Source organism: Enterobacter sp. 198 (assembly GCF_009025585.1).
GTDB classification, from domain to species: Bacteria; Pseudomonadota; Gammaproteobacteria; order Enterobacterales; family Enterobacteriaceae; genus Enterobacter; species Enterobacter ludwigii.
On the sequence record NZ_WCIM01000010.1, the window covers coordinates 171,621 to 228,795 of the forward strand.

Sequence of the window (57,175 nt, forward strand, 5' to 3'; positions counted from 1 at the left end):
AGTAGTCCGCCGGCACGGGTCCCGCCGCGGCCTTCACGCTAACGTTTACCGTCTTGCTGCTTTTCAGCAGTCCATCGTCAGCGGTAAAGGTCAACGCATAGTCACCGGGAGCCGAGAACCAGGCACGGGTTTCCGCTTTGGTGCTGTCACAAAAGTGGACGTTATCCTTGCCTTCGTGATGCCATGCCACGCTGACCTTCGGCTCCGGCAGATTGTCATCCTGCCAGGCCGCGGTGAGCTGAACGCCTTTATCCACGGTGGTAGAGAGCGCCTCCTGCAGAGTGATGACCGGCGGCAGGTTTTTCTGCGTATGCTCAAGGCGAATCACATTTGAAGGCGCAGACTGACCGCTTTCGTTCTTTGCGATCACCCGGTAGTAGTAAGTCTGGCCCAGCGTCAGGCTGCGATAGTCATCACGGAAGAGATCCATTTTTGCCGGATCCCACTCATTTTTGCCGTCAGAGATATCCTGACCAACGCGAGTCCACGGGCCGTGTGGCTGAGTCGCTCTCTCCACATCGTAATAACGCCCGACGGGGGATCCCATCCAGTTAATGGCAAACGGTGAGTTGCTCTCGCGCAGCTTAGGTGCTTCCGGGACCGGCAGGGCCGGCGCCTGGCTCAGCCCCGCCATTTGCGCCGAGGCGGTTCGCACCAGATTGACGACCTCCATCTCCTGGTTTGCTTTGCCCTCGACCGGGAAACCAGGCAGATGGTAGCTGTAGTGCCCGGTAAACTCTTTGTGCCAGTAAAAACCACCATCATGGCGATGACCACGGAAGCCCCAGATAAAGCCCCCCGCCGCCTGCGCGCCATTGACCTCGGTATGCACAATGGCCTGCATGATAGTGTTAAGGTCTTTTTGATCGAGCAGACCAAATTCGCCAACCAGATAGACCTTTTTGCCGCCAATCGCCTCCAGATCTTTACGAACCTGCTCGGGGTGGTTGTTCTCGGCGTTGGTGTAATAGTGGTTACTGATGATGTCGACGTTCGGATCGTTGAGCGCGAAATCATTCACCTTTTTATAGGTACCATCGACGACAAGCTGATGGGGCGCCCACTTGCGGATCCAGGCCGACGTTTTCTGCAGGAAATCAGCATTGGTGTTTTCCAGCTCATTACCCGTTTCCCAGGCCATGATCGCCTTTTCATCGTAGTAATGGCGTCCCGTAATGGTGTTGGTACGGGTAATCACCTGACGGATCACATCCTGATAAGCACGGTAGGTTTTACTGTCAGTTCGATAAAAATCTTCCGGCTTTTCATGATAAAACGCGGCCAGCTGTTCGCGTCCTCCCCACCACCACCAGTGGTCAATAAACGGCAGAATCAGGCGCAGCCCCTGCTTATCCGCCTCGGCAATCATGTTGTCATACACTTTCATGGCCGTTTCATTCAGCCGCGGCATGCCGTCCGGCGTTGCCGGTGCCAGAATATGTGTCTCACGTCCGCAGGCAGCATCATTTTCCTGCTGCACGGAAAGCACATATACGCGCTGTGCTTTAGCACCGGTTTGCACCAGCGCTTTGATCCAGTTCTCCTGCTCTTCAGCAGTCGGCCATCTAAAGTATTGCCCCCAGCCGCGCGGATCCGCCTTACAGGTTCCGCGCGCGTCATCTTCTATACGATGCAGCTCCGGGGCGTGGATCCCGGCGAAGCGAAAGACGCGATCGCCATCTTTTAACGCTGCGCCATCACGAGTAATAAAGTGTTCAAAATGGGATTGCTCGGCCGCCAGAGCCCCCGCGCTTCCCAGCGCGGAGAGTAAGGAGACGAGAAGCAGTTTTCGAATCGGGAAAGCCATCTCTTTTCTCCTCAGAACCAGACTTCAGCCTGCACACCAAAATTCAGCGTATCGGTATCGCCGCTACGTGAATATCCCCCCGGACTCAGGGTGCCAGTGCTCCAGTCGTAATTTCTGTCCATCGCATCCGAGACGCCTTTATCCCATTTTGCGTAGGTGGCAAAGAAGCGCAGTTGCGGACGGCTCCAGAAACCTGAATCAAAGGTCAGGGTCGGCGCAATGGTCACCTTGGTCAGGCCACCTTTCCCTTTACCGTTTACGCCCATGTAGTTTTTATCATCCAGATATTCGTAGCCCACCTCATATTGCATGGCGAAGTTTTTGGTTATCTGATGATACGGACGGATACCCGCTACCCACATGGACCGTCCCCAGCCGTCATCGTCGTTGGTCCACCAGCGGTAGTTTTTGTCTTTCTGATAAAACGCAAAGGTCGATACTTCCACGTCACCCAGGTTGGCCATGCTGTCCAGCACGACGCGCCAGGATTGCGTATCCTCAAGGTTTGCCCAGCCCCAGCCGTTTTTACCCAGCGAATCCGCGGCGGCCAGGCCTTTGCCATACTGGAAAGCGATGCGGGAGTATCCGTTGGTCAGGCCGTAGAAGCTGTCAAAGTTGTACAGCGCCGTCACGCCGTACCCCTTCTCAGCCGAGGTAGGATGGTTTTCATTGCGGTTCATGTGGTGGCCGATAAGTTCGACGTCGAGCCCGGTGCCGCCGATCTTTTTAAACCAGAGGTTAAGCGAATAGTCATCCGGATAGCCCTGATCCCCCAGATCTACCGGATAAGCTTTGGCTTCGTCGGTGGTCGAGAAGGCATACACACCCGCATCAAAGCGCGCAAAGCCTAAATCCAGGTTATCGAACCCGCCCCCGGTTCCGTTGTACTGAATGTACTCCCAGTCGAACTGGTGGCTGGAAAGGTTGGAGCTGCTGTAGCGTTTACCGGCCCAGAAGGTCATGTCCGGGGCAAAATCGAGATTCGTTAATTCAGCAAACCCTTCGCGGAACTGGGTCTCTTTGCCGTCATCGTCAGTACAGTTCCAGTCGGCGGTACATTTGGTCTGGTGCGTCAGGTTGGCCTGAATACGTGCGACTGCGCCTGAATCCGACTTCAGCGTTACCGTCGGGATCAGCTCAATTTTGGTATCTTCTTCGTTACCCAGACGCCATTTCCCGTCAGGCATCAGCCCCACCGAATCGACCCGGTTGCCATCGCTATTGGCAAGAATACCCGAGCGTAAATAGCCGTGGAGGGCGAAATCATATTTCTCATCGGCGCTGGCATAACCGCTGATGACAGTAAGAGCAATCAAGGACAGAGGTATTGATTTCATTAACGTTTGCATAGGTTCCCTTTGAATTTTTATTTTCACGGTTAAACGTGCAGGGGAAATGTAAGGATCAAATTCGGAAATGTACATCCACAAACGGAAAGCGCTTTCCATGTTTGCCGGATTGAATCACAAATTTAAGATCAAAGAGAAAATTTTTGTGAAGAATGTCACGAAATAATCTTCTGCCCATCAGGAACGGGCAGAAGCAGGGAGGCGGGGATTATTTTTCCAGCTGCATCAACTGGCGTTCATGAACCTTGAAGAAGGGGCGATAGAGCATCCATGCATTGAAAAAGGCGAACAGGCACATGCACATATTTTTCCAGCTGCCGTTCGCCGACCAGGCTGCGCCCAGCGGTGAAGGCATAGACCAGGGCAGCATGGCGACGGCTCTGTCGAGCACGCCAAGCTGGGTTAAATACCAAGCTATACAGGCATTTATCAGCGGTACAAACACAAAGGGCAGTAAAAAAACCGGGTTCATGATGACGGGGAAACCAAACAATATCGGCTCGTTAATGTTGAACAGCGACGGCAGAAGGCCAATTTTCCCGACGCTCTTTAACTGCCGGGATCGGCTTCGCATCGCCATAAAGACCAGCGGCAGCGTAGAGCCGATACCGCCAATCAGCAGATAAAAATCCCAGAATCCCTGCAGATAAATATGGGGCAGCACGGCTTCCCCGGCGGCCAGGGCCCGCTGGTTTTCAAACAGATAGGTGAGCCAGAACGGGTTCATGATGCCCGTAATGATCAGGGCACCATGAATACCGACGAACCATAAAAGATTACACAGAAACAAGGAGATAAGCACCGCCGTAAGGGTATCGGATGCCACGATAAGCGGGCGTAAGGCCTCGCCAATCAGCTGCGGCAAAATTTGTCCGGTCGTCTGCAGCATCACGGCATTCATTACGCTAATGGAGAGCATGATCACCAGCAGCGGCATCAGCAGCTGGAAACCATTTCGCGTCATCACCGGTACCTCCTCCGGCAGACGAATGCACCACCCTCTTTTGTAGAAAAACCTTATTATTTCAATAGAGTAAGCGCTTGAAATGAGCGCAGTGAAAAGCCCCATCCCGCCCAGAAAAATATTCGTTGCACCGTTATCCCGAAAGCCAATGAACAGCAAAAAGGAGAGGCAACCGGTGAGTCCACACAGCCGTTCCGGCAGTTGATACTGCTTGGCCAGACTGGCGCTGGCACCAAACGCGACAATCAGCGCCACCAGTCCGAGCGTCAGCTCAAAGGTTGGCAACAGCATCGGACGCAGCAGCAGATAGACGTGTCCGAGGCGCGATGCACTTGAAATGGCGAACGGTGGAAACAGCAGTGGCACCATCAGGCTTCCCACAATCACAAAAGGCATGGCGAGGGAAAAGCCGTCCCGCATCGCGGTAATATGTTGATTTCTGGTGATTATATTGGCTGCTGGTGTGAGACGTTGCTCAATCAAATCCACAGCAACATTCATCAAATGAATGTTCATAACTCGACCTTAATAGTTCGTGAATAGCCGCGATGATCTCGCACATCCGGACAAAGTGAAAGATTCCCTCAGGTGATCGCGGTCACAATTACCTTATCCACCAACGGAAAGCGCTTTCCGTTTTGTTCCATGATGACTATATTCCAGCCATAAGTTCAAAGGAGACGTTATGAAAAAAATCATGTTGTGTTGTTCTGCCGGGATGTCCACCAGCCTGCTGGTGAAAAAAATGGTCGACGAAGCGCAAAAGCGTGGCCTGGAAGCGGAGATCAAAGCGTTTGGCGTAGCCGAATTCGCCGAGCAGGTCGGTCACTATCAGGTGGTGCTGCTTGGACCGCAGGTGAAGTACATGCAAAGCGATCTTCAGAAACAAGCTGATAAATACGGGATCCGTGTTGAGCCTATCAACATGATGGATTACGGCATGCAAAAAGGGGGCGCCGTTCTCGATTTCGCCCTCTCCCTGATAGATAACAAATAACGAAGGGAAAACCCATGAGCTCTCTGTACGCGAAACTTATCCAGGTCATTGAACAGAAAATTACCCCGATGGCAGGCGCCGTCGGGCAGCAGAAGTATGTGACCTCGATTCGTGACGGCTTTATCACCGCCCTGCCGTTCATGATCGTCGGTTCCTTTATGCTGGTGTTTATTTTCCCGCCCTTCTCACCCGACACGTCCTGGGGTTTCGCCCGGGCATGGCTGCAATTCTCCTTGGATCACCGTGAAGCCCTGATGCTGCCGTTCAACTTCAGCATGGGGATCATGACGATCTTCATTTCAGTCGGGATCGCCGCGAGCCTGGCCAAACATCACGATCTGGATGCCCTTACCGCCGGCATGCTGTCGCTGATGGCATTTCTGCTGGTGGCTGCGCCGTTAAAAGACGGGCAGATTTCTACCGCCTATTTCTCCGGGCAAGGGATCTTCACGGCCATTCTGGTGGCTATCTACTCTACCGAGCTGTATGCCTTCCTGAAGCGTCACAATATTACCATCCGCCTGCCGCCAGAAGTGCCTACGGGCGTTGCGCGTTCGTTCGAAATTCTGATCCCGGTGCTGGCAATTGTTGTCACTCTGCACCCGCTCAACCTCTTCATTGAGGCTCAGCTCGGCATGATTATTCCGGAAGCGATTATGTCGCTGGTGAAACCGCTGGTTGCCGCCTCCGATACGCTGCCTGCCATTCTGCTCTCGGTGCTGGTGTGCCAGGTTCTGTGGTTTGCGGGCATCCACGGCGCGCTAATTGTCACCGGAATTATGAACCCGTTCTGGATGGCGAACTTGTCGGTTAACCAGGCAGCAATGGCTGCCGGTCAGGCGATCCCGCACATTTACGTTCAGGGATTCTGGGATCACTACCTGCTGATTGGCGGGGTCGGCTCTACGCTGCCGCTGGCGTTACTGCTGCTGCGCAGCAAAGCGGTGCATCTGCGTACCATTGGGCGTATGGGTGTGGTGCCGGGGATGTTTAATATCAACGAACCGATTTTATTCGGTGCCCCTATCATCATGAATCCGCTCTTTTTCCTGCCGTTCGTGCTGGTTCCGATGGTCAACGCCACCCTCGCCTACTTTGCCCTTGATTTCGACCTGGTCAGTCGCGTGGTCTCGATGACACCGTGGACAACGCCTGCCCCTATCGGCGCATCCTGGGCGGCCAACTGGAGCTTTAGCCCGGTGATCCTCTGCCTGCTGTGCATGGTTACCTCAGCGGCCATGTACTTCCCGTTCCTCAAAGCGTACGAGAAGCAGCTGCTGGAACAAGAGCATGAAAATGCGGTTGAACAATCTGAAGAAGCGGCACAGTCCGTCTGATAGTGAAAACACAGAGGTTACTGATGGAATTAGAAGAACAGGTCATGGGCATTATTATCAATGCCGGTCAGTCACGCAGTCTCTGCTACGAAGCGCTTGGCTTCGCAAAAAAAGGTGACTTTGCCTCAGCCGACGCGCGAATGAAAGAGGCGGCGCACTTCGCCCGTGAAGCGCATCTGGTACAAACCCAACTGATCGAAGCTGACGAAGGGGAAGGCAAAACCAAAATGACGCTGGTGATGGTGCACGCTCAGGATCATTTGATGACCTCGATTCTGGCGAAAGAACTGGTGACGGAGCTGATCGAACTGTACCGCACTCGTCAGGCATAACCATTCAGGAGAGGCGCTGGCCTCTCCTTTTCGAGGAACGTATGCACTATCTTGGACTCGATATTGGCGGCACAAAAATGGAAGCCGTTCTGCTTTCGCCTCAGGGCGAATGCCTTTGGCGTGAGCGTCGTCCGACGCAAAAAGAGAGTTATGACGCCTTTATGCACCATCTGCTGGCGTTTATCGGCGAAGCGCGCGCGGTAAGTGAAGTGCCATTCAGTATCGGTATTGGCCTGCCGGGGGCCATCGACCCACAAAGCGGGCTAATTAAAAACTGCAACTGCCTGGTGCTCAACGGTCACGACCTGAAACATGATTTAGCACAGCAGCTCAATCAGCCCGTGTGGATAGCCAATGACGCGGACTGCTTCACCCTGTCTGAAGCGGTTGATGGCGCAGGCGCAGAAGCAGATACCGTCTTTGGCGTAATTGTCGGTACCGGATGCGGCGGTGGCGTGGCGGTACATAAGCGTCTGCTTCAGGGGCCAAACGCCATCGCTGGCGAATGGGGACATAACCCGTTGCCTGGCTATGCCCCCGAGACGGATGGTCCGGCGCAGTCCTGCTATTGCGGGAAACATAACTGTATCGAAACCTTTATCTCTGGCACCGGCTTTGCCCGCCGTTATCCCAGCGAACTGAGCGCGCAGGCCATCATTGAAGCGGCGGCACAGGGAGACCTGACCGCGCGGGCCCATTGGTGCCACTTTATCGACGCCTTTGCACGCAGTCTGGCCTCGGTGATCAATATTCTTGATCCGCAGGTTATTGTGTTGGGCGGTGGGTTATCAAATGTCAGCCAGCTGTACGACGAACTTCCGGCCGCCATCAGGCCCTACATCTTCTCGGAAAGCTGCCGTACCCGTATCGTCCCGGCCCGTTACGGCGACGCCAGTGGCGTGCGTGGCGCGGCGTGGCTACCGGGTTTGCACGCCGCGCAGACGTGAAACCGCCTGTGGGGGGCGCTAAGATTCTTAAGGTGGGTTATGTTAAGATAACCAAAACCCACCACGCAGAAAATGCTATGCCAACGATTGACGATGTATCACGATTAGCCAATGTCTCACGAGCAACCGTCTCACGCGTGTTGACGGGGACGCGCGGCGTGCGCGAAGAGAGCCGTGAAGCCGTGCTGCGCGCCGTAGAAGAGCTTAATTATCGCCCAAGCTTTGCCGCGCAAAACCTGGCAAGTCAGTCATCAAGCTACGTTGGTCTGGTTCTCTCTGCGAAGGATGAAAGCAGCGGAGCACGTTTGCTGCCTGCGCTCTCCCGCGCCATGAAAGCGTTGAATAAAACGCTCATCGTAGAGTACGTAAACGATCCTGTTGAGCAGGCTGTCACCGTTGATGATCTTCAGCGCCAGTGCGTTGCTGTCGTAGTCTTTGGGCCGGTTGCGGCCGGTTGCGCAGAGAATGTTATCTCCTTCGATCGTCCCATGGTGGATGCGAAACCTCAGGGATATGACTTTGCCTTTGCGACGGAAAGCGCCTGTCGTTACATGACGGGTAAGGGCCATCGCAATATCGCACTGGTGATTGACAGCGAACACGATGACAACAGTAAAAAGATGGTGGAAGGCTATCGCAACGTCCTGCAAAACTACTCTTTGCCGTTTAATCGCCAGCTGGTGTTAACGGCGAATGAAGATGTTGAACAGGCGCTGCTGACGCTCATCAATAGCCTGAGCAAGTTTTCCGCCATTGTGGTTAAACGTGATGCCTATGCCGCTGAAGCGATGCGTCTGTTCCGGGAATTTGGCATTTCCGTTCCGCAGGAAGTATCGCTGCTGAGTCTGGAAGATTCGCCTCTGGCAACCCAGCTCTATCCACAGCTGACCTGTATCTCGTGGCCAATGGATCAGTTGCTCACTCAGTGCGTTGAGCGCATTAAAAGCCTGGTGGATGGCCGACCTGTTCGCACGTCAGAGCTCTCCCCCGTGATTGGTAAACTCACACCTCGCCAGTCGGTGATGGAAAAAAGCTAGCGGGTACGCAGCGATTGCCGGCTTAAGGGTGTGATAACACAATAAACGTTATCCCTGTTCTGGAGCGAGATGATGAAAACCTTTCTGTTCATAAGTGCCCTCACCTTTTTCCCGGCGCTCTCCTGCTATGCCATCGCTCAGGAAACGTCCCTGCCGCTGAAAGAGCAAATTCATACCGATGAAGGTACGTTATGCGTGTATGGCGATGCTTCGCGCAGTGAAAAGGTTGTGATGCAGGGCGGCAACGATTGCCCACAGAGTAAAGCGGCAAAACAGTCCTGATTGTTTTGAGGGGGTGGAGTTATTACCAGGCGGTAAGAATGTACACCCCTTATTTTTGATTAAAAGTCAGTCCTGCGACAAATTAAGATGGAGTCTGGTCATTAAGCGATAAATGAGGTCTGTACTCGTTATAGCCCTGCCGCAAGCCATTTATGATTTTCCGGGCATGGAAATATCGCTGAATCCGTGCTCACTCAGACATAACGCCCACGGCTTCCCGCTTCACTTCGGGTACTTCCATACCGCCAGACTTCTTGCATAAGTTCCAGAAGATGGCGTCTTAAATAGCATCCTTAAGACAGCGTTTCAATGCAAAACCCCGGTTCGTCCTGGCGGAGGATACAGATGATGTATTTGTCAAAAACACTTTTTTAAGGGGACGTTCTCATGTGGTTTATACAGATATAACTTACATTGTGATGTGTTAATGAATGGGGAGCAGGTCACGGCGGTTATACCTGAGTTTGTTCTCAACCATCCTCAAGCGGATGTATGGAAACAATAGTCACAATGGAATATCAATATACTGGTGACTTGAAGAAGTAAGATCTTGGGGGCATTCTGCTCCCTTATCCTTTGGGATACGAAAATTCTGCGGTGACTAAATGCGATTCTGACTTATCAGATTGGACGTCATACGCGAAGTTATATCGTTTTCCAGATGTAAACTTAAATCCAAATACTGGAAGACACTCACCCTTCGGTACATAAACAGGCTTGTCATCGAAAATCTTGTGAAGAGAGTCGCTATTATCGCTATTGATTTGAATAGCAGTGATCCGTTCCTGCGGCTCCAGTGGTGACACCACACAAACTTGATTATCTTTGATTAATGCCGTTGTAGATTCGCGATCTACCATTCGATCACCAGGCCCAGGGCATCCCGTTAAGAGGAATACAACACCCAGCAATATTTTATTCTTCATGTTTAACGCCCCTTCCCTGTTACGATTTTCTGATAAAGCGAGGGGACATCCTGCGACATATCAACGCCCCTGTACATCCCCATGCGCCCTGGTCTCTGATAGTAAGACCACTTATTGATACCATAAACCAGCAGTAACCAGTAATCAGCCAAAATAGAGGCTTGCTGTTCAAGAGAGTAATCAGTGAGCTTTTCTTTATCCAGCTTGTAGGTATATTCAGCAGCCCAGCTAAAAGCCCCCCTCACTCTCACCCATTGCCCATGTTGGTGTTGCCACACATGCCCCAGTTCGTGGATGAAAACGTATTTATCTTCGATGAAAACAGAGTTTGCGGAAAAATCTTCTCTGTACATCGACTTTCTGTACCATAACTCTCCGTTGGGAGTCATCGCATAGTTTTGTTTCTGAAGTCCGAAGGGTAAATAGCTGTCGCAATGAATCCAGACACGGCTATAAACTATTGAATCTCCGAACACCCTACGAGCCATTGCAATCTCGCCTAACGTCATCCGGCGTAATGTACCTTCCTCCGCCTGCGCGCTCATAAACTGCCCTCCTTGTATGATTTATCTACATCGTAAAATCATAATTCGAAATAGTCTATACGCGAACTTTAGCCATTCATCAAACGCAGTAACGGTGCAAACACTACTCCCCGTTGCTTTTATCCCCCTCCTCTTGCCGCATAGATTCTATAAACTCTCGTTGCTCTTGTGTGAGTTCAAGATCATCCAGCAAGCGATCCAACTCTTCTTCAGGTGATTCCTTTTGGTTCTGTCTCTTCCCGCTAGCCATGCTCACCCTTGAGTTAATAGGATTAATCTCAGGGTATCCAGGGTGCATAAAATGCGCAACTAACAGATTTTGGACAATAGCAGCCATAAAGCCCCGTTAGCGGTACAAGCAACAAGCAGAGCGTAGCGACTTCATCATATTGTCAGAAGGATCACACCTTATCAGGGTGCTCGTATATCTGTCGAAGCGCTGGAAGAGCCTGTATATCGGGCTTTAATGCGAGTGATCAGTCTGTCGATGTCATAACAATGCCAGGATAGGTTTTTTTCACGTTTTACTACCGCGGTGTGAGGATGCAACTGCCGCCAACGCTGAGTTATCCTGTCTCTCACCGTCTAACTTAGTGTGACAGTTACCACCAGGGACGGATCATAATGATAGAACCCATAGGCGACTAAAACAGGTAACTATTTAATTTGCTGATAGAGAGGGATTTAAAGGCTTCTTCACAAGGGGAGAGATCTGGAGCGGGCGAAGGGAATCGAACCCTCGTATAGAGCTTGGGAAGCTCTCGTTCTACCATTGAACTACGCCCGCTTTGAGGTGCGTAAGGCATTATAGACCTTACGCCTCTTCATACAAGCCTCTTTGCAACTAAATGGCGATTATATAATCACTTAGCACTTTGGCTTGCTGCCTGGCGCCGGAAGATAACGCTGCGGATCGATGGCTGTGGCGCGATAGCGGATCTGGAAGTGTAACTTCACCGAGTCCGTGCCGGTACTGCCCATGGTGGCAATCTTCTGCCCAGCCTTCACATTCTGCCCGTTGTTCACCAGCATCGTATCGTTGTGGGCATAGGCAGTGATGTAATCTTCCCCATGTTTAATCATGATCAGGTTACCGTAACCGCGCAGCTGGTTGCCGACGTAGACCACCTTCCCTGCTCCTGATGCATAGACTGGCGTGCCGCGCGCAGCAGCGATATCAATGCCTTTATTGCCCCCCTCAGACAAGGAGTAAGGCAACACGACCTTGCCGCTGGCAGGCCAGACCCAGCAACGCTGGCCGACCGGAGGCCATGAGGACTGCGGCACCGCGTAAGACGGCGTCACTTTAGCTGTTTTGCCTTTAGAGGATTTCTTCGTTGAAGACGCGCCACCGTTAACCTTCAGTTTCTGCCCCACCTCGATAGTGTAGGGTGGAGAGATGTTATTCAGACGCGCCAGATCCTTCACGCTGGTCCCCGTTGCGCGCGAAATCCGATACAGCGTATCCCCGCGCTTAACGGTATAGACCGCACCGGAATAGCTGCCCATATCCGACGACTTGCTTCCTGAACAGCCTGCCAGTAATAGCGTCAGCGTCAGACAAAAAACGGCGGTAATGGGATTTCTCGTCAGGCTTCCTGCAAACAAAACAGATCCTCGGTCAGCGTGAATGGCGCACTATGATACCAGCCCAGACTGATATGGGTCAGCCCTTTTCCGCTCTTGAGAGCAAACGGCGCATGGAGGAATGCAGTATAATGCAGCTGCTGATGGTGCTGAGCCATCCGCATCGTTGGCACTGGAGCATCAATGAGTATTCAAGAACACGTTATTTTGGTAAATGACCAGGGAATGGTGATTGGCACTCAGGAAAAGTACGCCGCGCACACCGCCCACACCCCGCTGCACCTGGCTTTCTCATCGTGGCTTTTTAACGCCAGAGGTGAGTGTCTGGTTACCCGACGCGCCTTAAGCAAAAAAGCCTGGCCAGGTGTCTGGACCAACTCCGTTTGCGGACATCCTCAGTCTGGTGAAAAGACGGAACAGGCTATCATCCGCCGTTGCCGCTTTGAGGTTGGCGCAGAGATCGCCAATATCACCCCCATCGCCGCTGAATTCCGTTACCGTGAAGCCGATCCTTCGGGGATCGTGGAGAATGAGATTTGCCCGGTATTCGCAGCACGCGTCACCAGCGAACTGCATATTAATCACGATGAAGTGATGGAGTATGAATGGGTCGAACTGGAAGCGTTGTTCCGCGCACTGGACGCTGCCCCCTGGAGCTTTAGCCCGTGGATGGTACAGGAAGCGACGGTCGCCCGCGACGCGCTCAGGGCCTTCGCGGCGCAATAAAAAAGCCCCTTTCGGGGCTTTTTTTACTGTCTTAACGGCTTACTTCACCGGGCGCATCGCCGGGAACAGGATCACATCACGGATGGTGTGGCTGTTAGTGAACAGCATAACCATACGGTCGATACCAATCCCCAGACCTGCGGTTGGTGGCAGACCGTGCTCCAGCGCAGTCACATAGTCTTCGTCGAAGAACATCGCTTCGTCATCGCCCGCCGCTTTCGCGTTAACCTGATCCTGGAAGCGCTGAGCCTGATCTTCTGCATCGTTCAGCTCGCTAAAGCCGTTGCCGATTTCGCGGCCACCGATGAAGAACTCAAAGCGGTCAGTGATTTCCGGGTTCACATCATTACGACGTGCCAGCGGAGAAACTTCTGCCGGGTATTCGGTGATGAAGGTCGGCTGAATCAGGTGCGCTTCGGCCACTTCTTCGAAGATCTCGGTCACGATACGGCCCAGACCCCAGCTCTTCTCAACGTTGATACCGATGCTTTCCGCGATCGCTTTCGCAGAGTCGAAGTTATCCAGATCGGCCATGTTGGTTTCTGGACGGTATTTCATGATCGCTTCGCGCATGGTCAGTTTTTCAAACGGCTTGCCGAAGTCGAAGACTTCTTCACCGTAAGGCACTTTAGTGGTGCCCAGAATGTCCTGCGCCAGGGTACGGAACAGTGATTCGGTCAGCTCGATCAAATCTTTATAATCCGCATACGCCATATAGAGTTCCATCATGGTGAACTCTGGGTTATGACGCACGGAGATGCCTTCATTACGGAAGTTACGGTTGATTTCGAACACGCGGTCAAAACCACCGACGACCAGACGCTTCAGGTACAGTTCCGGCGCGATACGCAGGTACATGTCCAGATCGAGGGCGTTGTGATGGGTGATGAACGGGCGTGCAGACGCGCCGCCCGGGATCACCTGCATCATTGGGGTTTCCACTTCCATAAAGTCGCGGTTAACCATGAACTGGCGGATACCGGCCATGATCTGAGAGCGAATCTTGAAGGTCTTACGGGATTCATCGTTGGAGATGAGATCCAGGTAACGCTGACGGTAGCGCGCTTCCTGATCCTGCAGGCCATGGAATTTGTCCGGCAACGGGCGCAGGGCTTTGGTCAGCAGACGCAGTTCGGTGCAGTGGATAGACAGCTCACCGGTCTTGGTTTTGAACAGCTTACCTTTCGCCCCCAGAATATCGCCCAGGTCCCACTTCTTGAACTGCTCGTTGTAGATGCCTTCCGGCAGGTCGTCACGGGAGACGTACAGTTGAATACGGCCGCCAACGTCCTGCAGCGTCACGAAGGAGGCTTTACCCATGATACGACGGGTCATCATGCGGCCAGCAACGGCCACTTCGATGTTCAGCGCTTCCAGCTCTTCGTTCTCTTTACCGTCGAAGTCAGCGTGCAGTTGGTCTGAGGTATGGTCACGACGAAAATCGTTCGGGAACGGCACGCCCTGCTCGCGCAGTGCTGCCAGCTTCTCGCGGCGGGTTTTCAGTTCGTTATTAAGATCGACTACCGCGTCAGCGCCCTGTGCTTGTTGTTCAGACATGTTGGTTCCTCATAACCCTGCTTTCAAACTTGCTTCGATAAATTGGTCCAGGCTGCCATCCAGCACCGCCTGCGTGTTACGGGTTTCAACCCCGGTACGCAGGTCTTTGATGCGGGAGTCATCAAGGACGTAAGAACGGATCTGGCTGCCCCAACCGATGTCAGATTTGTTATCTTCCATCGCCTGTTTCTCAGCATTTTTCTTCTGCATCTCCAGCTCATAAAGCTTCGCTTTCATCTGCTTCATGGCCTGGTCTTTGTTCTTATGCTGGGAACGGTCGTTCTGGCATTGCGTCACCAGCCCGGTTGGAATGTGGGTGATACGCACCGCAGATTCCGTACGGTTAACGTGCTGACCACCCGCGCCGGATGCGCGGTAAACGTCGATACGCAGATCCGCCGGGTTGATGTCGATATCGATATCTTCGTCAACTTCCGGATAGACAAACGCGGAGCTGAAGGAGGTGTGACGACGGCCGCCGGAGTCGAACGGGCTCTTACGCACCAGGCGGTGAACCCCCGTCTCGGTACGCAGCCAGCCGTAGGCGTAATCGCCAATAATCTTGATGGTGACAGATTTAATACCGGCCACTTCACCTTCAGACTCTTCGATGATTTCGGTTTTGAAGCCGCGGGCTTCCGCCCAGCGCAGATACATGCGCATCAGCATGCTGGCCCAGTCCTGGGCTTCGGTACCGCCAGAACCTGCCTGAATATCGAGATAGCAGTCAGCGTTATCGTATTCACCGGAGAACATGCGACGGAATTCAAGCTGTGCCAGCTTCTCTTCGAGCACGTCGAGTTCAGCCACGGCTTCGTTAAAGGTTTCTTCGTCGTCAGCTTCGACGGCCAGCTCCAGTAAACCGGAAACATCTTCCAGCCCCTGAGCCATTTGATCCAGCGTATCTACGATAGCTTCGAGAGAGGAACGCTCTTTACCCAGCGCCTGCGCGCGTTCAGGTTCGTTCCAGACGTCCGGCTGTTCCAGCTCGGCGTTTACTTCTTCAAGACGCTCTTTCTTGGCATCGTAGTCAAAGATACCCCCTAAGAACGTCAGAGCGCTCCGTGAGGTCCTGAATACGGTTTTTTACCGGATTAATTTCAAACATGGTCTGTTTTCTTTTATGGACTTGTCAAAATGCGGTGATAAGAGCGGGATTGTACCGAATCCACGCCCTTTTTTATAGAGATTACTGCCGCTAAATTGGCCAGATATTGTCGATGATGATCTGAAGGGTGCGGTTACCGCGGAACTCGTTTATATCCAGTTTGTAAGCCAGCTCAACTTCGCGCACGCCGTTGTCCGGCCAGACAGCGGTATCGACGTTAAAGGCAATACCGTCCAGCAGCGGGCCACCGCCTACAGGCTCGACCATCACTTTCAGATGGCGCTCACCAACAATGCGCTGTTGCAGCAGACGGAAGCGGCCATCGAACAGGGGTTCCGGGAACATCTGCCCCCACGGCCCTGCATCCCGGAGCATCTGTGCCACTTCCATCGTCATCTCAACCGGCGTGAGTTCGCCATCGGAAACCACTTCGCCCTGCAGCAGGGCCGGGTCAATCCAGTCGGTGACCAGCTCGCCGAACAGACGCTGGAACTCGTCGAACTTCGCCTCTTCCAGCGACAAACCTGCCGCCATGGCATGACCGCCGAACTTGAGCATCAGACCCGGGTAGAGGGTATCCAGACGCTCCAGCGCATCGCGCATGTGCAGCCCCTGAATCGAACGCCCGGAGCCTTTGAGGGTGCCATCACCAGCCGGTGCAAACGCAATGACCGGGCGGTGGAAACGCTCTTTAATACGCGAAGCCAGAATGCCCACCACGCCCTGATGCCACTCAGGGTGATACATCGCCAGGCCGCCCGGCAGCGTATCGCCGCTGCGTTCCAGTTTTTCGCACAGGGTCAGCGCTTCAACCTGCATTCCCTGTTCAATTTCTTTACGAGTCTGGTTCAGGGCGTCCAGTTCATTAGCCAGCACGCGCGCTTCACCAATGTTGTCGCACAGCAGCAACGCAACGCCAACGGACATATCGTCCAGTCTGCCGGCCGCGTTCAGGCGAGGCCCCAGAGCGAAGCCCAGATCGCTTGCCGCCAGCTTGAGCGGATCGCGGTTAGCAATCTCAAGCAGCGCTTTGATACCAGGACGGCATTTGCCCGCCCGGATGCGGCTTAAGCCCTGCCAGGTCAGAATACGGTTATTGGTATCGAGCGGCACCACGTCTGCTACGGTCCCCAGTGCGACCAGGTCGAGATACTCGGCCAGGTTCGGCACGGCAATACCGCGGGCGTCGAACCAGCCCTTATCACGCAGCAGCGTGCGTAACGCCAGCATCAGATAAAATGCCACGCCGACGCCTGCGAGTGATTTCGACGGGAAATCGCAGTCGCGCAGGTTCGGGTTGATGATCGCTTCCGCGGCAGGCAGCGTTTCACCCGGCAGGTGGTGATCGGTAACCAGCACCGGGATCCCCAGCTGATGCGCATGATCGACGCCCGTATGGGAAGAGATCCCGTTATCTACGGTCAGGATCAGCTGTGCGCCGCGGGCATGGGCCTGATCGACCACTTCCGGGCTGAGGCCGTAACCATCTTCAAACCGGTTCGGCACCAGATATGTCACGTTGTCGCAGCCCAGCGCGCGCAGGCTCAGCACGCTCAACGCGGTACTGGTTGCGCCATCAGCATCAAAATCCCCCACCACCACAATGCGCGTACCTTCACACAGCGCGTTGTAGAGTATTTCTGTGGCTTTTTCGATGCCGTTTAACTGCTGCCATGGCAACATCCCTTTAACGCTGCGCTCAAGGTCGGCGGCGGTACGCACGCCACGGCTGGCGTAAAGCCGCTTTAGCAGCGGCGGGAGGTCGTCAGGCAAATCAGCATGTTCAACCGCCTCGCGGCGGCGCAGTTTTATTGGGGCTTTCACGCGAATTATTTACCACCAAACTGTTTCTGGTGCGCGTCAAGGAACTCTTTCATCTCTTTAGGTCCCTGATAACCCGGAACAACATAGCCATTGCTCAGGACAATCGCTGGCGTACCGTTCACGCCAAATTGCACACCCAGCGCGTAGTGGTTAGCAATATCAATGTCGCAGGATGCAGGCTGCACGCCTTTGCCATTCATCGCGTCATCAAAGGCTTTGTTGCGGTCTTTCGCACACCAGATAGCTTTCATATCCTGCTCTGGCTTGCTCTCAACGCCCGCGCGCGGGAAGGCCAGATAACGCACGGTGATCCCCAGCGCGTTGTAATCTTTCATCTCTTCATGCAGCTTATGGCAGTAGCCGCAGGTGATGTCGGTGAAGACGGTAATGACGTGTTTTTCCTGCGCCGCTTTATAAACGATCATCTCTTTTTCGAGCGCGTTCAGGTTTTTCATCAGCAGCTGGTTGGTTACGTTGACCGGCTGTGCACCGCTCACGTCGTACATTGGCCCCTGAATAATGTGTTTTCCGTCTTCGGTCACGTACAGCACGCCGCTGTTCGTCAGAACCGTTTTCATGCCGGCAACCGGTGCAGACTGGATATCACTGCTGGTGACGCCAAGCTTCGCCAGAGACTGTTTGATAGCGGCGTCATCCGCATGGGCAAAACCGGTAAATGAGGCTGCCAGCAGGGTGAACAGCGCGAAAGACTTTTTCATATAAGATCCTAATTCGTCGGCACTCACGCTCGTGGGTGGTGCTGTTGGTGTAGCTGCCGCAGCCGTTCCGTCGCGACATGGGTATAAATTTGGGTCGTGGAAAGATCGCTGTGTCCCAGCAGCATCTGAACCACGCGCAGGTCAGCGCCGTGGTTCAGCAGATGCGTCGCAAAGGCATGACGCAAAACGTGTGGCGAAAGCTTTTCACTGTCGATACCCGCCAGTGTGGCGTAATGTTTGATGCGATGCCAGAACGTTTGCCGCGTCATCTGTTGTGCGCGCTGGCTGGGGAACAAGACGTCGATTGAAGCGCCATTAAGCAACCATGGACGACCGTGCTCCAGATACGTTTCCAGCCAGTACACCGCCTCTTCACCCAGCGGCACCAGCCTTTCCTTGTTTCCTTTACCGATTACACGAACCACGCCCTGACGAAGGCTAATGTCGCTCATCGTCAGGCCGACCAGTTCAGAAACACGCAAACCGGTAGCATACAATAGCTCAAGCATGGCTTTATCGCGTAACTCCAGCGGCAGGTCAACTGCGGGTGACTGTAATAATCTCTCAACTTGTGCTTCGCTGAGATCTTTCGGCAGCCGCTGCGGGAGTTTCGGGGAGGCCAGGAGCGCGCTGGGATCGTCTCCGCGAATTTTTTCACGGTTGAGATGCTGGAACAGCCGACGCATTGCGCTGAGCAAACGTGCGGAACTGGTGGCCTTGTAGCCCCCTTCCATCCGCTCGCCCAGCAGCGCCTGCAGGTCGTCGCTTTGTGCGTTCGCCAGCGACAGCCCGCGGTGCGCCAGCCACTCCACCAGCATGGTGAGATCGCGCCGGTAGGCACTGAGCGTATTCTCGGCCAGGTTCTTCTCCAGCCACAGTGCATCGAGAAACTGTTCGATGAGTGCGAGATCCTTTTCCACATCAGCCCCTTTGATTCTGCAGTCAGGCCATTATGCCTGATTGCGATCGGTTTCTGGTACACTACGCGCAAAGTCAAAGCAAGAATTGAGATAGTCACGCGATGAATATTGGTCTGTTCTATGGTTCCAGCACCTGCTACACCGAAATGGCGGCAGAGAAAATTCGGGACATCATTGGCCCGGAACTGGTGACGTTGCATAACCTGAAAGATGACGCGCTTACGCTGATGGAGGAGTACGACGTGCTGATCCTCGGCATCCCGACCTGGGATTTTGGCGAAATACAGGAAGACTGGGAAGCCATCTGGGACCAGCTTGATACGCTTAACCTCGACGGCAAAATCATTGCCATGTACGGCATGGGAGATCAGCTGGGTTACGGTGAGTGGTTCCTGGACGCACTCGGCATGCTGCACGACAAACTGGCACCGAAGGGCGTCACGTTTATCGGTTACTGGCCAACCGAAGGGTACGAGTTCACCAGTAAGAAACCGATTATTGCCGATGGGCAGCTGTTTGTCGGGCTGGCACTGGATGAAACCAACCAGTACGATCTCAGCGATGAGCGCCTGCAAAGCTGGTGTGAGCAGATTCTGGGCGAAATGGCAGAACAGTTCAGCTAACGCGAATTACTCCTGCGTCAGCTGCTGTAATAACATCCGACGCAGGTCCCGCCACTCAGCGCTATCCATACTGTCCGCGGCCAGCCACAGATGCTGGCGACGCCCGCTGTCCACGCTACGTAGCCGCAGCATCATGCCGGAAGCGATCATCCAGGGCATACCGAGAATTTCCCACTCTTTTCCCTGCCAGCGCAGGCGGGAATCCATCAGTAATTTGATCTCCCCCTGACGGGCATGAATGCGGCGCTGGCTGCGCACGCTGTCAAACACCACAAACGACAGCAACAGCAGCCACAGAGGCGTATAGCTAAGCGGCCACGGCATCAGTAACACAAAGGCCGCGACCAGGCCGTGGAGCAACAACGACATCCACTGCGAGCGCCACGAGACGCGAAGGTCAGATTGCCACAGGACCACGTTCCTGATTCCGTGTTTGAATTAATTGCACCATCCGTTGCAACTCGGTGTCGGCGGGTTTGCCGTGATTCATCAGCCAGTTAAATAAATCAGGATCGTCAGACTCAAGCAGGCGAACAAACAGACGCTTATCATCATCGCTTAAGCTGTCATACTCATATTCGAAGAAAGGCATGATGGAAATATCAAGTTCACGCATGCCGCGACGGCACGCCCAGTGAATACGGGCCTTGTTGTTAATATCCATGTTCTGTTTCCTGCATTACGTTTGGCACAGTCGGCACCCCGTCCAGTGTTCTTGATTTCTCTGCGGGGACACCAGCTAGTGTAACGTGTTTTTGACCGTTTCTTTACTGGAATATTGCGAACCACGAGCGCGCTTCCACAATAAACCCTATAAAGACAGCGGATTACACTATTTTGCGTGGCGCTACGCATAACCGGGTTATGGCACAAATGGCCTGTTGAAAGCGCTTGCAATGCCAGCAGGCTCTTTTACCATTAGGCATTATCAAAGCGTTAAGCAATTCAGGATATCGTTATGGCCTTTACACCATTTTCTCCTCGCCAGCCCGCCGCCTCTGCGCGTCTGCCGCTGACGCTTATTACTCTTGATGACTGGGCGCTGGCGACACTCACCGGTGCAGACAGCGAAAAATACCTGCAGGGCCAGGTAACCGCCGACGTCAGCCAGATGGACGAACACCAGCATCTGCTGGTCGCACACTGCGATCCAAAAGGGAAGATGTGGAGCAACCTGCGCCTGTTCCGTCGCCAGGAGGGTTTTGCCTTTATTGAGCGCCGCAGCCTGCGGGACGCGCAGCTCACCGAGCTGAAAAAATACGCGGTCTTCTCAAAAGTCACTATCGCCGCGGATGATGAACACGTTCTGCTGGGCGTGGCAGGCTTCCAGGCCCGTGCGGCGCTGAAAAATCTGTTCAGTGAGCTCCCGGATGCCCAGAAACAGGTCGTCAGCGAAGGCGCAACGTCTATCCTGTGGTTTGAACACCCGGCGGAACGCTTTCTGTTAGTCACGGATACCGCGACCGCCGAACGCGTCACCGAGGCGCTGCGTGGTGAAGCCCAGTTTAATAACAGCCAACAGTGGCTGGCGCTGAACATTGAAGCTGGTCTGCCGGTGATTGACGCCGCAAACAGCGGGCAGTTCATTCCTCAGGCCACCAACCTGCAGGCGCTGGGTGGCATTAGCTTTAAGAAAGGGTGCTATACCGGCCAGGAGATGGTGGCACGCGCCAAATTCCGCGGAGCCAACAAACGCGCACTGTGGACCCTGGCGGGCCACGCCAGCCGCGTGCCTGACGCTGGTGAAGATTTAGAGCTGAAGATGGGCGAGAACTGGCGCCGTACCGGCACGGTGTTAGCCGCAGTTCAACTGGATGATGGCCGCCTTCTGGTGCAGGCCGTCATGAACAACGATATGGAAGCCGACAGCGTGTTCCGCGTGCGTGACGATGCTAATACACTGAGCATTGAGCCACTGCCGTATTCGCTGGAAGAGTAAGGCGTCATTGCCCGGCGACGAGATAAAAAAATGGTAACCTGACGGTTACCGTTTTTTTGCTTACTCTCACGAAGAGAGGGCGGAGGCAAGAAGATCAACGTTCTGAAATTAAACCTGCCCCACATAGAGATAAATCGCTAAAAAGTGGCACACGCTACCGCCCAGCACAAACCCATGCCAGATAGCATGATTGTACGGGATACGCTTGCAGACATAGAAAATGACGCCCAGCGAGTAGACGATGCCCCCAACGGCCAGAAGCGTCACGCCCCCTACCGCCAGCTTGATCGCCAGTTGATAAACCACAATCAGCGAAAGCCAGCCCATCGTGAGATAGGTCACCAGCGACAGCACCTTAAACCGGTGCGCAATGGTCAGCTTAAACAGGATCCCCAGCAGCGCCAGGCTCCAGATAACAATCATCAGGCCACGCGACAGCGGCGAGTTAAGACCCACCAGCAGGAAAGGCGTGTAGGTACCTGCAATAAGAAGATAGATAGCGCAGTGGTCGAATTTCTTGAGCCAGATCTTGGCCCGTTGATGCGGGATAGCGTGGTACAGCGTCGACGCCAGGAACAGCAGGATCATACTCCCGCCATACAGACTGTAGCTGGTGATGGCCATTGCGCTGGCATTCGTATCCACCGCCTGCACCAGCAATAACACTAAACCGACAATCCCAAAAACCAGGCCAATACCGTGGCTAATACTGTTGGCTATTTCCTCAGCCAGCGAATATCCCTGTGCAATTAATGGTCTGCTCACCATACAAAACTCCGGGAAAACTAACGATGAATATTCATCACCTGTCTATGCTAACTGAGAATGATTCCAGTGAACACCTGTTAGCTAAAATAATTTCACAAACATAATTTTTATCTATAAATCATGAACATAAACAAATTATTCACCTAACATTTGTTCACATTAAAATTTAATCATTAAGAATCAAGGGCATAAAATTGGATCCTGCCGACTTGCTGCATGTTATGATGGATAAATGATGTCTGAATGAGAGTTTCGCCATTGTGAGTATGTTCACCCACGCCGCCATTGCCAGTCTCAATAATCTGGAAATGATGGTCTACAACTATGTCATTAAAAATCGTGACAAAGTCATGTACATGACCATCCGCGAGCTGGCGGATGCGGCTGGCGTCTCAACGACCACTATCCTGCGCTTTTGCCGCAAACTCAACTGCGAAGGCTACTCTGAATTCCGCGTGCGCTTTAAGCTCTATTTAGAGCAGAACGAACCTCAGCAGGCAAATTTTGGTGCCAGTGAAATTATCAGCTTCTTTAAAGGCGTTAATAACGAAGAGTTCGATGCTTTATTAGATGAGGCGGTCGATATTATTTTATCTTCCGAACGTATTATATTTGTCGGCGCGGGCACGTCTGGCTCGCTGGCAAAATATGGCGCACGCTTCTTTTCGAATATCGGTAAATTCAGCAACCACATCGACGATCCTTATTTCCCGGTCACCAATGATATGGCTAAAAATGCATTGGCGATTGTGCTGTCGGTATCCGGTGAAACCGAAGAGATCCTGCGCTTTGCCAGCCAGTTTAGCCTGCATCGCTGCAAAGTGCTCTCCATTACCAGCCACGAGCACTCGCGCCTGGCAAAGCTCGCGGACTTTAACCTCTCCTGGCATGTCCCTCAGGCGCGGATAGGCGGCGTGTACGATATCACCACACAAATACCCGTCATCTATATTCTCGAATCACTTGGCCGGAAACTGGCGAAGAAACTGACAGAATAAAACACCCTGTTTTTTCGATGTGACAAATTACATTTTCAGCGAATTGTTATATCGTGACATTTAATTCCGCTTTGCTAGACTCGAACGCAATATGTCATTTACTGAGAATAGCAGCGATGAAAAAACTTACCCTACCAAAAGACTTTTTATGGGGCGGCGCAGTGGCCGCTCACCAGGTTGAAGGCGGCTGGAACAAAGGCGGTAAAGGGCCGAGTATCTGCGATGTCTTAACGGGCGGTGCGCACGGCGTGCCGCGCGAAATCACGCAGGAAGTCGTGCCGGGGAAATACTATCCGAACCACGAAGCTATCGACTTCCATGGCCATTACAAAGAAGACATCAAGCTGTTTGCTGAGATGGGCTTCAAATGTTTCCGCACCTCTATCGCCTGGACGCGTATCTTCCCGAAAGGGGATGAAACACAGCCGAATGAAGAAGGCCTGAAGTTCTACGACGACATGTTCGATGAGCTGCTGAAATACAATATTGAACCGGTCATTACCCTCTCCCACTTCGAAATGCCGCTCCACCTGGTGCAGGAGTACGGCGGCTGGACCAACCGTAAAGTGGTGGATTTCTTTGTGCGCTTCGCGGAAGTGGTGTTTGAGCGCTACAAAAATAAGGTCAAATACTGGATGACCTTTAACGAGATCAACAACCAGCGTAACTGGCGTGCGCCGCTGTTTGGCTACTGCTGCTCAGGCGTGGTTTATACCGAGCATGACAATCCGGAAGAGACCATGTACCAGGTGCTGCACCACCAGTTCGTTGCCAGCGCGCTGGCGGTGAAAGCGGCGCGTCGCATTAACCCGGAAATGAAAGTCGGCTGTATGCTGGCAATGGTGGCGCTCTATCCGTTCTCCTGTAAACCAGAGGACGTGATGTTTGCTCAGGAATCCATGCGTGAACGCTATGTCTTTACCGATGTCCAGCTGCGCGGTTACTACCCATCCTATGTGCTTAATGAATGGGAACGCCGTGGCTTCACCATCCATATGGAAGCGGGTGACGAGGAGATCCTGCGTGAAGGCACCTGTGACTATCTGGGCTTCAGCTATTACATGACCAACGCCGTGAAAGCGGAAGGCGGTACTGGCGATGCTATCTCAGGCTTTGAAGGCAGCGTACCGAACCCGCATGTGAAAGCCTCTGACTGGGGCTGGCAGATTGACCCGGTGGGTCTGCGCTATTCCCTGTGCGAACTGTACGAGCGTTATCAGAAACCGCTGTTTATCGTGGAAAACGGCTTTGGCGCCTACGACAAAGTAGAAGAAGACGGCAGCATCAACGATGACTACCGCATCGACTACCTGCGTGCGCACGTGGAAGAGATGATGAAAGCCGTCACGTATGATGGCGTGGATCTGATGGGTTATACCCCGTGGGGCTGCATCGACTGCGTGTCGTTCACTACCGGCCAGTACAGCAAGCGCTACGGCTTTATTTATGTGAACAAGCACGACGACGGTACCGGCGATATGTCACGCTCGCGGAAAAAGAGCTTTAACTGGTACAAAGACGTGATTGCCAGCAACGGCGAGACGCTTTAACGCTTTTCTCCTCTCCCCGATGGGGAGAGGAGATGTTTATTTCCCACCCGCCAGTTCAATAAAACTTCCCGTCACATACGAGGCTTTCTCGCTCAGCAGCCAGACAATCGCCTGCGCCACCTCTTCCGGCTGACCGCCACGCTGCATAGGCAGCATGGATTTGACCCTATCCACCCGGCCCGGCTCACCGCCAGATGCATGAATCTCGGTGTAAATCAGCCCGGGACGCACGCAGTTTACGCGGATCCCTTGCGCTGCCACTTCCAGCGATAATCCCGTCGTCAACGAATCGACAGCACCTTTGGACGGGGCGTAATCCACATATTCACCCGGAGCACCGAGGCGCGATGCCGCGGATGACACGTTCACGATCGCGCCGCCTTTGCCACCATGTCTGAACGACATGCGTTTTACCGCTTCGCGGCAGCAGAGGAAATAACCGGTCACGTTCGTGGCTAACACGCGGTTGATCCGTTCAGCGGAGAGGTGTTCAATCGTGGATTGTTCAAACAGGATCCCGGCGTTGTTCACCAGTGCGGTAAGCGGTCCGGCTTCACGATCGATACTGTCGAACATTGCCAGCACCTGAGCTTCATCACTGATATCTGCACGCACGGCAAACGCGGTGCCCCCCGCGTCGGTAATCATCGTGATCACATCCGTCGCGGCTTTAATGTTGTGGTGATAGTTCACCGCCACGGTGTAGCCTTCGCGCGCCAGCTGCAGCGCGGTGGCTTTACCGATACCGCGGCTGGCGCCGGTGACCAGTGCAATTGCCATCTATGTCTCCTTATAAAAAAAGCCGGGTAGCGTTAACGCTGACCCGGCCTGTACACATTATAACCGCGAAACGATTACTGGTATTCGCTCATTGGCACACAAGAGCAGAACAGATTACGGTCACCGTAGACGTCATCGAGACGTTTCACGGTCGGCCAGTATTTGTTTGCTATGCCAGCCGGGAACACCGCCTGCTCACGGGTATAACCGTGCTCCCACCCGGAGACCAGCTCATTCTGGGTGTGCGGTGCGTTAACCAGCGGGTTATCAGCCAGCGTCCACTCACCGGCTTTCACGCGGTCGATTTCAGTGCGGATAGCCAGCATCGCGTCAATAAAGCGGTCCAGCTCAACTTTGCTTTCAGACTCGGTGGGTTCAACCATCAGCGTACCCGCCACCGGGAACGACATGGTTGGCGCATGGAATCCGTAGTCAATCAGACGCTTAGCAATATCCAGCTCGCTGATACCTGTCTCTTCTTTCAAAGGACGGATATCGAGGATGCACTCGTGCGCCACGCGACCATCACGGCCCGTGTAGAGCACCGGATACGCTTCTTTCAGACGCGTTGCGATGTAGTTAGCATTGAGGATAGCCACCTGGCTTGCCCGCTTCAGCCCTTCCGCGCCCATCATGCGGATATACATCCAGCTGATGGGCAGGATTGAGGCGCTACCGAACGGTGCCGCAGAGACCGCGCCCTGACGGGTCAACATGCCTTCAATCTGCACTACGCTGTGGCCTGGGACAAACGGCGCCAGGTGTGCTTTCACACCGATTGGGCCCATACCCGGACCACCACCGCCGTGCGGAATACAGAAGGTTTTATGCAGGTTCAGGTGCGACACATCCGCGCCGATAAAGCCCGGAGAGGTAATGCCAACCTGTGCGTTCATGTTCGCACCGTCGAGATAAACCTGACCGCCGAACTGATGAACCACTTCACACACTTCACGGATGGTCTCTTCGTACACACCGTGGGTGGACGGGTAGGTCACCATGATGCAGGAGAGTTTTTCGCCCGCCTGCTCGGCTTTCTCACGCAGATCGGCCAGGTCAATGTTGCCGTTCTTGTCGCAGGCCACCACCACCACTTCCATACCCGCCATCTGGGCAGACGCCGGGTTGGTGCCATGCGCAGAACTTGGGATTAGGCAAATATCGCGATGCCCTTCATTGCGGCTTTCGTGATAGTGACGAATTGCCAGCAGGCCCGCGTATTCCCCCTGCGCCCCGGAGTTTGGCTGCATGCAGAGTGCATCGTAACCGGTCAGCTTCACCAGCCAGTCGGAGAGCTGGTTGATCATCAGATGGTAACCTTCGGCCTGCTCTGGTGGGCAGAACGGGTGCAGCTCGGAAAATTCAGGCCAGGTGATTGGGATCATCTCTGCCGCAGCGTTCAGCTTCATGGTGCAGGAGCCCAGCGGGATCATCGCCTGGTTCAGCGCCAGGTCTTTGCGCTCCAGAGAGTGCATATAGCGCATCATCTCGGTTTCGCTGTGGTAGCGATTGAACACCGGGTGAGTCAGGATCGCATCATCACGCAGCATGCTTTCCTGGATAGAGCGGCTGTCGAGCGCGACATCTTTATCGAGCGTATCAATGTCCAGGCCGTGCGCATCGCCCAGCAAGACGTTAAACAGGTTAACGATATCTTCGCGGGTAGTGCTTTCATCCAGGGTAATGCCTACCGCGTTATGGATGTCGCTACGCAGGTTGATCTCTGCCGCGTCAGCACGAGCCAGCACCGCGGCTTTGTCTGCCACTTCAACGCACAGCGTGTCAAAGTAATGGGCGTGGCGCAGTTTCAGGCCTTTCTGCTGCAGACCGCAGGCCAGAATATCCGCCAGACGGTGAATACGGCTGGCAATGCGTTTCAGGCCAACCGGACCGTGGAAGACTGCGTACAGGCTGGCGATATTGGCCAGCAGGACCTGCGAGGTACAGATGTTAGAGTTCGCTTTCTCGCGACGAATATGCTGCTCGCGAGTCTGCATTGCCATGCGCAGCGCGGTGTTACCGGCGGCATCTTTTGAAACGCCGATGATACGGCCAGGCATGGAGCGTTTGAATTCATCTTTTGCGGCAAAGAACGCCGCATGTGGGCCACCGTAGCCCATCGGGACACCAAAGCGTTGTGCAGAACCGAAAACAATGTCCGCGCCCTGTTTACCTGGAGCCGTCAGCAGGACCAGCGCCATAAAATCAGCCGCGACGCTGACAACCACTTTGCGGGCCTTCAGCTCAGCAATCAGTGCGCTGTAGTCGTGAACGTCGCCGGTGGTGCCGACCTGTTGCAGCAGCACGCCAAACACATCCTGATGATCGAGGACTTTGTCGGCGTCGTCGACAATCACGTCAAAACCAAAGGTTTCGGCACGAGTACGAACCACATCAAGCGTTTGCGGATGCACGTCCGCTGCCACGAAGAAGCGGTTGGCATTTTTCAGTTTGCTCACGCGCTTCGCCATTGCCATTGCTTCGGCGGCGGCGGTGGCTTCATCCAGCAGTGAAGCGGACGCGATATCCAGGCCGGTCAAATCCAGCGTAACCTGCTGGAAGTTCAGCAGCGCTTCCAGACGGCCCTGAGAAACTTCTGGCTGATACGGGGTGTAGGCGGTGTACCAGCCCGGGTTTTCCAGCATATTACGCAGAATAACCGGGGGTAACTGCACGTTGGTGTAGCCCATGCCAATGTAAGACTTATAGCGCTTGTTCAGGCCGGCAATCGCCTTCAGCTCCGCCAGAGCGGCGAATTCAGTGGTGGCTTCACCCACCTGAGGCGGCGTGGCAAGCTGGATGTCTTTTGGCACAATCTGGCCGATCAGTGCATTTAATGAATCCGCGCCAACTGTCTTCAGCATCTCCTGCTGTTGCTGAGCATCCGGCCCAATGTGACGTTCAATGAAGGCGCCACGGTTTTCAAGCTGGCTTAAAGTCTGTGTCATGAGCGATGGTTCCTGAAACGTGCAGTGAATGTGTTTTCTCCCTCTCCCTGAGGGAAAGGGCTGGGGTGAGGGTGTCGTCTGTTCCCCTCACCCTACCCTCCCCCCAAAGGGGAGAGGGTTAAGGCTTACTCGTTTTCTAACAGCGCTTCGTACGCGGTGGCATCCAGCAGCGCGGCGACCTGCGATTCGTCGCTGGCTTTGATCTTGAAGATCCAGCCGCCTTCATAAGGCTCGCTGTTCACCAGCTCCGGGGAGTCGCTCAGGGCGTCGTTCACGGCAACAATTTCACCGCTTACCGGGGCGTAGATATCAGAAGCCGCTTTAACGGACTCGGCCACGGCGCAGTCATCGCCTGCTTCCACGGATGCGCCGACTTCAGGCAGGTCAACAAACACCATGTCACCCAGCAGCTCCTGCGCATGCTCGGTGATCCCTACGGTGTAAGTGCCGTCCGCCTCTTTGCGCAGCCACTCGTGTTCTTTGCTGTATTTCAGTTCTGCTGGCACATTGCTCATTGAAGTTCTCCTGATAAAAATGATTAGGCGACCGGCTTACCGGCGCGAACAAAAATCGGTTTGGTCACGTTGACCGGCATTTCACGGTTGCGGATTTGCACCACTGCCGTTTCGCCAATGCCCGCCGGAACACGCGCCAGTGCAATACTGTAGCCCAGCGTCGGGGAGAAGGTACCGCTGGTGATCACGCCTTCACGCGGGTTGCCGTCAGCATCTGTAAAACGCACCGGCAGCTCGCCGCGCAGCACGCCTTTCTCGGTCATCACCAGGCCTACCAGTTGTTCAGTGCCCTTTTCACGCTGCATTTCCAGCGCTTCACGGCCAATAAACTCACGGTCAGCCGGTTCCCAGGCGATGGTCCAGCCCATGTTGGCCGTCAGCGGTGACACGCCTTCATCCATCTCTTGCCCGTAGAGGTTCATACCGGCTTCCAGACGCAGCGTATCGCGCGCGCCCAGACCTGCCGGCTTAACGCCAGCTTCCACCAGCGCACGCCAGAAATCGGCGGCTTTCTCATTCGGCATGGCAATTTCATAGCCCGCTTCACCGGTGTAGCCGGTGGTCGCGATAAACAGATCGCCCGCCTGTACGCCGAAGAACGGCTTCATGCCGTCGGTGGCTTTACGCTGCTCATCGGTGAACAGAGAGGCGGCTTTAGACTGCGCGTTCGGCCCCTGCACGGCGATCAGCGACAGATCATCGCGGACGGTGATGTCGATGGCGTAAGGTTCAGCGTGTTGGGTAATCCAGGAGAGGTCTTTTTCGCGGGTGGCGGAGTTTACAACGAGGCGGAAGAAATCTTCAGAGAAGTAATAGACGATGAGGTCATCAATTACGCCGCCGGAGGCATTCAGCATGCCGGTGTAGAGCGCTTTGCCTGGCGTCTTCAGTTTGGCGACGTCGTTTGCCAGCAGATAACGTAAAAACTCCCGGGTGCGGCTGCCATGCAGGTCGACAATCGTCATGTGTGACACGTCGAACATACCGGCATCGGTGCGCACCGCGTGGTGCTCATCAATCTGCGAGCCGTAGTGCAGCGGCATCATCCAGCCATGGAAGTCCACCATGCGTGCGCCGCATAACACGTGTTGTTCGTACAAAGGAGTCTGTTGAGCCATCTTTTCCTCGTTGAATAAGCAGGGCTGTCTTGCGTTTCGCACACCTGAACAGTGCCACGAAACCCGGCGCCGCGATCGCTTTCTGGACCCCGACGCAAACGTTCTCTTTTACCTGAACTTACCACCGAAACCGGCGATTAACCATAAGGTAAAACGGGTCATCGCATTAGCTTATGACCTAAAAACACGAAAAAGCTTACAGAGTTATTCACTGGCAAACTGCGATTAAACCCGCATAAAATTAACATTACTCTAACAGGATTTAGCAGATGGTGATATTTCATGCGGAAAAGCGGGCGGAATTTCCGTAACATAAAAATAGTAAGATTAGATTTTCTAATGCGAAAAATGCGGTGAAATTAGATTATTTCAAACGAGTGAATTTCCCCGGCGCAGAGGCCGGGAAAACAAAGTGTGACGGGGGTCTATATTAGCGCAGCCAGTCCGGCAGGTCGTTAAGACCCATCGCCTGGCGAAGGAGTTGAGGTTTTACGCCCGGAAGGGTATCGGCAAGTTTAAGGCCGAGGTCGCGCAGCAGTTTTTTCGCTGGATTCGCGCCGGCAAACAGCTCACGGAAACCCTGCATGCCTGCCAGCATCACCGCTGCACTGTGCTTACGGCTGCGTTCGTAGCGACGCAGATAGAGATGCTGGCCGATATCTTTGCCTTCGCGATGCAGGCGACGCAACTCTTCAACCAGCTCTGCCGCGTCCATAAAGCCAAGGTTCACGCCCTGCCCGGCCAGCGGATGGATCGTATGCGCCGCGTCACCCACCAGCGCCAGACGGTGCGCCGCAAACTGACGCGCATAGCGTCCGGTTAACGGGAACACCAGCCGCTCGCTCTCAAGGGTGCATAGCCCAAGACGGTTATCAAACGCGACGCACAGCGCCTGGTTAAACGCCTCGGGAGTCGCCTCCTGCATCTGTTGCGCTTTATCAGGAACCAGAGACCAGACAATCGAACACAGATGTGGATCGCTCAACGGCAGGAATGCCAGAATGCCGTCATTGTGGAAGATTTGGCGCGCCACCCCACCGTGCGGCTCTTCAGTGCGAATCGTTGCCACCAGAGCATGATGGCGATAGTCCCAGAACGTCAGCGGAATATCCGCCTTGTTACGCAGCCAGGAGTTGGCACCGTCAGCGCCCACGACCAGTCGCGCGGTCAGCATGTCACCGCTTTGCAGGGTGATAAAAGCGTCGTTTTCTCCCCAGGCAACCTGCTGGATTTGCGCCGGTGCCAGCAGCGTGATATCGCTGCAGGACTGCGCCTTTTGCCACAGAGCATGGTGGATAACGGCATTTTCGATGATGTGTCCCAGATGGCTGTAGCCCATGCTTTCATCATCAAACGCGATATGACCAAAGCTGTCTTTGTCCCACACTTCCATGCCGTGATAACAGCTGGCACGCTGCGCCACGATATCTGACCAGACGCCAAGGTGCGTCAGCAACTTTTCACTGGCCGCATTGATTGCCGAGACGCGCAGTTCCGGCGGCGCGTCCTGCGCGACAGGCTGAGGCACGTTTTGCTCCAGTACCGCAACGCGCAGGCCGCTGCCCTGTAAACCACAGGCCAGCGCCAGTCCTACCATTCCGCCGCCAACGATGGCGACATCAACATTTTGCACGGTGATAACTCCTTAACGCGCGACCCAACCAAGAGTCCGCTGCGCCAGCACGTCACGTGCCGGAATGAATAATTCCATCGCCATCAGCCCAAGATTGCGGCCTGCAACCAGGGGTGCCCAGCGATTGGCAAACAGGTGCACCAGACCATCCGTCACACCAATCGTCGCCTCTTTATCTGCCCGGCGTCGCTTCTGGTAATGGCTGAGCACCGACCAGGCACCACAGTCTTTTTGCTCGCTCCACGCCTGCGAAAGCGTTTCTGCCAGGCTCATCACGTCGCGAAGCCCGAGGTTAAACCCCTGCCCGGCGATGGGATGCAATGTCTGCGCGGCATTGCCGACCAGCGCCATGCGATGGGAGATAGACTGCGAGGCGGTGGTCAGCGACAACGGGTATACGCTCCGCTTTCCCGCGTGGGTAATACGTCCCAGCCGCCAGCCAAAGGCTTTTTGCAGCTCGGTACAAAAACGTTCGTCAGACCAGGTCTGTATCTCAGCCGCGTTGTCCTGCGGATGGCACCACACCAACGAACTGCGATCGTGGGACATGGGCAGCATCGCCAGCGGGCCATGCTGGGTGAAACGCTCAAAAGCGCGGCCGTTGTGAGCGCCCGCTGTCGAAACGTTAGCAATGACGGCCACCTGCCCGTAGGGCTGTTGTCGCCACTCCACGCCGCACTGCGTGCCGAGCGAAGAGCGCGAACCGTTTGCCGCTACCAGAAGCTGGCCTTCAAGGACGGTACCGTTTTCCAGCACCACGTTGACCGACGCGTCACTGCGGCTAAAGCTGGCCACACGCGCCGGGCAATGCAGGGTCACGCCTGGCGCATCCTTAAGCAGGCGGAACAGGCGTAATCCGACGTCGTGCAGCTCCACGACCCGGCCCAGCGCATCTATACGGTAATCATGCGCATCCAGAGTAACGAAACCGGCATGACCGCGGTCGCTGACGTGAACGGTTTTAATCGCCGTCGCGCAGTCGGCTATCGCCTGCCAGATGCCAATGCGTGAGAGTTGCTGACAGGTACCCTGCGCCAGTGCAATGGCGCGGGCATCAAAACCGGGGTGATCAGAGGCCTCTGGCGCAACGGCCTCCACCAGATGCACCGGCAGTTTTCCCTGCGTAAAATGCGAGATGGCCAGTGCCAGCGTGGCTCCGGTCATCCCGCCGCCAACGATAATCACGCTCATACGCGTGCCGCTGCCATCAGCGCCTCGATATCGTCAGCATTTTTCACGACGCTGGCGGTCAGGTTTTCGTTGCCGGTTTCGGTAATGACGATGTCGTCTTCGATACGAATGCCAATCCCACGGTATGCTTCCGGCACGTCGGCATCCGGCGCGATATACAGCCCCGGCTCAACGGTTAATACCATGCCTGGCTCAAGCACGCGGGAACGATCGGCACCGTATGCTCCCACGTCATGCACATCCAGCCCCAGCCAGTGGCTCAGGCCGTGCATAAAATACGGACGATGCGCGTTCTCGGTAATCAGGGTATCCACGTCGCCTTTCAGGATACCGAGCTTCACCAGGCCGGTGATCATGATGCGCACCACTTCGCCAGTCACTTCCTGAATAGACGTGCCTGGACGGTACAGCCTGAGCGCCGTCTCGAGCGATTCGAGGACGATGTCATACACCGCGCGCTGTGCGGGGGTGAATTTACCGTTCACCGGGAACGTACGGGTAATATCGCCCGCATACCCCTGGAATTCGCATCCGGCGTCAATCAGCACCAGATCGCCGTCGCGCAGCGCACTTTCGTTTTCGGTGTAGTGCAGAATGCAGCCGTTTTCACCGCCACCGACAATGGTGTTGTAAGAAGGATAACGCGCGCCGTGGCGGTTAAATTCGTGATGAATCTCCCCTTCCAGCTGGTATTCAAACATTCCCGGGCGGCATTTCTCCATGGCACGGGTGTGTGCCAGCGCACTGATTTCACCCGCGCGGCGCATCACGTCCAGCTCTTCCGGCGATTTGAACAGACGCATCTCATGCACCACCGGACGCCAGTCCGTCAGGGTGGCCGGGGCGGACAGATTCTGCCTCGAACCTTTGCGCAGCTTATCCAGAGCGGTAAAGACAATCTCATCGGCATACGCATACTCGCCCTGCGCGTGGTAAAGCACATCCAGGCCATTGAGCAGTTGATAGAGCTGCTGGTTGATTTCACTGAATGCCAGCGCCCGATCCACCCCCAGCTTCTCTGGCGCAGCCTCTTGCCCTAAGCGGCGGCCAAACCAGATTTCCGCAGTGAGATCGCGAACGCGGTTAAAAATCACGCTGTGGTTGTGGGTGTCATTACTCTTAATCAGCACCAGTACCGCTTCCGGCTCGTTGAAGCCGGTGAAGTACCAGAAATCGCTGCTCTGGCGATAGGGGTATTCGCTGTCGGCGCTGCGCGTCACTTCTGGCGCAGCAAAAATCAGCGCGGCGCTGCCCGGCTGCATATTGGCCAGCAGCGCCTGACGACGGCGCGAATACTCTTGATTTGAGATAACCATGACACCCTCCTGTGCGTTATTTTTCTTAATGTAAGGTTGGCTTACGGACTTCCGGTGCGGTCGGCTGCGAACGCGTAAAGTGGTCGTGGCACAGCAAAGCAGCAACGCGAACGTATTCGATGATCTCTTCGAGAGACATTTCCAGCTCTTCCTGGTCTTCGTCTTCATCGTAGCCCAACTGCGCAATGTTACGCAGATCGTCGATCGCCTCACCCGCTTCGCCGGTCACTTTATCGAGTTTCGGCTGCGTGACGCCCAGCCCCAACAGGTAGTGGTTGACCCAACCTGCGAGCGCATCGGCACGATCGAAGACGCTGACGTCATCGCCTTCAGGCAGATAAAGCTGAAAAAGGAAGCCATCGTCTTCCAGCGAATCGCTGATCGCGGAGTGCATTTTACGCACGGCTTCCGCCAGCTCGTGACCAAACGCCAGCCCTTCGTTCGTCAGGTCGTGGATCAGCGGCTGCCATGAGCTGTCGCTGTTTCCGCCGCACAGCATGCCACTGATCAGACCGTGCATTTCCGCAGAGGTTAAACCGACTCCCTGCTGGTTCAGTAACTGGTTTAAATCCTTGTAACCAGGCATTTCGTTCTGTATAGACATGCGCATTCGTCATCGTTGGGAGGAATATTCATGATATGCTACCACTTTGGACCCTGGTGATACCAGAAAAGGGCTTGTATCTTCACATCAGGGTAGCTATAGTGTCGCCCCTTCGCAGCCCCCGGGGCAGTAAGCGAAGGCAGCGCAGTCAATCAGCAGGAAGGTGGCATGTCTGCACAACCCGTCGATCTCCAGATTTTTGGCCGTTCACTGCGAGTGAATTGTCCGCCTGAACAAAGGGATGCCTTGAATCAGGCTGCGGACGATTTGAATCAGCGGTTGCAAGATCTCAAAGAACGCACTAGAGTCACAAATACTGAGCAGCTGGTTTTCATCGCCGCGTTGAACATCAGTTATGAACTGACTCAGGAAAAAGCGAAGACCCGCGATTACGCGGCAAGCATGGAGCAGCGCATTAAAATGCTCCAGCAGACCATAGAACAGGCATTGCTTGATCAAGGTCGCAATCCCGAAAGACCGGGACCAAAGTTTGAATAACACTTCTCAGTTGACTATGGTAGAGTAACTGTGAAGACAAAATTTCTCTGAGATGTTCGCAAGCGGGCCAGTCCCCTGAGCCGATATTTCATACCACAAGAATGTGGCGCTCCATGGTTGGTGAGCATGCTCGGTTCGTCCGAGAAGCCTTAAAACTATGACGACACATTCACCTTGAACCAAGGGTTCAAGGGTTACAGCCTGCGGCGGCATCTCGGAGATTCCCTCTCTTTTTCTTCTACCGACTACCATGACCCAACTCCCTGAAGTCTCTTCCTCACGCCAGGACATCCGTCAGCTCATGCGTCAACGCCGTCGTGCGTTAACTCCCGAACAGCAAGCTCAGTTTGCCCAGCAAGGCGCAGCCCGTATGATGGCCTATCCCCCTGTTGTGATGGCGCGTACCGTCGCCCTGTTCCTCTCATTTGATGGCGAGCTGGATACTCAACCGCTGATAGAACAGCTGTGGCGCGCCGGGAAAAGAGTGTACCTGCCGGTGCTGCATCCGTTTAGCCAGGGAAATCTGCTGTTTTTACACTACCATCCGCACAGCGAACTGGTGGTGAATCGTCTGAAAATCACCGAACCAAAACTCGACGTCCGCGACGTCCTCCCCCTCTCAGAACTGGATGTACTGATCACGCCGCTGGTTGCATTTGATGAGCAGGGTCAGCGCTTAGGGATGGGTGGCGGTTTTTATGACAGGACGCTGCAAAACTGGCAGCTTTATAATTTGCAGCCTGTGGGGTACGCACATGACTGTCAGGGCGTGGAAGCCTTGCCGGTAGAGAAGTGGGATATTCCGCTGCCTGCGGTAGTGACGCCGGGCAAAACCTGGCGCTGGTAAAATAAAGCCGGGTAGCGACCCGGCTTTATGCTCACAGAAACAGAATCAGTACAGCAGACGGGCGCGAATGGTACCCGGAATAGCCTTCATGCTCTGCAGCGCTTTTTCCGCTACATCTTCGTCCGCTTCAATATCAATCACCACGTAACCCATCTGAGAGTTCGTTTGCAGATACTGCGCGGCAATGTTGACGCTCTGCTCGGCAAAGATCTGGTTGATCGCAGTCAGCACGCCCGGACGGTTTTCATGGATGTGCAGCAGACGACGGCCACCGTGCAACGGCAGAGACACTTCCGGGAAGTTCACGGCAGAGAGCGTAGAACCGTTGTCGGAGTATTTGCTCAGCTTGCCCGCGACTTCCAGACCGATATTTTCCTGCGCTTCCTGCGTCGAGCCGCCGATGTGCGGCGTCAGGATCACGTTGTCGAATTCGCACAGCGGAGAGGTGAACGGATCGCTGTTGGTAGCAGGCTCAGTCGGGAAGACGTCAATTGCCGCCCCCGCCAGATGCTTACGCTTCAGCGCATCGCACAGCGCCGGGATGTCGACAACCGTACCGCGCGCGGCGTTGATCAGCAGTGAACCTGGCTTCATCAGCGCCAGTTCCTCAGCACCCATCATGTTTTTCGTTGACGCATTTTCCGGCACGTGCAGGCTGACCACGTCGCTCATGTTCAGCAGGTCAGAGAGGTGTTGAACCTGAGTGGCGTTGCCCAACGGCAGTTTGCTTTCGATATCATAAAAATAGACATGCATCCCCAGGGATTCAGCCAGGATCCCCAGCTGAGTACCGATGTGGCCATAGCCGATGATACCGAGTTTTTTACCACGGGCTTCGTATGAACCCGCAGCCAGTTTGTTCCACACGCCGCGGTGCGCTTTGGCGTTAGCTTCCGGAATACCACGCAGCAACAGCAGCAGCTCGCCAATCACTAACTCCGCCACGGAACGGGTGTTGGAGAACGGGGCGTTAAAGACAGGCACACCGCGTTTTGCGGCGGCATTCAGATCAACCTGGTTGGTACCGATGCAGAAACAGCCGATGGCAACCAACTTTTCCGCCGCGGCAATCACGTCTTCAGTCAGTTGGGTACGGGATCGCAGGCCAATGAAATGGGCATCACGGATGGACGCTTTCAGCTCTTCGGTGTCCAGCGCGCCTTTGTGAAATTCGATGTTGGTGTAACCTGCTGCACGAAGGCTATCAAGCGCTTTCTGATGCACGCCCTCAACCAGCAGGAATTTAATCTTGTCTTTCTCCAGTGATACCTTTGCCATTTACCTTACCCGACCCTGTTTTTGTCTGAACTGATGTTGTGCTGGATTTAAATCCGCTGTAGCCAACATATCAAAAAAAACTATTGCAGCAATATGAACGTTTGCGTCGGCACTCTGAAGAAAAGTCATACAGAGCAAAATGACAGAGGAAAATGCTGTAGAAATTTGCGAATGCGGCAGGATCGGCAAACGAGAGGTGAAAAGCGTGACACAAGTCACCGAATTTAGCTTTTCAAAATTTTTTTAGCGGGGGGAGGGCTCCCCCCATCAGATCATTTTACGATGGTTTGCACGCCATCTGCCGTGCCGATCAGCGCGACATCCGCGCCACGGTTGGCGAATAACCCTACAGTCACTACGCCTGGAATACCGTTAATGGCATTTTCCAGCGCAATGGCGTCGAGAATTTCCAGACCGTGAACGTCGAGGATCACGTTGCCGTTATCAGTGATGACGCCCTGACGATATTCCGGGCGTCCACCCAGTCTCACCAGTTCACGCGCCACAGCGCTCCGCGCCATTGGGATCACTTCTACCGGCAGCGGGAATTTACCCAGGATATCAACCTGCTTTGACGCATCGGCGATACAGATGAATTTATCCGCCACGGAGGCGATGATTTTTTCACGCGTCAGCGCCGCACCGCCGCCTTTGATCATCTGCATATGGCAGTTGATTTCATCCGCGCCATCAACGTAGATGCCAAGACGGTCAACTTCATTCAGATCGAAAACGGTGATGCCAAGGCTTTTCAGCTTTTCCGTGGAAGCGTCGGAGCTGGAAACTGCGCCCTCGATCTGCCCTTTCATCGTGCCCAGCGCATCGATAAAGTGTGCCGCCGTCGAGCCCGTACCAACACCGACAATGGTACCCGGTTGCACATACTGGAGAGCGGCCCATCCTACTGCTTTTTTCAGTTCATCCTGCGTCATGATCGTTTAGCCTGTGGTGTGAAAACGTAGGCCGCATTATAGAACACGTCGGATGGATTTCGTCTGCCACGAAGGGAAAATTGTGTCATAGTGCAGATTAAGCAAAATTAAGGAGTCAGCCAGAGCAATGAAACGTCCGGACTACAGAACACTACAGGCACTTGATGCAGTTATTCGTGAACGCGGTTTTGAGCGCGCAGCGCAAAAGCTTTGTATCACTCAGTCCGCCGTATCACAACGCATCAAGCAGCTGGAAAACATGTTCGGGCAGCCTCTGCTGGTACGTACTGTTCCACCGCGTCCAACGGAGCAAGGGCAAAAGCTCCTCGCCCTGCTGCGCCAGGTTGAGCTGCTCGAAGATGAGTGGCTGGGTGACGAACAGACCGGCTCAACGCCGCTGCTGCTCTCGCTGGCGGTGAACGCCGACAGTCTGGCAACCTGGCTGTTGCCGGCCCTTGCGCCGGTATTAGCAGACTCCCCGATTCGCCTGAATCTGCAGGTTGAAGATGAAACCCGTACGCAGGAGCGCCTGCGACGCGGTGAAGTGGTTGGGGCGGTCAGTATCCAGCCTCAGGCGCTGCCGAGCTGTCTTGTCGATCAGCTGGGCGCACTGGACTATCTGTTTGTCGGCTCAAAAGCGTTTGCCGAGCGCTACTTCCCGAACGGCGTCACCCGCGCCGCGCTGCTGAAAGCCCCTGCGGTAGCGTTCGACCATCTGGACGATATGCATCAGGCCTTCCTGCAGCAAAACTTCGATCTGCCGCCGGGCAGCGTGCCATGTCATATCGTGAACTCGTCTGAAGCGTTTGTGCAGCTCGCACGTCAGGGCACGACCTGCTGTATGATCCCGCACCTGCAGATAGAGAAAGAGTTGAAAAGCGGTGAGCTGATTGACTTAACGCCGGGGCTGTATCAGCGCCGGATGCTCTACTGGCACCGTTTTGCGCCAGAAAGCCGCATGATGCGCAACGTCACCGACGCGCTGCTGGCGTATGGGCATAAGGTGTTGAGACAAGATTAAGGAACAATTCCCCTCTCCTGACGGGAGAGGGGAATTGTGAAGATAGATTACTGCGCTTTTGCCGGCTCAGTCTGCTGACTTTGGGTCGGCTGCAGCTGGAACACCACATCAACCTGATCGTCGAACTGAATCGTCGGCTGCTCATAAGTTTCCTGAGCAGACACCGGCGCCGCGTCGGCCTTCATCATCCGTACCATCGGGCTTGGCTGATAATTTGAGACATGGTAACGCACGCTGTATACCGGACCGAGCTTACTGTTGAACCCGGACGCCAGCTGTTGTGCCTGATGGATTGCATCATCAATGGCGGCTTTACGCGCCTGGTCTTTGTATTTTTCCGGTTGCGCAACGCCCAGTGAGACGGAACGAATTTCGTTCAGACCCGCTTTCAGCGCGCCATCCAGCAGCGAGTTCAGTTTATCGAGCTGACGCACGGTCACTTCAACGGTGCGCACGGCACGGTAGCCTTTCAGGATGCTTTTACCGTTCTGGTAGTCGTAATCAGGCTGGGTACGCAGGTTGGCAGAGCTGATGTCTTTTTTAGCGACACCGTTCTGCTCCAGGAAAGAGAGATATTGCGCAACACGATCGTCAGCCTGCTTCTTGGCAGAAGCGGCATCTTTCGCGGCCACGTTCACTTCAATTGCCAGCGTTGCAACATCGGGTACCGCATCCACGCTTGCGGTGCCTGAAGTGACGATGTGCGGGCCATCAGGCAATTCACTTGCCTGCACCGACACCGCACCTAAACTCACTAATGCCGCCAGGGCCATCACTTTAAACTTCACTGTCATTCCTCCATGTTGCGAAGAGTGCCCAACAACAGGGCGCATGCCAGCAAGCTTAGCGGCTCTCGCTCAGTTGTCCATAAGACAACGCTTAGTTGAGCAATTCCTGAACATGATGAATCCCCTCTTTTGCCAGCTGAAAGGCAATAAACCACATCACCACGCCCACCAGCGTATTGATGATCCGCTGGGCTTTAGCGGTACGCAGACGCGGGGCCAGCCATGCCGCCAGAATCGCGAGACCGAAGAACCACAGGAATGAGGCGCTGACGGTACCCAGGGCAAACCAGCGTTTTGGCTCAACGTCGAGCTGCCCGCCCAGGCTGCCCAGCACCACAAAGGTATCCAGATAAACGTGCGGGTTGAGCCAGGTGACCGCCAGCATGGTGACGATAATCTTCCAGCGGCCCTGCTTCATGACCTCGGCGCTCGCCAGTTCGAGATTGCTGCTCATTGCCGTTTTCAGCGCCCCAAACCCATACCACAGCAGGAACGCCACGCCACCCCAGGTCACCAGCGCCAGCAGCCAGGGAGACTGCATCAGCAACGCACTGCCGCCAAAGATTCCGGCGCAGATCAGCAGCAAATCGCTCACCGCGCACAGTAGGGCAATCATAAGATGATACTGACGGCGAATGCCCTGGTTCATCACGAACGCGTTCTGCGGGCCAAGGGGAAGGATCATGGCCGCACCTAATGCAAGACCTTGAAAATAATAAGATAACATGAATAAATTCTCAGCAAGTTGTCCTGGGAGCTGACTATACTGCGAGAATCTTATTAGAGGAAATTGATAATATTAATTGGTGATTAGTATTGCTAATAAAAAGGCCCGGTGGCGTTGCCGTTCACCGGGCCTCCTGAGGAAGAGGATTACTCGGCTTCTTTCTCGCGTTTAAGGTTCACGTCCATCTGTGGATACGGGAAGCTGATCCCGTTGGCATCAAAATCACGTTTGATACGTTCCAGAACATCCCAGTAAACGTTTTGCAGATCGCTACTTTTGCTCCAGATGCGCACGACAAAGTTGATGGAGGATGCCCCCAACTCGTTCAGGCGAACGGTTTGCTCTTTATCTTTCAGAATACGATCGTCGGAGGCAATGATATTGGCGATCAGCGATTTCACCTGATCGATATCAGAGTCATACGCCACGCTGATAATCAGCTCGTTACGACGCACCGGCTCGCGGGAAAAGTTAATGATGTTGCCCGCGATGATTTTCCCGTTCGGTACCACCACGATACGGCCATCCACAGTTCGCAGAGTGGTTGAGAAAATCTGCACCTGCAGTACGGTGCCGGCAATACCGCCCAGGTCAACGTACTCGCCAGAGCGGAACGGACGGAAGGTTACCAGCAACACACCCGCTGCCAGGTTCGAGAGCGACCCCTGCAGCGCCAGACCAATGGCCAGACCGGCGGCACCGAGAACAGCAATCACCGAGGCAGTCTGTACGCCAACACGCCCCAGTGCAGCAATCAGCGTAAAGGCAATAATACCGTAGCGCACCAGTGCAGAGAGGAAGTCAGCCACAGTGGCGTCAATGTGACGCGCCAGCATCACGCGGTTTACGGCGTTTGATACGATACGCGCCACGATCATCCCGACGATGATGATGGCAATCGCCGCGACGATGTTAACGGCATAGCTCAGCAGCAGCGCCTGGTTGCGCACCAGCCAGTTACCGGCATTATTGATGCTGTCTACAACATCGAGTTGTTCCATTTAGTCTTCCTTTTGTTATCCCAAAAACACAAAATCCATCCCCCATGGAGACAGGCAGGTCAGTAAAGGGTAAACAAAAAGGACCGGTTTTGCCAAACAGATCACATAAACGGGCCGGGCAGACCATTGAAAAAGCATAAAAAAAGGCCCGCATTCGCGGGCCTTCTGATGCTATGAGCAGCTTAAATTACAGAACGTCAACCGCGTTCAGTTCTTTGAAAGCCTGCTCCAGACGCGCCACCATGGAAGTCTGCGCAGCACGCAGCCATACACGTGGATCGTAGTATTTCTTGTTCGGCTGGTCTTCGCCTTTCGGGTTGCCCAGCTGGCCCTGCAGGTAAGCTTCGTTCGTTTTGTAGTACTGCAGGATACCGTCCCATGTTGCCCACTGGGTATCGGTATCGATGTTCATTTTCACTACGCCGTAGCTTACGGAGTCTTTGATTTCCTGAGCAGAAGAACCGGAACCGCCGTGGAAGACGAAGTTCAGGCTGTTGTGCGGCAGGTTGTGTTTCTTAGAAACGTATTCCTGAGAATCACGCAGGATAGTTGGGGTCAGAACCACGTTACCTGGTTTGTAAACGCCGTGTACGTTACCGAAGGACGCTGCGATGGTGAAGCGTGGGCTGATTTTGCTCAGCTCGGTGTAAGCGTAATCAACGTCTTCTGGCTGGGTGTACAGTGCAGAAGCGTCCATGTGGCTGTTGTCCACGCCGTCTTCTTCACCACCGGTGCAACCCAGTTCGATTTCCAGGGTCATGTCCATTTTGGCCATGCGCGCCAGGTACTTAGAGCAGATTTCGATGTTTTCGTGCAGGGACTCTTCAGACAGGTCGATCATGTGAGAAGAGAACAGTGGCTTACCGGTCGCTGCGAAGTGTTTTTCACCCGCGTCCAGCAGACCGTCGATCCACGGCAGCAGTTTCTTCGCGCAGTGGTCAGTGTGCAGGATAACCGGAACACCGTAATGTTCAGCCATCTGGTGTACATGGTGCGCACCAGAGATTGCGCCCAGGATTGCCGCGCCCTGAGGAACGTCAGTTTTCACGCCTTTACCAGCGATGAATGCTGCGCCACCGTTAGAGAACTGAACGATAACCGGTGCTTTAACTTTTGCAGCAGCTTCCAGTACGGCGTTAATGGAGTCGGTACCAACGCAGTTAACTGCTGGCAGAGCGAAGTTGTTTTCTTTAGCTACCTGGAACACTTTCTGAACGTCATCACCAGTGATCACGCCAGGTTTTACGAAATCAAAAATTTTAGACATGTTGCTTAGTCCTGTATCTTCGGCCGTTAGAAAAGGTGCGAGCTCTTAAAGCGCGCTGAAAATTGGGCAGGTTTCCCTGCCCTTGAATGGCTTACTTCTTAGCGCGCTCTTCGAGCATTGCTACTGCTGGCAGTACTTTGCCTTCCACGAACTCGAGGAATGCGCCGCCACCAGTGGAGATGTAGGAGATCTTGTCAGAAATACCGAACAGGTCGATTGCTGCCAGCGTATCACCGCCGCCTGCGATAGAGAACGCTTCGCTGTCTGCGATAGCGTTAGCAACGATTTCAGTACCTTTGCGGAAGTTCGGGAATTCGAACACGCCAACAGGACCATTCCACAGGATAGTTTTCGCGTTTTTCAGGATTTCAGCCAATTTCTGTGCAGAAACGTCGCCCAGGTCCAGAATCTGCTCATCATCTTTGATGTCGTTAACAGATTTCAGGGTCGCAGTCGCTGTTTCAGAGAACTCAGTCGCGACGCGAACATCCGTTGGAACCGGGATATCGCAGGTAGTCAGCAGACGTTTTGCTTCGTCAACCAGATCCGCTTCGTACAGGGATTTACCGACATTATGGCCTTGTGCCGCCACGAAGGTGTTCGCGATACCACCACCAACGATCAGCTGGTCAGCGATTTTAGACAGGGAATCCAGTACGGTCAGTTTGGTAGAAACTTTAGAACCACCAACGATTGCAACCATTGGACGAGCAGGTTCTTTCAGCGCTTTACCCAGTGCGTCCAGCTCAGCAGCCAGCAGAGGACCGGCACACGCGACGTCTGCGAATTTACCGATACCGTGGGTTGAAGCCTGCGCACGGTGAGCAGTACCGAAGGCATCCATCACGAATACGTCACACAGTGCAGCGTATTTTTTGGACAGCGCTTCGTCGTCTTTCTTTTCGCCTTTGTTGAAGCGAACGTTTTCCAGAACAACCAGTTCACCGGCAGCGATGTCTACGCCGTCCAGGTAATCTTTTACCAGGCGAACCGGGTTGGACAGTTTGTCTTTCAGGTAATTAACAACTGGCAGCAGAGAGAACTCTTCATTGTACTCGCCTTCAGTTGGACGACCCAGGTGGGAGGTCACCATCACTTTAGCGCCCTGCTTCAGAGCCAGTTCGATGGTTGGCAGAGATGCACGGATACGCGCGTCGCTGGTCACTTTGCCATCTTTAACCGGTACGTTCAGATCAGCACGGATGAAAACGCGTTTACCAGCCAGATCCAGATCGGTCATCTTAATTACAGACATGGTGAATCCTCTCGTTGATTCTTAAAGTTTTGCAGACGCACGATGCGTCTTACCTGAAACCTTGAGCGGCCATTGCTAACGTGGTGTCGAGCATTCGGTTAGCAAAGCCCCATTCGTTATCACACCAGACCAGCGTCTTGATAAGGTGTGCGCCACTGACGCGCGTTTGAGTGCCATCGACAATGGCGCTGTGCGGGTCGTGGTTAAAATCTACTGAGACCAACGGTAATTCCGTATAGTCAACTATACCATGAAATGCCCCCTGTGCCGCTTTTTGCAGCAACAGGTTGACTTCACAGGCTTTTACCGGTTTTTTCACCGTCACGCTCAGATCAATTGCGGTGACGTTAATCGTCGGTACACGTACGGCAATTGCTTCAAAACGATCATTAAACTGCGGGAAAAAACGGGTGATACCTGCCGCCAGTTTTGTGTCCACCGGAATGATTGACTGGCTCGCGGCTCGCGTGCGTCGTAAGTCCGGGTGGTAGGCGTCAATCACCTGCTGATCGTGCATCGCTGAATGAATCGTGGTTACGGTGCCGGATTCAATGCCATACGCATCGTCTAACAGTTTGATGACCGGAATAATGCAGTTGGTGGTGCAGGAGGCGTTGGAAACAATGCGGTGTTCGGCTTGCAGCTCATGCTGATTCACGCCAAATACGACGGTCGCGTCGAGGTCGTTGCTGCCAGGATGGGAAAACAGGACTTTTTTCGCACCTGCTGTCAGATGCGCTTCGCCATGCTCGCGGTTACCGTATACGCCAGTACAATCAAGTACGATATCCACACCCAGTTCACGCCACGGTAGCCCGGCAATACTGCTCTCATGCAGCACGCGGATAGCATCGTCGCCGACAAACAGCTGATCTCTTTCCTGGCGAACATCCCAGGCAAAGCGTCCGTGGCTGGTGTCATATTTCAACAAATGCGCCATGCCCGCAGCATCCGCCAGTTCGTTGATAGCCACCACGGTTATTTCCGCCCGACGCCCGGATTCATATAAAGCACGAACCACGTTACGCCCGATGCGACCGAAGCCATTAATCGCTACGCGTACGGTCATAGATCTCCTGCAAAGCTATCCCTGAGTTTGAGGTGGCTGAAAGAGTAATCCAGCTACGCCCGAAGGGGAATCCTTGCTGTCACAAACTGCGATTGATTGGTCAATTGTCGAACATTTAATCGACTGAAACGCTTCAGCTAGAATAAGCGAATCAGGGAATAAAAGGAATGTCTGTCCAGAGCAATAAGCGCGCTATATGACTTGCGTCACATTTTGGATGGAATAATTCACAGGAACGTTACATGTTTGAGGAATAGTGGACATATAAGGCGGATAGCGTGAAAAAAACAAAACGGTAACCCAAAGGTTACCGTTTAGGGTGTTTGTGCCCTCTTCTCAGTGAGAGCATGGACAGGGGCTCGCGCCCCTCCCCTACAAACAATTACAGCAGTTCTTTTGCTTTCGCGACAACGTTTTCAACGGTGAAGCCGAACTCTTCGAACAGCAGCTCTGCCGGAGCAGATTCACCGAAGGTGGTCATGCCGACGATTGCGCCGTTCAGGCCCACATATTTGAACCAGTAGTCAGCGATACCTGCTTCTACTGCCACGCGCGCGGTAACGGCTTTAGGCAGTACGGATTCACGGTAGGCGGCATCCTGCTTGTCGAACGCATCGGTAGACGGCATGGAAACCACGCGCGCTTTAACGCCTTCGGCAGACAGTTTTTCCCATGCGGCAACAGCCAGCTCAACTTCAGAACCGGTCGCGATGAAGATCAGCTCTGGCTGACCCGCGCAATCTTTCAGCACGTAACCACCACGGGCGATGTTCGCCAGCTGCTCTGGAGTACGTTCCTGTTGTGCCAGGTTCTGACGGGAGAGGATCAGTGCAGTTGGACCGTCCTGACGCTCAACACCGTATTTCCACGCCACGGCGGACTCAACCTGGTCACATGGACGCCATGTGCTCATGTTTGGCGTCACGCGCAGGGAAGCCACCTGCTCTACCGGCTGGTGAGTTGGACCATCTTCGCCCAGACCGATGGAGTCGTGAGTGTAGACCATCACCTGACGCTGTTTCATCAGCGCAGCCATACGCACGGCGTTACGCGCGTACTCGACAAACATCAGGAAGGTAGAGGTGTACGGCAGGAAACCACCGTGCAGGGAGATACCGTTCGCAATCGCAGTCATACCGAATTCACGCACACCGTAGTGGATGTAGTTACCGGCAGTGTCTTCGTTGATTGCTTTAGAACCAGACCAGATTGTCAGGTTAGATGGCGCCAGGTCAGCGGAGCCGCCCAGGAATTCTGGCAGCAGCGGACCGAACGCTTCAATCGCATTCTGAGAGGCTTTACGGCTGGCGATGTTAGATGGGTTCGCCTGCAGTTTAGCAATGAACTCGTTCGCTTTGGCGTCGAAGTCAGACGGCATGTCACCCTTCATACGACGGGTAAATTCAGCCGCTTCCTGTGGGAAGGCTTTCGCATAGGCAGCGAACTTCTCGTTCCATGCGGATTCTTTCGCCTGACCCACTTCTTTAGCATCCCACTGCGCGTAAATTTCAGATGGGATTTCGAAAGCAGGATATTTCCAGCCCAGCGCTTCGCGCGTCAGAGCGATTTCCGCGTCGCCCAGTGGCGCACCGTGGGAATCGTGGGTACCCGCTTTGTTTGGAGAACCGAAACCAATGATGGTTTTGCACATCAGCAGTGACGGCTTGTCCGTCACTGCGCGCGCTTCTTCTACTGCACGTTTAATCGAGTCAGCATCGTGACCGTCAACGCCACGCACAACGTGCCAGCCGTAAGCTTCGAAACGCTTCGCGGTGTCGTCAGTGAACCAGCCTTCAACGTGACCGTCGATGGAGATGCCGTTGTCGTCATAGAACGCAACCAGTTTGCCCAGCTTCAGGGTACCTGCCAGGGAGCACACTTCGTGAGAAATGCCTTCCATCATGCAGCCGTCGCCCATGAATGCGTAGGTGAAGTGGTCAACAATGTCATGGCCTGGACGGTTGAACTGCGCGGCCAGGGTTTTCTCGGCAATCGCCATACCCACCGCGTTAGCAATACCCTGACCCAGCGGGCCGGTGGTGGTTTCTACACCTGCGGTGTAACCCACTTCCGGGTGACCTGGCGTTTTGGAGTGCAGCTGGCGGAAGTTTTTCAGCTCTTCAATTGGCAGATCGTAGCCAGTGAGGTGCAGCAGGCTATAGATCAGCATTGAGCCGTGGCCATTAGACAGCACGAAACGGTCGCGGTCAGCCCAGGAAGGGTTCTGCGGGTTGTGGTTCAGGAAATCTCGCCACAGGACTTCGGCGATATCAGCCATACCCATTGGGGCGCCCGGGTGGCCAGATTTGGCTTTCTGTACTGCGTCCATGCTCAGCGCACGAATAGCATTAGCAAGCTCTTTACGTGAGGACATTTTAACTCCAGATCGGACTGTTAAAGGCCATGCCCTTGACGACAGCGCGTTTTGGGCTACGCCGGAAAAAAGTGCCAACAATGTAACCCAAGCGGCATGTCATGTACATGGAGCATTCTTTTGCAGCTTAAGAAATCTCTGGATCATGCTCGCATGTTGCGCAATCTGCTCGCCCGGCCCCGTAGATATTCCTTATACTTAGCCCGACCCCGGCTTCGTTGCCGGTGCACTTTTCAGATTTTATTCAGATTAACGAGTACGGAAGCGACATCATGAAAATGCGTGCAATAGTGCTGGCCCTGGGTACAACGCTCCTGCTGAGCGGCTGTCAGAATATGGATTCTAACGGCCTGATGTCCTCAGGCGCAGAAGCCTTTCAGGCCTACTCCCTGAGCGACGCACAGGTTAAAGCGCTGAGCGACCAGGCCTGTAAAGATATGGACGGAAAAGCCACGCTTGCCCCGGCCAATAGTACCTACACGCAGCGTCTGAATAAGATAGCCTCCGCGCTGGGTGATAACATTAACGGCCAGCCGGTGAACTATAAGGTGTACATGGCCAAAGATGTAAACGCCTTCGCGATGGCGAACGGCTGCATCCGCGTTTACAGCGGGCTGATGGATATGATGACCGACAACGAAGTTGAAGCGGTTATCGGCCATGAAATGGGCCACGTTGCACTTGGCCACGTGAAGAAAGGCATGCAGGTTGCGTTAGGCACTAACGCCATCCGCGCCGCGGCGGCGTCTACGGGCGGTATCGTCGGCAGCCTGTCACAGTCGCAGCTTGGCGATGTGGGTGAAAAACTGGTTAACTCTCAGTTCTCGCAGCGTCAGGAATCCGAAGCGGATGACTACTCCTACGATCTGTTGCGCAAACGCGGCATTAATCCATCAGGTTTAGCCACCAGCTTCGAAAAACTGGCCAAACTGGAAGCCGGTCGCCAGAGCTCTATGTTTGATGACCACCCGGCGTCAGAAGAGCGCGCACAGCATATTCGCGACCGTATGGCCGCAGACGGAATTAAATAATTCAGAAGGAGGCATATTTGCCTCCTTTTTATTTCGCATGAATTGTTAATTTAACCGCACATATCGGTAATAGCACTTTAGTACCTTTCTAAGCCGCGCAAACACTGGCTTATTGCCCTGAAACGTCTCGTCACATAATTATTGCAATCATTTACCATTCGGGTAATTATCGAGCTCGCAGTAATTCAATTTACAATATTAAGACAGAGACGTTCCCTCCGTGAAAAAAGAATTATCATTAATTGCGTTAAGTTTATTCGCCGCATTACCCGCCGTTGCAAGCCAGCAATCCGACAGCAAAGGGTTTGTTGATGACAGCCATTTAGATCTGTTTTTACGCAATGCGTATATCAGCCGTGATTATCATCAGGGCCAGCAGGACAAAGCCGAATGGGGTCAGGGTATCGTTGCCACGTTCGAATCCGGCTATACCGAAGGGCTGGTTGGCTTTGGTGTGGACGGCATTGCCCAGTATGGCGTGCGTCTGGACGGCGGTCGTGGAAAGAGCGGCGCGGGCGGCATTGACTTCTTTAAACAGGAAGACGATGGCCGGGCTAAATCCGATCTGGCGAAATTTGGCGCCACAGCAAAAATGCGTATTTCCAATACCGTGCTGAGCTACGGTAACCAGCGTCCGGAATTACCGATTGTGAATGCCGACAATTCCCGTCTGCTGTTTGAAAGCTTTACCGGCACCATGCTGACCTCAAAAGAGATCGCGGGCCTGGAAGTGAACGCCGGTTACTTCACCGATGAGCAGCGCAAAAGTGACGACCGCCACGACAGCGGCCTGAAGAGCCTCTCCTTCGGCGGTGCGAGCTACCAGTTCAACGACCAGTTCAGCGGTGCGCTGTATGCCTCTCATGTGGAAGAGGTGATGAACAAGCAGTACCTGGGAATGAACTTCAAACAGCCGTTCAGCACCGGGCAACAGCTGGTGCTCGATTTCAACGGCTATAACTCACGCCTGGATCAGCGCTACGCAGACAGCCTTGATACCGGACGCAGCAATAGCATCTGGAGCCTGGCGGCAAGCTACATCTGGGATATTCATACCTTCAAGGTGGCGTATCAGCAGAGCAGCGGCAGCACCGGCTATCACTATGGCAGCTATCGCGATCAGGGTGGCGTAGGTGACGGCGGCAATACCATCTGGCTGGCGAACTCCTACTGGTCTGATTTCAACGGCGAAGATGAGCGCTCATGGCAGGCTTCTTACGCACTGGACTTCGGCGGTCTGGGTTTACCGGGCCTGAGCTGGACCACAGCTTACGTGCGTGGCGACAACATCAAGACCTCTGAAACCAGCAACGGTAAAGAGCATGAGTGGTTTAACCAGATCCAGTATCAGGTGCAGGACGGCCCGGCTAAAGATCTGAAACTGAAACTCCGTTACTCCGTCCTGCGCGTGTCCAGCAACGCCAGCGACTATAACGTGGGCGGGGATGAGATCCGCGCGTACGTGGAATACCCGTTTAACGTGTTCTGATTAAGCCCCTCACCCGCCCTTCTCCCTAAGGGAGAGGGCGGAAGTGAGGGTAAACACGCTTAGTACAACGTCTTCTGCGGCGGCCCGGCAAACTTCAGCGCGCCAATCTGTCCCATCCGCACTTCCACTACCGACGGTCCTGGCATGGCAAGCGCTTCGGTCATCACCGCCTCAAAATCCTCCGCCCGTTCGACGCTCCACACCTGTAACCCCATCGCATGCGCCAGCTGCGTAAAGTCCGGGGTATGCAGCTCGTTATAATACTGACGCCCGCCGAAATACTTATCCTGAATGCCGCGCATGACGCCGTAACCGCCGTCGTTCATCACCAGCAGCGTCACGTTGGCCTTCTCCTGCGCCAGCGTTGCCATCTCGCCCAGATTCAGGCTTACGCCACCATCGCCCACCAGCCCCACCACTTTGCGTTGCGGGTTGGCAATCGCCGTGCCAATCGCCATCGGTAGCCCCATACCGATGGCGCCTGCCAGCGAGTGAATGTTCATCAGCGGTCCATTGGCACGGAAGAGACGGCTGCCCCACAGGCTTCCGGAAACGGTGATATCACGAACCAGCAGGCCATCTTGCGGTAGCGCGTTCTCGATGGCGTCGTTGAGCTTCGCATAAGCACCGCACTGCTCACGCAGTCCCGCAACGGCTTTCGCCAGCGCCTGCTGCACCTGCGTATCCCACTGCGCATCGCCCCATTCACGCCCCTGCGCTTTAGCCGCCAGCGCGGTTAACAGCGCCGCGCAGTCGGCCACAAGGGTTGTGTCCATCAGATAGTTGCGGCTCGCCGCCGCGGGGTCGATATCGATCTGGACGCGGGGATGCGGTAATTCAAGCGTCCACGAGCGAGTTTCGTTGCTGCGCAGGCGTGAGCCGGCGACCAGCGTAAAGTCGCACTGGGCGATCAACGCCTCAACTGACGGCGAGTTATGAAACGCCCGCAGGCTGGCGCGATGGCTGTCCGGCAGCACGCCGCGCGCGTGGGTGCTGGAGATAACCGTCACTCCCGCATCCGCCAGTTTTTTTACCGCATCAGCGCTACCAAGCGCTCCGCCACCCAGCCACAGCAGCGGCTGTCTGGCCTGTTTAAGCTGCGCCCACAGCGTGTCGACCACTGTCGTATCAACCGCGGAAACCGACGTCGGTTTCACCGGAGCGGTGATCAGCGACACGGGGATTTTCGCCCCCTGAATATCAATCGGGATCTCCACGGAGACCGGCCCGCACGGCGGAGTTTGCGCCTCCTGAATGGCCTTGTGAAGGATCGCTATCGCCTGGTTCGCGTTGCTGATGCGGTATGCCCGTTTTGAGCTGGCCTTCAGGAAGGTCAGCTGGTCGCGGGTTTCGTGGATAAAGCCGGTGTCAGCATCCAGCCAGGCTTTTTCCACCTGGCCGGTGATATGCAGCAGCGGCGTGCAGGCATTCATGGCTTCCACCAGCGCGCCGACGGCGTTACCCGCCCCGGCGCCGGTACTGGTCAGCGCCACGCCGAGCCCGGAAAAACGGCCGTGGGCATCGGCCATGGTGACCGACCCCGCTTCGCCACGTGCGGGTACAAAGCGAATATTCCCGCGCTGCCCTACCGCATCGGCGATGGGTAAATTGTGGATGGAGATGACGCCGTAGATGGCCTCAACCTGATACTGCTCCAGCGTTCTGGCGATGGCGTCGCCGACGGTTATCATTTCGCTCATTACTCACCCTTTCTCAGTCGCACCAGTGGTTGACGCTGTTACCCGTCGCCAGATAAATGCTCTTTTGCTGCATCCAGGCTTTCAGCCCCTGAATGCCCTTTTCGCGGCCCAGACCGCTCTCTTTAAAGCCCCCGAACGGGGTCGAAATCGCAAACACTTTGTAGGTGTTTATCCACACCGTGCCCGCTTCAAGCTGCTCGCTCAGGCGCAGGGCGCGCCCGGTATCCCGCGTCCAGATCCCGGCAGCAAGGCCATAAACGGAGTCATTCGCCTCACGGATCAACGCGGCTTCATCGCTAAAGGGCATCGCCACCAGCACCGGGCCGAAGATCTCCTCCTGACAGGCGCGAGCGCTGTTGGTCAGGCCTTCAATGATGGTGGGCTGGAAGTAACTGCCGTTTGCCAGCAGTGGATCGGCAGGACTCTCCCCGCCACACAGCACGCGGCCCCCTTCACGCTTTGCCAGTTCAACGTAAGCCTGCACGCTCTTGCGGTGCGCATCGTTGATCAGCGGCCCCACATGGGTGCCGTCGGTAAAGGGATGCCCGACCCGCAGGCCGCGCGTTAATTCGAGCAGCCTTGCCATCAGCGGGGCGTAAAGGCGCTCATGGATAAAGAGCCGCGAACCGGCAATACAGGCCTGACCTGCCGAGCTGAAAATGCCGTAGCAGATCCCGCGCGCAGCCAGCTCAACGTCGGCATCTTCCAGTACGATGGTCGGGGATTTACCGCCCAGTTCCAGCGAGGCCGGGATCAATTTTTCCGCCGCCACGTGCGCCAGATGACGGCCCGTGGTGGTGCCACCGGTAAAGGAGATTTTCCGCACTTTCGGATGACGCGCCAGCGCATCGCCAATCACCGAGCCTTTGCCCGGCAGCACGCTCAGCAGCCCGGCGGGTAAGCCCGCCTGATCAAAAATACGCGCCAGCTCCAGCGCCATCAGCGGGGTGGCTTCGGCTGGTTTGAGAACCACCGCGTTACCGGCAGCAATGGCCGGCGCCACTTTCTGCATTTCGCTGGCAATGGGGGAATTCCAGGGCGTGATAGCCGCCACCACACCGAGCGGTTCATATCGGCTGAGGGTAAGCACATCAGGCTGGCGTGGGGTCGGCAGTTCACCTTCCAGCAGCTCGCAGGCGGCGGCAAAATAACGCGCCGTGCCTGCCGCGCTCATCACCAGACCCCGCGCTTCCGCCAGCGGTTTACCGTTGTCGCGACTCTGCATGCGGGCCAGTTCATCGACGCGGGATTCGATCAGATCCGCCACCTTATGCAGGATCTTCGCACGCGCATGCGGCAGGCTGTTACGCCAGGCAGGATCGCGCCACGCGCGCTCTCCGGCGTCGATAGCCTCCTGCAGATCCTCCAGGCTTGCCGCGTGGAGCGTGGCGTTCACCGCACCGTCTGCCGGGAAATGACTCTGCATCAGGTTACCGCCGCCACGCCGCCAGTTGCCGCCAATGAAAATGTTAAGATCGTCCATCGTCGCTCCTCAGCGCTGCGTCAGTTCACGGCAGGCGCGAACCGCGCTGAGTGCCGCCAGGGTGGAGGTTTTGGGGTTGCTGGCAAGCGGTAGCCCGCTCAGCTCCAGATGGAACTCGCCAAACATCCCTTCGACGTGCAGCGTGTGGGTATTGCGTTGAGTGGCCGGGTCGACCATCAGTTGCACGCGGGTGTCATCCATCCCCACGCCGCCAAGTGCCACGGTCGCCGCCACGTTGGCGTTGGCCGGAAACAGTCGTGCCGCTTCACGTGCGCTGCCTTCAAAGAAGATCTGCGCCTCGGACACGGCGTTAAGATCGATAAGCTGCTCGGCATAGCTGCCGCGCCAGCTGGCCGGGCTTTTACGCGACTGGTAGGTCACCTTCTCAAGCCCGCCCTCTTTTGCCGCTGCCAGGCCATCAATGCCCGCCACCGCACCGGAGAGCAGCATCAGCTTTCCGCCTGCGTTGAGCAGACGCTGTTCCAGCGCGCTGTCTGCCAGCGCGCCGGTGGAGATCACCGCCAGATGCCATCCACGGCGTAAAATCGCTTCCCCGTACTGCGCCACCGCCTGCTGGCTGGCACATTCCAGCACCAGATCGGGAGTATCCGTACATAATGCGGGCGAGGTCAGTGCCACCACCGCATCGCCAAACTGCTGGCGGATAGCAGCATGATGCGTCTCGCGCGCCACGATCCAGCCGATGGCAACCTGCTCGGGCAGACGCTCAATGACCGCCTGCGCCATGGCACCGTAGCCGATTAACATGATTTTTTTCATGATGTGTCCTTACAGATGACGGCAGAAGCCGCCGGAAACGTCCAGCGCCGCACCGGTGGTAAACGAAGCCAGCGGCGACGCGAGGAACAGCAGAGCCTGCGCAGGCTCCTGCGGCTTACCGAGACGCGCCATCGGAATGCCGCGTTTGCGGGCGATATCCGCGGTCCACTGCGGCCAGCTCTGACTTTTATCCGCCCGGTTCTCAAAGCGACGCCGCCACTGGCCGGATTCCACCATGCCAAGCAAAATGGAATTCACGCGGATGCCCTTACTCACCAGCTCTTTCGAGAGCGTGAGCGTCATGTTGAGCAGCGCGGCACGTGCTGCGGAGGTGGCAATCATGTGTTCCTCTGGCTGCAGCGCCAGCAGCGAGTTCACGCAGGTAATGGAGGCAATGTCCGATTGCTCCAGCTGCGGCTGAAAAGCCTGCACGGGGTTAATCACCCCAAACAGTTTCAGTTCGGCTTCATGCAGCCAGGCCTCGCGCGGGGTGTCATTGAAGTGCGCCACATACCCCTGTCCGGCGTTATTAATCAGCAAGTCTGCCCCGCCAAAGCGGGACTTAACGGCCTGGGCGAAGATCTGAACCTGGTCTGCATCCAGCACGTCGCAGCGGTGAGAGAAAATCTCGCCATCAGGGAATTCGTTTTGCAGCGACGCATGCGCGCTGGCAAGCCGGTCCGGGTCGCGGCCACAGAACGCCACTTTTGCCCCCTCGCCCAGCAGCAAGCGCAGTGTTTCAAAACCAATGCCAGAAGAACCGCCGGTGACTACCGCTACGCGCCCGTCAATTTGTGCATTCATCGCGCACCTCTTCGTTGATACGTAAAAGCTGTTGATTAAAAAACGCGTCGTTATCGAGATAGCTGGCGTGCCCGGCCAGGGGAATCGCGGTAAACGGCATGCCGTAACGTAACGCCAGCCCCTGAACCAGCTCAGGCTGGGTAATGGCGTCCTGCTCGCCGCACCAGACTTCAAAGTCACCGGCGTAACGCTTCAGCCAGCCGTGAATATCGTCATGTGCCAGCATCCATGCGGCAGCAAGGTAGCCTTCCGGGCGCAGTTTGCGCATGCCCGCCGCAACGGTGGCAATATCGTCCTCACGCGCGCCCGGGCGTAATAATTTAGCGGCCCGGGTTTGCGCCAGGATCTCGCCCCCAAGCGCCATCTGCTGCTCCCGGTTACGCCAGACCTGCTCGCGCTGCGCCGGCTCGGCCTGGCCGTAACCCTGCGCGGCATCGGCCAGCACCAGATGCAGCACGCGTTCGGGATACTTCGCCGCAAAGGCGCTTGCCACCAGGGCCCCAAGCGAATGCCCGACCAGAACGACCTGCCAGACGCCCGCGCGGTCCAACATGGCCGCCAGCGCGTCGGCGTAATCCCCCGCGTTGGCGCGCTCAACCGCCAGCATCGGGCTTTCGCCATAACCGGGCATGTCCCACGCCAGCACGCGAAAACCGTTCAGCGCCATCTGTTTATGCCAGGAGGCAGCACCGGAGCTGATGCCGTGGAGCAGCATCAGCGGGATGCCGCTTCCCTGTTCACGAAAGCCCGTCATCGCGCCCCCTTAGTTCCGCTTCACTTTCGACAGCGGGTGATCGGCCGGATAGGTCGGGATTTCCGGCTTGTTGGTGCCGAGCATCACGCACATCAGCGCCTCTTCTTCACCATGATTGAACAGACCGCGATAGATGCCCGGCGGAACGGAGATCAGATCGCGTTCGCGCAGCACGGTTTCGGTGTAGTGATCGCCGTCCTGGATCATCAGCGTGATCTGCCCTTTAAGCATGAAGAACACCTCTTCCACGTCGTCATGCAGATGCAATGGTCCCTCGCACTTCGACGGCAGCACCATGGTGGAGAAGGTAAAGTGCTCAGCCGGCACGGTATTGGTATCGCTTGCCACGCCCGTCGCCCCGGTACCGATGTAGCGCATCTGCGCACGGCGGTATTTAGGATCGAAATCGGCCTGGAACTTCAGCGCGTTCCAGTCATATTTACGCCCTTCAAAGCGCGCAATGCGCGACTCGACCCACTCTTCCATGGTCAGATGGTCAGGTTTAATGCCTGGTTTTGCAGTTACGGTTGAATCAGTCATGACACTCTCCTCAGTAACGTCTCAGCAGCGGCAGTAACAGGACGCAGCCCACCGCCGCCATCACCGCCAGAAAAATCAGCCCGGAATCCATGCTGTGGGTGAAGGCGATCAACGCGCCCATCACCGCCGGCGACAGCGCGCCCGCAAAGTTTCCCAGCCCGTTGAAAATACCGCCCGCCGTCGCGCTCACCCGGGGATGGGTCGCCTTCGCCAGCAGTGCGAAAATGTTCGGCGCACCGGTGCCCCACATAAAGGTGCTAAAGCTCATCGCCGCGATAACGGCCAGCGGGGTATCAAGATGCATGACCGCCGTCAGGCCTAATCCCGCGCCAGCCATCGAGATAAAGCAGGCCACCGCGCGTTTATCGACCCGGTCAGAAAGCCATGCGCCAATCACCTCACCCGCCAGCATGGCAATAAACGGCATCGACGACAGCCAGCCCGCGTGTTCAAGATGAATGCCTTTCCCTTTAATCAGGTAACCCGGCAGCCAGCCATTGATTCCCCACAGGTAGGTGAGAAACGCGATGTTAAAGATGCAGATAATCCAGAAGTGCGGGCTGACAAACAGCTCGCGCCGCGCGGCACGT

The 57,175-nt window shown here is 55.1% G+C and carries 57 protein-coding genes, 1 tRNA gene and 1 other RNA gene (2 of these 59 only partly in view); 17 read left to right on the forward strand and 42 right to left on the reverse strand.

Annotation, left to right across the window (positions count from 1 at the left end):
• The 3 genes from F8561_RS03800 to F8561_RS03810 all read right to left on the reverse strand — a co-directional run.
• Positions 1-1,807 carry the 5' portion of a CBM35 domain-containing protein gene (locus F8561_RS03800; RefSeq protein WP_134179545.1) on the reverse strand. 389 nt of this gene lie to the left of the window's left edge, so 1,807 of the gene's 2,196 nt are visible here — the first part of the coding sequence; the start codon lies at positions 1,805-1,807; its stop codon lies off the left edge, out of view.
• An 11-nt stretch (positions 1,808-1,818) separates the two neighbouring features.
• Positions 1,819-3,156, reverse strand: a complete 1,338-nt coding sequence (locus tag F8561_RS03805; protein WP_025203318.1) for a maltoporin — start codon at positions 3,154-3,156, stop codon at positions 1,819-1,821.
• A gap of 208 nt (positions 3,157-3,364) precedes the next feature.
• Positions 3,365-4,636, reverse strand: coding sequence for a PTS sugar transporter subunit IIC (locus F8561_RS03810; protein WP_020883745.1), 1,272 nt, complete (start codon positions 4,634-4,636; stop codon positions 3,365-3,367).
• 169 nt (positions 4,637-4,805) lie between these two features.
• On the opposite strand from F8561_RS03810, the gene F8561_RS03815 reads away from it, so the two are divergent.
• The 6 genes from F8561_RS03815 (at position 4,806) to F8561_RS03840 (ending at position 9,052) form a co-directional block, all read left to right on the forward strand.
• Positions 4,806-5,117 carry a PTS sugar transporter subunit IIB gene (locus F8561_RS03815; protein WP_014171497.1) on the forward strand — a complete coding sequence of 104 codons (312 nt, stop codon included), beginning with the start codon at positions 4,806-4,808 and terminating at the stop codon, positions 5,115-5,117.
• 14 nt (positions 5,118-5,131) lie between these two features.
• Positions 5,132-6,454, forward strand: a complete 1,323-nt coding sequence (locus F8561_RS03820; protein ID WP_134179546.1) for a PTS sugar transporter subunit IIC — start codon at positions 5,132-5,134, stop codon at positions 6,452-6,454.
• A 2-nt stretch (positions 6,455-6,456) separates the two neighbouring features.
• The gene (locus F8561_RS03825) at positions 6,457-6,786 is read left to right on the forward strand and encodes a PTS lactose/cellobiose transporter subunit IIA (protein ID WP_014171499.1); all 330 of its coding nucleotides are present in this window, start codon (positions 6,457-6,459) and stop codon (positions 6,784-6,786) included.
• Positions 6,787-6,827: 41 nt separating this feature from the next.
• A complete protein-coding gene (locus F8561_RS03830; RefSeq protein WP_063925567.1) occupies positions 6,828-7,733 on the forward strand; it encodes an ROK family protein in 906 nt (301 codons plus the stop codon).
• A gap of 77 nt (positions 7,734-7,810) precedes the next feature.
• Entirely contained in the window at positions 7,811-8,770 is a 960-nt protein-coding gene (locus F8561_RS03835) for a LacI family DNA-binding transcriptional regulator (protein WP_134179547.1), read from the forward strand.
• 69 nt (positions 8,771-8,839) lie between these two features.
• Complete coding sequence (locus F8561_RS03840; RefSeq protein WP_134179548.1) at positions 8,840-9,052, forward strand: hypothetical protein; 213 nt, start codon at positions 8,840-8,842, stop codon at positions 9,050-9,052.
• 82 nt (positions 9,053-9,134) lie between these two features.
• Here F8561_RS03840 and F8561_RS03845 read toward each other — a convergent pair whose 3' ends face one another.
• The 7 genes from F8561_RS03845 to F8561_RS24315 all read right to left on the reverse strand — a co-directional run bounded on the left by F8561_RS03845 (position 9,135) and on the right by F8561_RS24315 (position 12,268).
• Positions 9,135-9,236: an integrase core domain-containing protein gene (locus F8561_RS03845; RefSeq protein ID WP_071843332.1), complete on the reverse strand. Its 102-nt coding sequence runs from the start codon at positions 9,234-9,236 to the stop codon at positions 9,135-9,137.
• Between the two features lie 385 nt (positions 9,237-9,621).
• On the reverse strand, positions 9,622-9,978 hold the full coding sequence (locus tag F8561_RS03850) for a putative T6SS immunity periplasmic lipoprotein (protein ID WP_025203316.1): 357 nt from the start codon (positions 9,976-9,978) through the stop codon (positions 9,622-9,624).
• A 2-nt stretch (positions 9,979-9,980) separates the two neighbouring features.
• Positions 9,981-10,523, reverse strand: a complete 543-nt coding sequence (locus F8561_RS03855; protein WP_014171503.1) for a type IV secretion protein Rhs — start codon at positions 10,521-10,523, stop codon at positions 9,981-9,983.
• 103 nt (positions 10,524-10,626) lie between these two features.
• On the reverse strand, positions 10,627-10,860 hold the full coding sequence (locus F8561_RS03860; RefSeq protein WP_080271870.1) for a hypothetical protein: 234 nt from the start codon (positions 10,858-10,860) through the stop codon (positions 10,627-10,629).
• 376 nt (positions 10,861-11,236) lie between these two features.
• Positions 11,237-11,310: transfer RNA gene (locus tag F8561_RS03865), tRNA-Gly, on the reverse strand.
• 80 nt (positions 11,311-11,390) lie between these two features.
• Positions 11,391-12,131 (reverse strand): amidase activator ActS, encoded by a 741-nt coding sequence (gene actS, locus F8561_RS03870; protein WP_014171504.1) that lies wholly within the window; start codon positions 12,129-12,131, stop codon positions 11,391-11,393.
• A complete protein-coding gene (locus F8561_RS24315; protein WP_153852832.1) occupies positions 12,113-12,268 on the reverse strand; it encodes a hypothetical protein in 156 nt (51 codons plus the stop codon). The genes actS and F8561_RS24315 overlap by 19 nt, the downstream gene beginning before the upstream one ends.
• Positions 12,269-12,293: 25 nt before the next feature.
• Between F8561_RS24315 and idi the strand changes: the two genes are divergently transcribed.
• Positions 12,294-12,836 carry an isopentenyl-diphosphate Delta-isomerase gene (gene idi, locus F8561_RS03875; RefSeq protein WP_014171506.1) on the forward strand — a complete coding sequence of 181 codons (543 nt, stop codon included), beginning with the start codon at positions 12,294-12,296 and terminating at the stop codon, positions 12,834-12,836.
• 39 nt (positions 12,837-12,875) lie between these two features.
• On the opposite strand, the gene lysS is transcribed toward idi, so the two are convergent.
• The 5 genes from lysS to xerD all read right to left on the reverse strand — a co-directional run bounded on the left by lysS (position 12,876) and on the right by xerD (position 18,964).
• Positions 12,876-14,393: a lysine--tRNA ligase gene (gene lysS, locus F8561_RS03880; protein WP_025203283.1), complete on the reverse strand. Its 1,518-nt coding sequence runs from the start codon at positions 14,391-14,393 to the stop codon at positions 12,876-12,878.
• Between the two features lie 9 nt (positions 14,394-14,402).
• Positions 14,403-15,501, reverse strand: a protein-coding gene (gene prfB / locus F8561_RS03885; protein ID WP_104440355.1) for a peptide chain release factor 2 whose coding sequence is annotated in 2 segments (ribosomal slippage) — positions 14,403-15,425 and positions 15,427-15,501 — 1,098 coding nt in all. Because the reading frame shifts where the segments join, the coding sequence is not laid out codon by codon here.
• 90 nt (positions 15,502-15,591) lie between these two features.
• Positions 15,592-17,325 carry a single-stranded-DNA-specific exonuclease RecJ gene (recJ, locus tag F8561_RS03890; RefSeq protein ID WP_014171509.1) on the reverse strand — a complete coding sequence of 578 codons (1,734 nt, stop codon included), beginning with the start codon at positions 17,323-17,325 and terminating at the stop codon, positions 15,592-15,594.
• Between the two features lie 5 nt (positions 17,326-17,330).
• On the reverse strand, positions 17,331-18,044 hold the full coding sequence (gene dsbC, locus F8561_RS03895; protein ID WP_020883731.1) for a bifunctional protein-disulfide isomerase/oxidoreductase DsbC: 714 nt from the start codon (positions 18,042-18,044) through the stop codon (positions 17,331-17,333).
• A 23-nt stretch (positions 18,045-18,067) separates the two neighbouring features.
• Positions 18,068-18,964, reverse strand: coding sequence for a site-specific tyrosine recombinase XerD (gene xerD / locus F8561_RS03900; RefSeq protein ID WP_151887166.1), 897 nt, complete (start codon positions 18,962-18,964; stop codon positions 18,068-18,070).
• Between the two features lie 101 nt (positions 18,965-19,065).
• On the opposite strand from xerD, the gene fldB reads away from it, so the two are divergent.
• Positions 19,066-19,587, forward strand: coding sequence for a flavodoxin FldB (gene fldB, locus F8561_RS03905; protein WP_068794997.1), 522 nt, complete (start codon positions 19,066-19,068; stop codon positions 19,585-19,587).
• A 6-nt stretch (positions 19,588-19,593) separates the two neighbouring features.
• Here fldB and F8561_RS03910 read toward each other — a convergent pair whose 3' ends face one another.
• Both F8561_RS03910 and sdhE read right to left on the reverse strand, forming a co-directional pair.
• Positions 19,594-20,004, reverse strand: a complete 411-nt coding sequence (locus tag F8561_RS03910) for a protein YgfX (protein WP_014171514.1) — start codon at positions 20,002-20,004, stop codon at positions 19,594-19,596.
• Positions 19,985-20,251 carry an FAD assembly factor SdhE gene (sdhE, locus tag F8561_RS03915; RefSeq protein ID WP_003863437.1) on the reverse strand — a complete coding sequence of 89 codons (267 nt, stop codon included), beginning with the start codon at positions 20,249-20,251 and terminating at the stop codon, positions 19,985-19,987. The genes F8561_RS03910 and sdhE overlap by 20 nt, the downstream gene beginning before the upstream one ends.
• Before the next feature lie 294 nt (positions 20,252-20,545).
• On the opposite strand from sdhE, the gene ygfZ reads away from it, so the two are divergent.
• The gene (gene ygfZ / locus F8561_RS03920) at positions 20,546-21,526 is read left to right on the forward strand and encodes a tRNA-modifying protein YgfZ (protein ID WP_020883730.1); all 981 of its coding nucleotides are present in this window, start codon (positions 20,546-20,548) and stop codon (positions 21,524-21,526) included.
• A gap of 108 nt (positions 21,527-21,634) precedes the next feature.
• Here the strand turns inward: ygfZ and trhA are convergent, their stop codons facing one another.
• Complete coding sequence (trhA, locus tag F8561_RS03925; protein ID WP_014171517.1) at positions 21,635-22,294, reverse strand: PAQR family membrane homeostasis protein TrhA; 660 nt, start codon at positions 22,292-22,294, stop codon at positions 21,635-21,637.
• Between the two features lie 266 nt (positions 22,295-22,560).
• Here trhA and F8561_RS03930 point away from each other — a divergent pair, with 266 nt between their 5' ends.
• Both F8561_RS03930 and bglA read left to right on the forward strand, forming a co-directional pair.
• Positions 22,561-23,292: a MurR/RpiR family transcriptional regulator gene (locus F8561_RS03930; RefSeq protein WP_151887185.1), complete on the forward strand. Its 732-nt coding sequence runs from the start codon at positions 22,561-22,563 to the stop codon at positions 23,290-23,292.
• Between the two features lie 116 nt (positions 23,293-23,408).
• Entirely contained in the window at positions 23,409-24,842 is a 1,434-nt protein-coding gene (gene bglA / locus F8561_RS03935; protein WP_020883728.1) for a 6-phospho-beta-glucosidase BglA, read from the forward strand.
• 36 nt (positions 24,843-24,878) lie between these two features.
• Here the strand turns inward: bglA and F8561_RS03940 are convergent, their stop codons facing one another.
• From F8561_RS03940 to F8561_RS03975, 8 genes are all read right to left on the reverse strand, one after another.
• The gene (locus F8561_RS03940) at positions 24,879-25,622 is read right to left on the reverse strand and encodes an SDR family oxidoreductase (RefSeq protein ID WP_151887167.1); all 744 of its coding nucleotides are present in this window, start codon (positions 25,620-25,622) and stop codon (positions 24,879-24,881) included.
• Between the two features lie 74 nt (positions 25,623-25,696).
• Entirely contained in the window at positions 25,697-28,570 is a 2,874-nt protein-coding gene (gcvP, locus tag F8561_RS03945) for an aminomethyl-transferring glycine dehydrogenase (protein ID WP_151887168.1), read from the reverse strand.
• A gap of 125 nt (positions 28,571-28,695) precedes the next feature.
• A complete protein-coding gene (gene gcvH / locus F8561_RS03950) occupies positions 28,696-29,085 on the reverse strand; it encodes a glycine cleavage system protein GcvH (protein WP_014171522.1) in 390 nt (129 codons plus the stop codon).
• 23 nt (positions 29,086-29,108) lie between these two features.
• Entirely contained in the window at positions 29,109-30,203 is a 1,095-nt protein-coding gene (gcvT, locus tag F8561_RS03955; protein WP_151887169.1) for a glycine cleavage system aminomethyltransferase GcvT, read from the reverse strand.
• Between the two features lie 430 nt (positions 30,204-30,633).
• On the reverse strand, positions 30,634-31,836 hold the full coding sequence (gene ubiI, locus F8561_RS03960; protein ID WP_014171524.1) for an FAD-dependent 2-octaprenylphenol hydroxylase: 1,203 nt from the start codon (positions 31,834-31,836) through the stop codon (positions 30,634-30,636).
• A 12-nt stretch (positions 31,837-31,848) separates the two neighbouring features.
• Positions 31,849-33,027 carry a 2-octaprenyl-6-methoxyphenyl hydroxylase gene (ubiH, locus tag F8561_RS03965; RefSeq protein WP_150342965.1) on the reverse strand — a complete coding sequence of 393 codons (1,179 nt, stop codon included), beginning with the start codon at positions 33,025-33,027 and terminating at the stop codon, positions 31,849-31,851.
• Entirely contained in the window at positions 33,024-34,337 is a 1,314-nt protein-coding gene (gene pepP / locus F8561_RS03970) for a Xaa-Pro aminopeptidase (RefSeq protein ID WP_025203275.1), read from the reverse strand. The genes ubiH and pepP overlap by 4 nt, the downstream gene beginning before the upstream one ends.
• 31 nt (positions 34,338-34,368) lie before the next feature.
• Positions 34,369-34,947, reverse strand: a complete 579-nt coding sequence (locus tag F8561_RS03975) for a YecA family protein (RefSeq protein WP_025203274.1) — start codon at positions 34,945-34,947, stop codon at positions 34,369-34,371.
• Positions 34,948-35,115: 168 nt separating this feature from the next.
• Between F8561_RS03975 and zapA the strand changes: the two genes are divergently transcribed.
• The 3 genes from zapA to F8561_RS03990 all read left to right on the forward strand — a co-directional run bounded on the left by zapA (position 35,116) and on the right by F8561_RS03990 (position 36,292).
• The gene (zapA, locus tag F8561_RS03980; protein WP_006811891.1) at positions 35,116-35,445 is read left to right on the forward strand and encodes a cell division protein ZapA; all 330 of its coding nucleotides are present in this window, start codon (positions 35,116-35,118) and stop codon (positions 35,443-35,445) included.
• A gap of 41 nt (positions 35,446-35,486) precedes the next feature.
• Positions 35,487-35,670: non-coding RNA, 6S RNA (gene ssrS / locus F8561_RS03985), on the forward strand.
• 25 nt (positions 35,671-35,695) lie between these two features.
• Complete coding sequence (locus F8561_RS03990) at positions 35,696-36,292, forward strand: 5-formyltetrahydrofolate cyclo-ligase (RefSeq protein WP_151887170.1); 597 nt, start codon at positions 35,696-35,698, stop codon at positions 36,290-36,292.
• A 45-nt stretch (positions 36,293-36,337) separates the two neighbouring features.
• On the opposite strand, the gene serA is transcribed toward F8561_RS03990, so the two are convergent.
• Together serA and rpiA are read right to left on the reverse strand one after the other, a co-directional pair.
• Positions 36,338-37,570 carry a phosphoglycerate dehydrogenase gene (gene serA / locus F8561_RS03995; protein ID WP_014171529.1) on the reverse strand — a complete coding sequence of 411 codons (1,233 nt, stop codon included), beginning with the start codon at positions 37,568-37,570 and terminating at the stop codon, positions 36,338-36,340.
• A 272-nt stretch (positions 37,571-37,842) separates the two neighbouring features.
• Positions 37,843-38,502 (reverse strand): ribose-5-phosphate isomerase RpiA, encoded by a 660-nt coding sequence (gene rpiA, locus F8561_RS04000; RefSeq protein WP_151887171.1) that lies wholly within the window; start codon positions 38,500-38,502, stop codon positions 37,843-37,845.
• 127 nt (positions 38,503-38,629) lie between these two features.
• Between rpiA and argP the strand changes: the two genes are divergently transcribed.
• Positions 38,630-39,523, forward strand: a complete 894-nt coding sequence (gene argP, locus F8561_RS04005; protein ID WP_008499727.1) for a DNA-binding transcriptional regulator ArgP — start codon at positions 38,630-38,632, stop codon at positions 39,521-39,523.
• Positions 39,524-39,570: 47 nt separating this feature from the next.
• Here the strand turns inward: argP and F8561_RS04010 are convergent, their stop codons facing one another.
• From F8561_RS04010 to tkt, 7 genes are all read right to left on the reverse strand, one after another.
• On the reverse strand, positions 39,571-40,311 hold the full coding sequence (locus F8561_RS04010; protein WP_025203272.1) for an oxidative stress defense protein: 741 nt from the start codon (positions 40,309-40,311) through the stop codon (positions 39,571-39,573).
• Positions 40,312-40,402: 91 nt separating this feature from the next.
• Complete coding sequence (gene argO, locus F8561_RS04015; protein WP_014171533.1) at positions 40,403-41,038, reverse strand: arginine exporter ArgO; 636 nt, start codon at positions 41,036-41,038, stop codon at positions 40,403-40,405.
• A gap of 146 nt (positions 41,039-41,184) precedes the next feature.
• Positions 41,185-42,039 carry a small-conductance mechanosensitive channel MscS gene (mscS, locus tag F8561_RS04020; RefSeq protein WP_014171534.1) on the reverse strand — a complete coding sequence of 285 codons (855 nt, stop codon included), beginning with the start codon at positions 42,037-42,039 and terminating at the stop codon, positions 41,185-41,187.
• A gap of 187 nt (positions 42,040-42,226) precedes the next feature.
• On the reverse strand, positions 42,227-43,306 hold the full coding sequence (gene fbaA / locus F8561_RS04025) for a class II fructose-bisphosphate aldolase (RefSeq protein WP_014171535.1): 1,080 nt from the start codon (positions 43,304-43,306) through the stop codon (positions 42,227-42,229).
• 91 nt (positions 43,307-43,397) lie between these two features.
• A complete protein-coding gene (gene pgk, locus F8561_RS04030) occupies positions 43,398-44,561 on the reverse strand; it encodes a phosphoglycerate kinase (protein ID WP_014171536.1) in 1,164 nt (387 codons plus the stop codon).
• 49 nt (positions 44,562-44,610) lie between these two features.
• Positions 44,611-45,630, reverse strand: coding sequence for an erythrose-4-phosphate dehydrogenase (epd, locus tag F8561_RS04035; RefSeq protein ID WP_014171537.1), 1,020 nt, complete (start codon positions 45,628-45,630; stop codon positions 44,611-44,613).
• A gap of 382 nt (positions 45,631-46,012) precedes the next feature.
• A complete protein-coding gene (tkt, locus tag F8561_RS04040; RefSeq protein WP_151887172.1) occupies positions 46,013-48,004 on the reverse strand; it encodes a transketolase in 1,992 nt (663 codons plus the stop codon).
• Positions 48,005-48,276: 272 nt separating this feature from the next.
• On the opposite strand from tkt, the gene F8561_RS04045 reads away from it, so the two are divergent.
• Together F8561_RS04045 and F8561_RS04050 are read left to right on the forward strand one after the other, a co-directional pair.
• The gene (locus tag F8561_RS04045; protein WP_020883714.1) at positions 48,277-49,035 is read left to right on the forward strand and encodes a M48 family metallopeptidase; all 759 of its coding nucleotides are present in this window, start codon (positions 48,277-48,279) and stop codon (positions 49,033-49,035) included.
• Between the two features lie 220 nt (positions 49,036-49,255).
• A complete protein-coding gene (locus F8561_RS04050) occupies positions 49,256-50,524 on the forward strand; it encodes an OprD family outer membrane porin (protein WP_020883713.1) in 1,269 nt (422 codons plus the stop codon).
• 59 nt (positions 50,525-50,583) lie between these two features.
• Here the strand turns inward: F8561_RS04050 and F8561_RS04055 are convergent, their stop codons facing one another.
• The 7 genes in view from F8561_RS04055 to F8561_RS04085 are tightly spaced (at most 13 nt apart) and all read right to left on the reverse strand, a layout consistent with a single transcriptional unit that may run on beyond the window.
• Complete coding sequence (locus F8561_RS04055; RefSeq protein WP_151887173.1) at positions 50,584-52,224, reverse strand: thiamine pyrophosphate-binding protein; 1,641 nt, start codon at positions 52,222-52,224, stop codon at positions 50,584-50,586.
• Between the two features lie 13 nt (positions 52,225-52,237).
• Positions 52,238-53,707 carry an aldehyde dehydrogenase gene (locus F8561_RS04060; RefSeq protein WP_151887174.1) on the reverse strand — a complete coding sequence of 490 codons (1,470 nt, stop codon included), beginning with the start codon at positions 53,705-53,707 and terminating at the stop codon, positions 52,238-52,240.
• Positions 53,708-53,716: 9 nt separating this feature from the next.
• Positions 53,717-54,487: an aspartate dehydrogenase gene (locus F8561_RS04065; protein WP_151887175.1), complete on the reverse strand. Its 771-nt coding sequence runs from the start codon at positions 54,485-54,487 to the stop codon at positions 53,717-53,719.
• A gap of 9 nt (positions 54,488-54,496) precedes the next feature.
• The gene (locus F8561_RS04070; RefSeq protein WP_032680326.1) at positions 54,497-55,291 is read right to left on the reverse strand and encodes an SDR family oxidoreductase; all 795 of its coding nucleotides are present in this window, start codon (positions 55,289-55,291) and stop codon (positions 54,497-54,499) included.
• Positions 55,275-56,045, reverse strand: coding sequence for an alpha/beta fold hydrolase (locus F8561_RS04075; RefSeq protein WP_025203266.1), 771 nt, complete (start codon positions 56,043-56,045; stop codon positions 55,275-55,277). The genes F8561_RS04070 and F8561_RS04075 overlap by 17 nt, the downstream gene beginning before the upstream one ends.
• Before the next feature lie 9 nt (positions 56,046-56,054).
• Positions 56,055-56,585, reverse strand: a complete 531-nt coding sequence (locus tag F8561_RS04080; RefSeq protein ID WP_014171547.1) for a cupin domain-containing protein — start codon at positions 56,583-56,585, stop codon at positions 56,055-56,057.
• A 10-nt stretch (positions 56,586-56,595) separates the two neighbouring features.
• Positions 56,596-57,175, reverse strand: partial view of an MFS transporter gene (locus tag F8561_RS04085; RefSeq protein WP_032680325.1) — the end only. The gene runs 677 nt beyond the window's last position; the window shows 580 of its 1,257 coding nt (coding positions 678-1,257); its start codon lies beyond the right edge, outside the window; it ends in the stop codon at positions 56,596-56,598.

What these genes read in the sequence shown, in the direction of transcription:
- F8561_RS03830 (WP_063925567.1), top strand. Translation starts at nt 6,828, where the DNA reads ATGCACTATCTTGGACTCGATATTGGCGGCACAAAAATGGAAGCCGTT.
- F8561_RS03840 (WP_134179548.1), top strand. Translation starts at nt 8,840, where the DNA reads ATGATGAAAACCTTTCTGTTCATAAGTGCCCTCACCTTTTTCCCGGCG.
- F8561_RS04060 (WP_151887174.1), bottom strand. Translation starts at nt 53,707, where the DNA reads ATGGACGATCTTAACATTTTCATTGGCGGCAACTGGCGGCGTGGCGGC.
- F8561_RS03820 (WP_134179546.1), top strand. Translation starts at nt 5,132, where the DNA reads ATGAGCTCTCTGTACGCGAAACTTATCCAGGTCATTGAACAGAAAATT.
- fbaA (WP_014171535.1), bottom strand. Translation starts at nt 43,306, where the DNA reads ATGTCTAAAATTTTTGATTTCGTAAAACCTGGCGTGATCACTGGTGAT.
- rpiA (WP_151887171.1), bottom strand. Translation starts at nt 38,502, where the DNA reads ATGACGCAGGATGAACTGAAAAAAGCAGTAGGATGGGCCGCTCTCCAG.
- epd (WP_014171537.1), bottom strand. Translation starts at nt 45,630, where the DNA reads ATGACCGTACGCGTAGCGATTAATGGCTTCGGTCGCATCGGGCGTAAC.
- gcvP (WP_151887168.1), bottom strand. Translation starts at nt 28,570, where the DNA reads ATGACACAGACTTTAAGCCAGCTTGAAAACCGTGGCGCCTTCATTGAA.
- sdhE (WP_003863437.1), bottom strand. Translation starts at nt 20,251, where the DNA reads ATGGATATTAACAACAAGGCCCGTATTCACTGGGCGTGCCGTCGCGGC.
- F8561_RS03975 (WP_025203274.1), bottom strand. Translation starts at nt 34,947, where the DNA reads ATGTCTATACAGAACGAAATGCCTGGTTACAAGGATTTAAACCAGTTA.
- mscS (WP_014171534.1), bottom strand. Translation starts at nt 42,039, where the DNA reads ATGGAACAACTCGATGTTGTAGACAGCATCAATAATGCCGGTAACTGG.
- lysS (WP_025203283.1), bottom strand. Translation starts at nt 14,393, where the DNA reads ATGTCTGAACAACAAGCACAGGGCGCTGACGCGGTAGTCGATCTTAAT.
- F8561_RS03815 (WP_014171497.1), top strand. Translation starts at nt 4,806, where the DNA reads ATGAAAAAAATCATGTTGTGTTGTTCTGCCGGGATGTCCACCAGCCTG.
- F8561_RS03860 (WP_080271870.1), bottom strand. Translation starts at nt 10,860, where the DNA reads ATGGCTGCTATTGTCCAAAATCTGTTAGTTGCGCATTTTATGCACCCT.
- dsbC (WP_020883731.1), bottom strand. Translation starts at nt 18,044, where the DNA reads ATGAAAAAGTCTTTCGCGCTGTTCACCCTGCTGGCAGCCTCATTTACC.
- argO (WP_014171533.1), bottom strand. Translation starts at nt 41,038, where the DNA reads ATGTTATCTTATTATTTTCAAGGTCTTGCATTAGGTGCGGCCATGATC.
- F8561_RS03990 (WP_151887170.1), top strand. Translation starts at nt 35,696, where the DNA reads ATGACCCAACTCCCTGAAGTCTCTTCCTCACGCCAGGACATCCGTCAG.
- argP (WP_008499727.1), top strand. Translation starts at nt 38,630, where the DNA reads ATGAAACGTCCGGACTACAGAACACTACAGGCACTTGATGCAGTTATT.
- F8561_RS04075 (WP_025203266.1), bottom strand. Translation starts at nt 56,045, where the DNA reads ATGACGGGCTTTCGTGAACAGGGAAGCGGCATCCCGCTGATGCTGCTC.
- pgk (WP_014171536.1), bottom strand. Translation starts at nt 44,561, where the DNA reads ATGTCTGTAATTAAGATGACCGATCTGGATCTGGCTGGTAAACGCGTT.
- trhA (WP_014171517.1), bottom strand. Translation starts at nt 22,294, where the DNA reads ATGGTGAGCAGACCATTAATTGCACAGGGATATTCGCTGGCTGAGGAA.
- F8561_RS03835 (WP_134179547.1), top strand. Translation starts at nt 7,811, where the DNA reads ATGCCAACGATTGACGATGTATCACGATTAGCCAATGTCTCACGAGCA.
- F8561_RS03805 (WP_025203318.1), bottom strand. Translation starts at nt 3,156, where the DNA reads ATGCAAACGTTAATGAAATCAATACCTCTGTCCTTGATTGCTCTTACT.
- fldB (WP_068794997.1), top strand. Translation starts at nt 19,066, where the DNA reads ATGAATATTGGTCTGTTCTATGGTTCCAGCACCTGCTACACCGAAATG.
- F8561_RS03810 (WP_020883745.1), bottom strand. Translation starts at nt 4,636, where the DNA reads ATGAACATTCATTTGATGAATGTTGCTGTGGATTTGATTGAGCAACGT.
- serA (WP_014171529.1), bottom strand. Translation starts at nt 37,570, where the DNA reads ATGGCAAAGGTATCACTGGAGAAAGACAAGATTAAATTCCTGCTGGTT.
- zapA (WP_006811891.1), top strand. Translation starts at nt 35,116, where the DNA reads ATGTCTGCACAACCCGTCGATCTCCAGATTTTTGGCCGTTCACTGCGA.
- ygfZ (WP_020883730.1), top strand. Translation starts at nt 20,546, where the DNA reads ATGGCCTTTACACCATTTTCTCCTCGCCAGCCCGCCGCCTCTGCGCGT.
- F8561_RS24315 (WP_153852832.1), bottom strand. Translation starts at nt 12,268, where the DNA reads ATGGCTCAGCACCATCAGCAGCTGCATTATACTGCATTCCTCCATGCG.
- tkt (WP_151887172.1), bottom strand. Translation starts at nt 48,004, where the DNA reads ATGTCCTCACGTAAAGAGCTTGCTAATGCTATTCGTGCGCTGAGCATG.
- gcvH (WP_014171522.1), bottom strand. Translation starts at nt 29,085, where the DNA reads ATGAGCAATGTGCCAGCAGAACTGAAATACAGCAAAGAACACGAGTGG.
- gcvT (WP_151887169.1), bottom strand. Translation starts at nt 30,203, where the DNA reads ATGGCTCAACAGACTCCTTTGTACGAACAACACGTGTTATGCGGCGCA.
- F8561_RS04055 (WP_151887173.1), bottom strand. Translation starts at nt 52,224, where the DNA reads ATGAGCGAAATGATAACCGTCGGCGACGCCATCGCCAGAACGCTGGAG.
- F8561_RS04080 (WP_014171547.1), bottom strand. Translation starts at nt 56,585, where the DNA reads ATGACTGATTCAACCGTAACTGCAAAACCAGGCATTAAACCTGACCAT.
- F8561_RS04070 (WP_032680326.1), bottom strand. Translation starts at nt 55,291, where the DNA reads ATGAATGCACAAATTGACGGGCGCGTAGCGGTAGTCACCGGCGGTTCT.
- F8561_RS03930 (WP_151887185.1), top strand. Translation starts at nt 22,561, where the DNA reads ATGTTCACCCACGCCGCCATTGCCAGTCTCAATAATCTGGAAATGATG.
- idi (WP_014171506.1), top strand. Translation starts at nt 12,294, where the DNA reads ATGAGTATTCAAGAACACGTTATTTTGGTAAATGACCAGGGAATGGTG.
- F8561_RS04045 (WP_020883714.1), top strand. Translation starts at nt 48,277, where the DNA reads ATGAAAATGCGTGCAATAGTGCTGGCCCTGGGTACAACGCTCCTGCTG.
- F8561_RS03940 (WP_151887167.1), bottom strand. Translation starts at nt 25,622, where the DNA reads ATGGCAATTGCACTGGTCACCGGCGCCAGCCGCGGTATCGGTAAAGCC.
- F8561_RS03850 (WP_025203316.1), bottom strand. Translation starts at nt 9,978, where the DNA reads ATGAAGAATAAAATATTGCTGGGTGTTGTATTCCTCTTAACGGGATGC.
- bglA (WP_020883728.1), top strand. Translation starts at nt 23,409, where the DNA reads ATGAAAAAACTTACCCTACCAAAAGACTTTTTATGGGGCGGCGCAGTG.
- F8561_RS04065 (WP_151887175.1), bottom strand. Translation starts at nt 54,487, where the DNA reads ATGAAAAAAATCATGTTAATCGGCTACGGTGCCATGGCGCAGGCGGTC.
- F8561_RS03855 (WP_014171503.1), bottom strand. Translation starts at nt 10,523, where the DNA reads ATGAGCGCGCAGGCGGAGGAAGGTACATTACGCCGGATGACGTTAGGC.
- ubiH (WP_150342965.1), bottom strand. Translation starts at nt 33,027, where the DNA reads ATGAGCGTGATTATCGTTGGCGGCGGGATGACCGGAGCCACGCTGGCA.